At 63.8% G+C, this 57,551-nt stretch carries 48 protein-coding genes and 1 tRNA gene (2 of these 49 cut by a window edge); 28 read left to right on the top strand and 21 right to left on the bottom strand.

The genetic code is table 11. The features are described from left to right. Positions 1–835: the 5' portion of a MocR-like B6 salvage transcription factor PtsJ gene (gene ptsJ / locus AC3IQ7_RS04325; RefSeq protein ID WP_489210383.1), read on the bottom strand. It extends 467 nt beyond the left edge of the window; the window shows 835 of its 1,302 coding nt (coding positions 1–835); it begins with the start codon at positions 833–835; the stop codon falls past the left edge of the window. A gap of 92 nt (positions 836–927) precedes the next feature. Here ptsJ and AC3IQ7_RS04320 point away from each other — a divergent pair, with 92 nt between their 5' ends. The 3 genes from AC3IQ7_RS04320 (at position 928) to AC3IQ7_RS04310 (ending at position 6,576) form a co-directional block, all read left to right on the top strand. Continuing rightward, positions 928–1,755, top strand: a complete 828-nt coding sequence (locus AC3IQ7_RS04320; protein WP_489208450.1) for a YggS family pyridoxal phosphate-dependent enzyme — start codon at positions 928–930, stop codon at positions 1,753–1,755. 88 nt (positions 1,756–1,843) lie between these two features. Next, the gene (locus AC3IQ7_RS04315; protein WP_489208449.1) at positions 1,844–4,099 is read left to right on the top strand and encodes a putative bifunctional diguanylate cyclase/phosphodiesterase; all 2,256 of its coding nucleotides are present in this window, start codon (positions 1,844–1,846) and stop codon (positions 4,097–4,099) included. Positions 4,100–4,191: 92 nt separating this feature from the next. Continuing rightward, on the top strand, positions 4,192–6,576 hold the full coding sequence (locus AC3IQ7_RS04310; protein ID WP_489208448.1) for a S9 family peptidase: 2,385 nt from the start codon (positions 4,192–4,194) through the stop codon (positions 6,574–6,576). A 56-nt stretch (positions 6,577–6,632) separates the two neighbouring features. Here AC3IQ7_RS04310 and AC3IQ7_RS04305 read toward each other — a convergent pair whose 3' ends face one another. Then, positions 6,633–7,628 (bottom strand): cytochrome-c peroxidase, encoded by a 996-nt coding sequence (locus AC3IQ7_RS04305; protein WP_489208447.1) that lies wholly within the window; start codon positions 7,626–7,628, stop codon positions 6,633–6,635. A 208-nt stretch (positions 7,629–7,836) separates the two neighbouring features. On the opposite strand from AC3IQ7_RS04305, the gene AC3IQ7_RS04300 reads away from it, so the two are divergent. Next, a complete protein-coding gene (locus AC3IQ7_RS04300; RefSeq protein ID WP_489208446.1) occupies positions 7,837–8,277 on the top strand; it encodes a hypothetical protein in 441 nt (146 codons plus the stop codon). Positions 8,278–8,297: 20 nt separating this feature from the next. Here the strand turns inward: AC3IQ7_RS04300 and AC3IQ7_RS04295 are convergent, their stop codons facing one another. Beyond that, positions 8,298–9,068, bottom strand: coding sequence for a hypothetical protein (locus tag AC3IQ7_RS04295; RefSeq protein WP_489208445.1), 771 nt, complete (start codon positions 9,066–9,068; stop codon positions 8,298–8,300). 119 nt (positions 9,069–9,187) lie between these two features. Here AC3IQ7_RS04295 and AC3IQ7_RS04290 point away from each other — a divergent pair. The 5 genes from AC3IQ7_RS04290 (at position 9,188) to AC3IQ7_RS04270 (ending at position 14,259) form a co-directional block, all read left to right on the top strand. Beyond that, a tRNA-Phe gene (locus AC3IQ7_RS04290) sits at positions 9,188–9,263 on the top strand. A 284-nt stretch (positions 9,264–9,547) separates the two neighbouring features. After that, the gene (locus AC3IQ7_RS04285) at positions 9,548–10,723 is read left to right on the top strand and encodes an RCC1 domain-containing protein (RefSeq protein WP_489208444.1); all 1,176 of its coding nucleotides are present in this window, start codon (positions 9,548–9,550) and stop codon (positions 10,721–10,723) included. A 404-nt stretch (positions 10,724–11,127) separates the two neighbouring features. Further along, positions 11,128–11,469: a collagen-like protein gene (locus AC3IQ7_RS04280; protein ID WP_489208443.1), complete on the top strand. Its 342-nt coding sequence runs from the start codon at positions 11,128–11,130 to the stop codon at positions 11,467–11,469. A gap of 123 nt (positions 11,470–11,592) precedes the next feature. Continuing rightward, positions 11,593–13,947 (top strand): acyl-CoA dehydrogenase, encoded by a 2,355-nt coding sequence (locus AC3IQ7_RS04275; RefSeq protein WP_489208442.1) that lies wholly within the window; start codon positions 11,593–11,595, stop codon positions 13,945–13,947. A gap of 66 nt (positions 13,948–14,013) precedes the next feature. Further along, complete coding sequence (locus tag AC3IQ7_RS04270; protein ID WP_489208441.1) at positions 14,014–14,259, top strand: DUF1059 domain-containing protein; 246 nt, start codon at positions 14,014–14,016, stop codon at positions 14,257–14,259. Here AC3IQ7_RS04270 and AC3IQ7_RS04265 read toward each other — a convergent pair. Continuing rightward, positions 14,256–15,464, bottom strand: coding sequence for a TCR/Tet family MFS transporter (locus tag AC3IQ7_RS04265; protein ID WP_489208440.1), 1,209 nt, complete (start codon positions 15,462–15,464; stop codon positions 14,256–14,258). The two genes, AC3IQ7_RS04270 and AC3IQ7_RS04265, sit on opposite strands and share 4 nt — an antisense overlap. A gap of 105 nt (positions 15,465–15,569) precedes the next feature. On the opposite strand from AC3IQ7_RS04265, the gene AC3IQ7_RS04260 reads away from it, so the two are divergent. The 4 genes from AC3IQ7_RS04260 to gdhA all read left to right on the top strand — a co-directional run bounded on the left by AC3IQ7_RS04260 (position 15,570) and on the right by gdhA (position 20,641). Then, positions 15,570–16,208 (top strand): TetR/AcrR family transcriptional regulator, encoded by a 639-nt coding sequence (locus tag AC3IQ7_RS04260; RefSeq protein WP_489208439.1) that lies wholly within the window; start codon positions 15,570–15,572, stop codon positions 16,206–16,208. A gap of 90 nt (positions 16,209–16,298) precedes the next feature. Further along, complete coding sequence (gene trhP / locus AC3IQ7_RS04255; protein WP_099378593.1) at positions 16,299–17,660, top strand: prephenate-dependent tRNA uridine(34) hydroxylase TrhP; 1,362 nt, start codon at positions 16,299–16,301, stop codon at positions 17,658–17,660. Between the two features lie 183 nt (positions 17,661–17,843). Then, entirely contained in the window at positions 17,844–19,091 is a 1,248-nt protein-coding gene (locus tag AC3IQ7_RS04250; protein WP_099378592.1) for a DUF819 family protein, read from the top strand. A 206-nt stretch (positions 19,092–19,297) separates the two neighbouring features. Continuing rightward, a complete protein-coding gene (gene gdhA, locus AC3IQ7_RS04245) occupies positions 19,298–20,641 on the top strand; it encodes an NADP-specific glutamate dehydrogenase (protein WP_489208438.1) in 1,344 nt (447 codons plus the stop codon). Between the two features lie 51 nt (positions 20,642–20,692). Here gdhA and AC3IQ7_RS04240 read toward each other — a convergent pair whose 3' ends face one another. Beyond that, the gene (locus AC3IQ7_RS04240; protein ID WP_099378590.1) at positions 20,693–21,250 is read right to left on the bottom strand and encodes a flavin reductase family protein; all 558 of its coding nucleotides are present in this window, start codon (positions 21,248–21,250) and stop codon (positions 20,693–20,695) included. Positions 21,251–21,425: 175 nt separating this feature from the next. On the opposite strand from AC3IQ7_RS04240, the gene AC3IQ7_RS04235 reads away from it, so the two are divergent. Together AC3IQ7_RS04235 and AC3IQ7_RS04230 are read left to right on the top strand one after the other, a co-directional pair. Next, the gene (locus tag AC3IQ7_RS04235; RefSeq protein WP_322426799.1) at positions 21,426–22,055 is read left to right on the top strand and encodes a head GIN domain-containing protein; all 630 of its coding nucleotides are present in this window, start codon (positions 21,426–21,428) and stop codon (positions 22,053–22,055) included. A 42-nt stretch (positions 22,056–22,097) separates the two neighbouring features. Beyond that, positions 22,098–22,898 carry an enoyl-CoA hydratase gene (locus AC3IQ7_RS04230; protein ID WP_489208437.1) on the top strand — a complete coding sequence of 267 codons (801 nt, stop codon included), beginning with the start codon at positions 22,098–22,100 and terminating at the stop codon, positions 22,896–22,898. Position 22,899: 1 nt separating this feature from the next. Here the strand turns inward: AC3IQ7_RS04230 and AC3IQ7_RS04225 are convergent, their stop codons facing one another. The 5 genes from AC3IQ7_RS04225 to AC3IQ7_RS04205 form a co-directional block, all read right to left on the bottom strand. After that, positions 22,900–23,637, bottom strand: a complete 738-nt coding sequence (locus AC3IQ7_RS04225) for an AIM24 family protein (RefSeq protein WP_099378587.1) — start codon at positions 23,635–23,637, stop codon at positions 22,900–22,902. Between the two features lie 3 nt (positions 23,638–23,640). Beyond that, positions 23,641–24,282, bottom strand: coding sequence for an AIM24 family protein (locus tag AC3IQ7_RS04220; RefSeq protein ID WP_099378586.1), 642 nt, complete (start codon positions 24,280–24,282; stop codon positions 23,641–23,643). 17 nt (positions 24,283–24,299) lie between these two features. Continuing rightward, positions 24,300–24,917, bottom strand: coding sequence for an AIM24 family protein (locus AC3IQ7_RS04215; RefSeq protein WP_070217680.1), 618 nt, complete (start codon positions 24,915–24,917; stop codon positions 24,300–24,302). Positions 24,918–25,076: 159 nt separating this feature from the next. Next, on the bottom strand, positions 25,077–28,241 hold the full coding sequence (locus AC3IQ7_RS04210; protein WP_489208436.1) for a S8 family serine peptidase: 3,165 nt from the start codon (positions 28,239–28,241) through the stop codon (positions 25,077–25,079). Between the two features lies 1 nt (position 28,242). Further along, complete coding sequence (locus tag AC3IQ7_RS04205) at positions 28,243–29,058, bottom strand: NF038120 family PEP-CTERM protein (RefSeq protein WP_199534414.1); 816 nt, start codon at positions 29,056–29,058, stop codon at positions 28,243–28,245. A gap of 440 nt (positions 29,059–29,498) precedes the next feature. On the opposite strand from AC3IQ7_RS04205, the gene AC3IQ7_RS04200 reads away from it, so the two are divergent. Beyond that, positions 29,499–30,407: a histidine kinase gene (locus tag AC3IQ7_RS04200; RefSeq protein WP_489208435.1), complete on the top strand. Its 909-nt coding sequence runs from the start codon at positions 29,499–29,501 to the stop codon at positions 30,405–30,407. Between the two features lie 5 nt (positions 30,408–30,412). Continuing rightward, positions 30,413–31,081 carry a response regulator gene (locus AC3IQ7_RS04195; RefSeq protein WP_489208434.1) on the top strand — a complete coding sequence of 223 codons (669 nt, stop codon included), beginning with the start codon at positions 30,413–30,415 and terminating at the stop codon, positions 31,079–31,081. Here the strand turns inward: AC3IQ7_RS04195 and AC3IQ7_RS04190 are convergent. Together AC3IQ7_RS04190 and AC3IQ7_RS04185 are read right to left on the bottom strand one after the other, a co-directional pair. Further along, positions 31,078–33,555 carry a TonB-dependent receptor gene (locus AC3IQ7_RS04190; RefSeq protein WP_489208433.1) on the bottom strand — a complete coding sequence of 826 codons (2,478 nt, stop codon included), beginning with the start codon at positions 33,553–33,555 and terminating at the stop codon, positions 31,078–31,080. The genes AC3IQ7_RS04195 and AC3IQ7_RS04190 overlap by 4 nt on opposite strands. Before the next feature lie 91 nt (positions 33,556–33,646). Then, complete coding sequence (locus AC3IQ7_RS04185) at positions 33,647–34,108, bottom strand: Lrp/AsnC family transcriptional regulator (RefSeq protein WP_034784295.1); 462 nt, start codon at positions 34,106–34,108, stop codon at positions 33,647–33,649. 99 nt (positions 34,109–34,207) lie between these two features. On the opposite strand from AC3IQ7_RS04185, the gene ilvB reads away from it, so the two are divergent. Then, complete coding sequence (gene ilvB / locus AC3IQ7_RS04180; RefSeq protein WP_489208432.1) at positions 34,208–35,956, top strand: biosynthetic-type acetolactate synthase large subunit; 1,749 nt, start codon at positions 34,208–34,210, stop codon at positions 35,954–35,956. A 9-nt stretch (positions 35,957–35,965) separates the two neighbouring features. Here the strand turns inward: ilvB and AC3IQ7_RS04175 are convergent, their stop codons facing one another. Next, positions 35,966–36,823 (bottom strand): helix-turn-helix domain-containing protein, encoded by an 858-nt coding sequence (locus AC3IQ7_RS04175; RefSeq protein WP_233516175.1) that lies wholly within the window; start codon positions 36,821–36,823, stop codon positions 35,966–35,968. A 113-nt stretch (positions 36,824–36,936) separates the two neighbouring features. On the opposite strand from AC3IQ7_RS04175, the gene AC3IQ7_RS04170 reads away from it, so the two are divergent. From AC3IQ7_RS04170 to bamE, 5 genes are read left to right on the top strand one after another with little or no spacing between them, the layout of a single operon-like run. Further along, positions 36,937–38,373: a cytochrome P450 gene (locus AC3IQ7_RS04170; RefSeq protein ID WP_489208431.1), complete on the top strand. Its 1,437-nt coding sequence runs from the start codon at positions 36,937–36,939 to the stop codon at positions 38,371–38,373. A gap of 36 nt (positions 38,374–38,409) precedes the next feature. Continuing rightward, the gene (locus AC3IQ7_RS04165) at positions 38,410–38,871 is read left to right on the top strand and encodes a GNAT family N-acetyltransferase (protein WP_099378581.1); all 462 of its coding nucleotides are present in this window, start codon (positions 38,410–38,412) and stop codon (positions 38,869–38,871) included. Then, positions 38,868–39,227 carry a nucleotide pyrophosphohydrolase gene (locus AC3IQ7_RS04160; protein ID WP_489208430.1) on the top strand — a complete coding sequence of 120 codons (360 nt, stop codon included), beginning with the start codon at positions 38,868–38,870 and terminating at the stop codon, positions 39,225–39,227. Before AC3IQ7_RS04165 ends, AC3IQ7_RS04160 begins: the two co-directional genes overlap by 4 nt. 49 nt (positions 39,228–39,276) lie before the next feature. Then, entirely contained in the window at positions 39,277–40,065 is a 789-nt protein-coding gene (locus AC3IQ7_RS04155) for a hypothetical protein (protein WP_489208429.1), read from the top strand. Then, on the top strand, positions 40,062–40,370 hold the full coding sequence (gene bamE / locus AC3IQ7_RS04150; RefSeq protein WP_489208428.1) for an outer membrane protein assembly factor BamE domain-containing protein: 309 nt from the start codon (positions 40,062–40,064) through the stop codon (positions 40,368–40,370). The genes AC3IQ7_RS04155 and bamE overlap by 4 nt, the downstream gene beginning before the upstream one ends. A gap of 34 nt (positions 40,371–40,404) precedes the next feature. Here the strand turns inward: bamE and AC3IQ7_RS04145 are convergent, their stop codons facing one another. The 3 genes from AC3IQ7_RS04145 to AC3IQ7_RS04135 form a co-directional block, all read right to left on the bottom strand. Further along, positions 40,405–42,060: a methyl-accepting chemotaxis protein gene (locus AC3IQ7_RS04145; RefSeq protein ID WP_099378577.1), complete on the bottom strand. Its 1,656-nt coding sequence runs from the start codon at positions 42,058–42,060 to the stop codon at positions 40,405–40,407. A gap of 569 nt (positions 42,061–42,629) precedes the next feature. Beyond that, positions 42,630–44,792 (bottom strand): DEAD/DEAH box helicase, encoded by a 2,163-nt coding sequence (locus AC3IQ7_RS04140; RefSeq protein ID WP_489208427.1) that lies wholly within the window; start codon positions 44,790–44,792, stop codon positions 42,630–42,632. A gap of 200 nt (positions 44,793–44,992) precedes the next feature. Next, complete coding sequence (locus tag AC3IQ7_RS04135) at positions 44,993–45,874, bottom strand: alpha/beta fold hydrolase (protein ID WP_489208426.1); 882 nt, start codon at positions 45,872–45,874, stop codon at positions 44,993–44,995. Positions 45,875–46,009: 135 nt separating this feature from the next. Between AC3IQ7_RS04135 and AC3IQ7_RS04130 the strand changes: the two genes are divergently transcribed. Then, positions 46,010–47,626 carry a M28 family peptidase gene (locus AC3IQ7_RS04130; RefSeq protein ID WP_489208425.1) on the top strand — a complete coding sequence of 539 codons (1,617 nt, stop codon included), beginning with the start codon at positions 46,010–46,012 and terminating at the stop codon, positions 47,624–47,626. A gap of 39 nt (positions 47,627–47,665) precedes the next feature. Here the strand turns inward: AC3IQ7_RS04130 and AC3IQ7_RS04125 are convergent, their stop codons facing one another. From AC3IQ7_RS04125 to AC3IQ7_RS04115, 3 genes are all read right to left on the bottom strand, one after another. After that, entirely contained in the window at positions 47,666–48,082 is a 417-nt protein-coding gene (locus AC3IQ7_RS04125; protein WP_474294468.1) for an SRPBCC family protein, read from the bottom strand. 140 nt (positions 48,083–48,222) lie between these two features. Then, positions 48,223–48,921 (bottom strand): dienelactone hydrolase family protein, encoded by a 699-nt coding sequence (locus AC3IQ7_RS04120; protein ID WP_489208424.1) that lies wholly within the window; start codon positions 48,919–48,921, stop codon positions 48,223–48,225. 91 nt (positions 48,922–49,012) lie between these two features. Next, positions 49,013–51,970 (bottom strand): DUF6701 domain-containing protein, encoded by a 2,958-nt coding sequence (locus AC3IQ7_RS04115; protein WP_489208423.1) that lies wholly within the window; start codon positions 51,968–51,970, stop codon positions 49,013–49,015. A 115-nt stretch (positions 51,971–52,085) separates the two neighbouring features. Here AC3IQ7_RS04115 and AC3IQ7_RS04110 point away from each other — a divergent pair, with 115 nt between their 5' ends. Beyond that, entirely contained in the window at positions 52,086–53,090 is a 1,005-nt protein-coding gene (locus tag AC3IQ7_RS04110; RefSeq protein WP_035824326.1) for a GlxA family transcriptional regulator, read from the top strand. Between the two features lie 4 nt (positions 53,091–53,094). On the opposite strand, the gene AC3IQ7_RS04105 is transcribed toward AC3IQ7_RS04110, so the two are convergent. Continuing rightward, on the bottom strand, positions 53,095–53,328 hold the full coding sequence (locus tag AC3IQ7_RS04105; RefSeq protein ID WP_034784311.1) for a hypothetical protein: 234 nt from the start codon (positions 53,326–53,328) through the stop codon (positions 53,095–53,097). Between the two features lie 117 nt (positions 53,329–53,445). Beyond that, on the bottom strand, positions 53,446–54,552 hold the full coding sequence (locus AC3IQ7_RS04100) for an S-(hydroxymethyl)glutathione dehydrogenase/class III alcohol dehydrogenase (protein WP_035824324.1): 1,107 nt from the start codon (positions 54,550–54,552) through the stop codon (positions 53,446–53,448). A gap of 246 nt (positions 54,553–54,798) precedes the next feature. Here AC3IQ7_RS04100 and AC3IQ7_RS04095 point away from each other — a divergent pair, with 246 nt between their 5' ends. The 3 genes from AC3IQ7_RS04095 to AC3IQ7_RS04085 form a co-directional block, all read left to right on the top strand. Next, a complete protein-coding gene (locus AC3IQ7_RS04095) occupies positions 54,799–56,235 on the top strand; it encodes a PQQ-dependent sugar dehydrogenase (RefSeq protein WP_489208422.1) in 1,437 nt (478 codons plus the stop codon). 117 nt (positions 56,236–56,352) lie between these two features. Next, on the top strand, positions 56,353–56,796 hold the full coding sequence (locus AC3IQ7_RS04090; RefSeq protein WP_099378569.1) for a thioesterase family protein: 444 nt from the start codon (positions 56,353–56,355) through the stop codon (positions 56,794–56,796). 41 nt (positions 56,797–56,837) lie between these two features. After that, positions 56,838–57,551, top strand: partial view of a substrate-binding periplasmic protein gene (locus AC3IQ7_RS04085; protein WP_489208421.1) — the 5' portion only. Its footprint extends 84 nt past the window's final position; 714 of the gene's 798 nt are visible here — the first part of the coding sequence; the start codon lies at positions 56,838–56,840; the stop codon falls past the right edge of the window.

Genomic DNA, 57,551 nt, shown 5'->3' with positions numbered 1-57,551 from the left:
GGATCAGCGCCCAGCGCCGGGCCGCAGGCGGAATCACATCCTGGTAGCCGGCGACGGACAGCAGCGAGAAATGGTCGTCGACGATCACCAGCACGTGCGGGTAGGCGGCCAGCACGGCGCGCAGCTGGGCCGCGCGCGCCGCGCTCAGGCTGCAGCCGGTCGGATTGTGCGCGCGCGGCGTCACGATGACGGCTTGCGCGCCTTGCGCCAGCGCCCGTTCCAGCGCCCCGGCCTGCATGCCCTCGGCATCGACCGCCACGCCAACGGCGTGCAGCCCGGCGCTGCGCAAGGTGTTGATGCTGCTGATGAAACACGGGTCTTCCACGGCCACCTTGTCGCCCGCGACCAGATACGCCCCCAAGAGGCGCTCGACCGCATCGACCGCACCATTCGTCAGGGTGATGTCGTGCCCCTCGGGGCAATCGCCGGCCATCCAGCGCCGCGCCAGGGCTTCCAGCTGCGGGTCCACGGTGGCTTCGCCATACAGGCGCGGACGGTAGGGCTTGCGCGCCAGGGCCGCACCGACATCGGGCAGCCAGGCAAGTTTCGGATTGCCGCCGCCCAGGTCGGCCAGCGGTGAGCCAGGCAGCAGGCCTTCCTGCTCGCCGGGATCGCGCTGCGCGCGGATGGCCGTGCCCAGGCGCCCTTGCGTGACCGCGATCCCGGCCGTCACCAGGCGCCGGTACGCCAGCGACACGGTATTGCGGTTGACGCCCAAGGTCGCGGCCAGCTCGCGCACGGTCGGCAGCTCCTGGCCCGGCGCCAATTCGCCCGCCTGCGTCAGCGCGCGGATGCTGTCGAACAGCTCCGCCGCGGTTTTCCCTGTGATTTTCACGATAGTCTCAGTCATGATATATTTTGGCATAGGACAATAATACATCACTGCGGCGACTCTTGCCGCCCATAAAGCGAATACAAGGCTGACACATGCACAACGACACTCCCCTGCTCACTCCCACCATGCACGAACAGCATGGGCGCTGGCCGCAAGCCGTATCGGTGGACGACTTCCGCCGCAACCTGGCGGCAGTGCATGCCCGCATGGCGGCCGCATGCCTGCGAGTCGGGCGCGATCCGGCCAGCGTGCGCCTGCTGCCCGTCAGCAAGACCAAGCCCGAAGCGAGCCTGCGCCTGGCCTATGCCGCCGGTTGCCGCATGCTGGGAGAAAACAAGCCGCAGGAAGCGGGCCGCAAATGGGAAGCGATGGCGGACCTGGCCGACCTGCAATGGTCGGTGATCGGCCATTTGCAGACCAACAAGGCCAAGCTGGTGGCGCGCTTTGCCAGCGAATTCCAGGCGCTCGACAGCCTGCGCGTGGCCGAGGCGCTGGAACGGCGCCTGCAAGCGGAAGGGCGCGGGCTCGATGTGTTCGTGCAAGTGAACACTTCGGGAGAAGCGAGCAAATACGGTTTGCCACCGGACGAGGTGGCCGCTTTCCTGCGCCAGCTGCCCGCCTTCCCGGCGCTGCGGGTGCGCGGGCTCATGACCCTGGCGCTGTTGTCGGCGGAAGCCGTGCGCGTGCGCCGCTGCTTCGTGCTGCTGCGCGAATTGCGCGACCGGCTGCGCCAGGAGATCCCCGATGGCGTCAGGCTCGACGAACTGTCGATGGGCATGTCCGGCGATTATGAAATCGCCATCGAAGAAGGCGCCACCGTCGTGCGGGTCGGCCAGGCCATCTTCGGCGCGCGGGACACGCCGGATAGCCACTACTGGCCGGCAGCGGAAGGTGGTCGCACAGTCAATCATGCCGAATGATCAAGATGACATGCAGAAAGATACCGCGTAATATTTTTACCATACTGCTCAGCTCGGCAGCACAGCTCCATGGGGAAAGGACGGCAGCGTGGCCGCGTCAAACGATCTCGCGCACTGGCGCGGACAGATTTTTGCGCGCCTGTTGCAGGTGGTGCTGCTGCTGGGCATCGTCACTGCCATTCCCAGCGCCCTGCTGGCCGCGCGCGAAGCTATCTGGTCCATAGTCATCCTCGACGTGCTGGCCATCGGCTGGATCGGCGTCATCTGGCATTGGCGCGCCATGCCCTACCGCTGGCGCGTGTGGCAATTCCTCATCGTCGCCTACCTGGTGGGCGTGGGCCTGCTGCTGAAAATCGGCCCCGTCAGCCAGATCTACATGATGCTCATGCCCGTGCTGGCGGCCCTGCTGCTAGGGATGCGGCCCGCCTTGTCGACCCTGGCCCTGACTTCGCTGACCATCTTTGTCCTCGGCCTGCATCCCGACGTCGCGCTGCACGTGCAGGGCGTGCCCGACTCCCCCGTGCTGCGGGCGCTGATCGTGGCCATGAACTTCCTGTTCATCGCCGCCGTGCTGACCCTGTCCTGCGCCTTCCTGCTGCGCCACCTGGAACACAGCAGCCAGGCCCTGTCGCAGCTGAACGCCGACCTGCGCTTGACGGCCACGGCGCTGGCCCGCCTGAACGACATGGTGATGATCGCCGAAGTGGCCGATGCCCCCACCGGCGCGGCACCGGCCACGCGCATCATCTTCGTCAACGACGCCTTCGAGCGCAGCAGCGGCTATGCGCGCGCCGAGGTGCTGGGCCGCAGCCTGCTGTTCCAGCAAGGCCCCGCCACCGATACGGACGAACTGGCGCGCATCGCCGCCGCCATGGCCCAGGCCCAGCCGGCCAGGGCGGAATTGCTGAACTACAACAAGGCCGGCAAGGCCTACTGGGTGGAAGCGGAGCTGGTGCCGTTCACGGATGCGGACGGCAAGCAGACGCACTGGGTGGCCGTCGAGCGCGAAATCGACGAGCGCAAGAAATCGGAAGCGGACATCCACCGCCTGGCCTTCTACGACGTGCTGACGGGCCTGCCCAACCGACGACTGCTGATGGACCGCATCGCTCACCTGCTGGCCGCCGCGCCGCGCGACCAGTCCATCAGCGCGCTGATGTTCATCGACCTCGACCATTTCAAGCACATCAACGACGCGCGCGGCCACGCCACCGGCGACGCGCTGCTGCGCCTGGCGGGCGAACGGCTGGCGCAGCTGATGCGCAAGGCCGACACGGTGGCGCGCATCGGCGGCGACGAATTCGTCGTGCTGCTGGCCCACCTGGCCGATGACCTGGACAGCGCCGCCCGCGCGGCCGCCCAGGTGGCCGAGAAAATCCGCGCCGCCATCGCGCGCGACTTCGATATCGAGGGGCAGTCCTATCATTGCAGCGCCAGCATCGGCGTGACCTTGCTGCCGAAAGCGGGCCAGCAGGCGCACGACCTGCTGCGCGAAGCGGACATCGCCATGTACCGCGCCAAGGCGGAAGGGCGCAACGGCATCGCCTTCTTTGAAGCGGCCATGCAGGCGGGCGTGGAGCGCCGCCTGACCCTGGAACGGACACTGGCGCGCGCCCTCGCTGCCAATGAATTATGCATGCACGTGCAGCCGCAGGTCGACCGCCACGGCCGGGTGACGGGCGCCGAATTGCTGATGCGCTGGCCGCAGGCGGACGGCACGTACATCGCGCCCGGCATCTTCATTCCCATCGCCGAGGAATCGGGACTGATCGTCAGGCTCGGGCACTGGGCCCTGCGCGAAGCATGCCGCGCGGCGACCATGCTGGCGCAGGCCGGGCAGCCCGTCGCCCTGTCGGTAAATGTGAGTCCGGCCCAGTTTCGCCAGCCCGATTTCGCCGCCCGCGTGCAGGCGGCGCTGGCCGAACACGGCACGCCGGCCGGCGCCCTGATCCTGGAACTGACGGAAGGCTTGCTGATCGACCAGCGCGACGCCTCGCTGGCGCGCATGCGCGAACTGGCGGCCCTGGGCATCCGCTTTTCCATCGACGATTTCGGCACCGGCTATTCCAGCCTCGCCTACCTGACCTCGATGCCGCTGTACGAACTCAAAATCGACAAGCGCTTCATCGACGACACGCCGCGCGATGCGCGCGACACGGCCATCGTGCAAGCGATCCTGGCCATGGCGCGCCACCTGGGCTTGCGCGTCGTGGCCGAAGGCGTGGAAACGCAGGAGCAGGCCGATTTCCTGCTCGCCCACGATTGCGACGGCTTGCAGGGCTACCTGTATGCGCGGCCCATGCCCTTGCCCGACTTCATGACGTGGCTGGCCGAACGGCGTTAGCTTTACGGCATTTCCTGCACGCAACTCCTCCGCTAGAATACCGGCCTCTTAGCCTGTACCTTCACCATCCCCTTTGATTAAAGTGATCCCCGATGCGTCTGGTTCTTCCCCTGCTGCCGCTGCTGCTCTCTCTGCTGCCCGCCGCCCATGCGGCCCCCACCACCACCGCCCCCACGCCGATCACGCTGGACCAGGCCATGGCCGATCCCGACTGGATCGGCACACCCGTCGAAGCGGCATGGTGGGGCTGGAATGGCCAGCTCTACTACAAGCAAAAACGCCTCGGCTCGCCCCTGCGCGACACGTATCAATTGCCAGGCGCGAATGCCAGACTCAATAGCGGCAAGAAGGTCGACGATGCGCAGCTGGCCAACCTCGATGGCCAGCAGATGATCGTCAACCGGGCCGGCACGCGTGCCATCCTGCTGCGCAACGGCGACTTGTTCGAGCGCGACCTGAAAAACGGCACCTTGACGCAAATCACGCGCGGCGTCTCCGCCATCAGCGACCCGCAATATTCCGCCGACGGCGGCGCCGTGCAATACCGCAGCGGCAGCGACTGGTTCAGCTGGAGCCGCGTTGAGCGCCTGAGCGCTCCCGTCGCCCTGCTGCGCGCGGCCAAGGACCCGGACGCCAAGCCGGAAGCGGACGCCCTGCGCGAACTGCAGCTGCGCCTGATCGTCAACCTGGCGCGCCAGAAGGAAGACCGCGACGCCAGCCGCGAACGCCGCCATGAAGAGCGCCGCCTGGACGCCACGCGCGCGCCGGAACCGATCTACCTGGGCGATAAAGTGACGATTTCCGGCAGCGCCCTGTCGCCGGACGGCCGCTGGCTGCTGTTCGTCACGCAAGACAAGGCCGCCGAAAAGGGCAAGCTGGGCAAGCTGGCCCGCTATGTCACAGAAACGGGCTACCCTGACGTGGACGACGAGCGCACGCGCGTGGGCCGCAACATGCCGATTGCGCAAAGCCTGAAACTGGCCGACCTGCGCACGGGCCAGGTGCGCGACATCGCTTTTGACAGCCTGCCCGGCATCGCCACCGACCCGCTCGCCGTCCTGCGCGCCGAACAGAAGCTGCCGCTGCTGAAAGGCAACCGTGCCGTGCGCATCGACGCCCAGCGCGACGGCATCGCCTGGACCGATGACGGTTCGCGCGTAGCCGTGCGCATCCGCGCCATCGACAACAAGGATGGCTGGCTCGCCAACGTCGACCTGGCCAACGGCGCCCTGCTCCCCGTGCACCGCATCAGCGATACAGCCTGGGTCAACCGCCGCGCCGACGAATTCGGCTGGCTGCCCGACAACGCCACCTTGTGGTATCTGTCCGAGGAAAGCGGCTACGCCCACCTGTACACGAAAACGGGTGCGGCCCCGGCGCGCGCCTTGACCAGCGGCCAGTGGGAAGTGAGCGCCGTCGAATGGAGCCGCGACGGCAAGCATGCCTATTTCATGTGCAACCGGCAGGCGCCCGGCACGTATGAAGTGTGCGCCAGCACGGCCAGGGATGGCGGCGCGCGCGAAGTCAGCAGTTTGAAAGGCGTGGAAAACTTCGGCCTGTCGCCCGATAACGGCAAACTGCTGCTGCGCTATTCAACCAGCTATATGCCAGCCCAGCTAGCCACCGTTTCCGTTACGGGCGGCAAGGCGACTATCCTGACGGATACGCGCAGCGACGCCTTCAAGGCGCGCAACTGGGTCATGCCGGAACTGGTGCAAGTACCGTCCACGCATGGCGCGGCGCCCATCTGGGCCAAGTTGTACCGGCCAAAACAGCTGGCAACGGGCAAGCGCTATCCGATCGTCATGTTCGCGCACGGCGCCGGCTACCTGCAGAATGTCACCGAGCGCTATCCCGTGTATTTCCGCGAACAAATGTTCCACAACCTGCTGGTGGAGCAGGGTTACATCGTGCTCGACGTCGACTACCGCGCCTCGCTCGGCTACGGCAGCGCCTGGCGCACGGCCATCTACCGCCAGATGGGCCACCCGGAACTGGAAGATTTCATCGACGGCGCCAACTGGCTGGCGCAGCAGCACCAGGGCGACATCCGGAACGTGGGCATCTATGGCGGCAGCTATGGCGGCTTCATGAGCCTGATGGCCCTGATGCGCGCGCCGGACATCTTCAAATCGGGCGCCGCGCTGCGTCCCGTGACGGACTGGACCACCTACAACCACGAATACACGGCAAATATCCTGAACACGCCGGACGTCGACCCGCAAGCGTATAAAATTTCGTCACCGATCGAATACGCGGACAAACTGACGGGCAACCTCCTGATCGCCCATGGCATGATCGACGACAACGTGTTTTACCAGGATTCCGTGCGCCTGTCCCAGCGTCTGATCGAACTGAAAAAGGATAACTGGGAAATGGCCAGCTACCCGATGGAGCGCCACGGCTTCGTGCAGCCGGAAGCGTGGTATGACGAGTACCGCAGGATTTACCAATTATTCCAGCGCACGCTGAAATAAGCCGCGATGCCCGCTGTTATGCGGGCATTTTTTATGCCCGGCTGCTTACCTTGACGTCAGTCAAACGGTACCGGCCGCGGCGTCGTGTCGCTCGATGGCGGCAAGATCGGCAGCACGAGGTGCGGCTGCTTGCCCGTCAGGGTTTTCAGGAAGGCCACCAGTTTCGCGTTTTCATCGGGCGTAAAGGTGCGGCCCAGCTGCAAGCGCCCCATCACGTCGACGGCTTGCGTCAGGGTTGCCGCTTCGCCATCGTGGAAATAGGGATACGTCAGCTCGACGTTGCGCAGGGTCGGCACCTTGAAGTTGAAGCGGTCCGCATCCTTGCCCGTCACGGCCGAGCGTCCCTGCGCCGTCATCGCCGTCTTGTACGGCTCGACGACACCCATCTTCTGGAAGGTGTTGCCGCCCACGGCGGGGCCGTTATGACAGGCGATGCAGCCGCTCGATTTGAACAGCTGATAGCCGGCCAGCTCGTCTTTCGTCAACGCGCTTTTCTTGCCCGACAGCCATTGATCGAAGCGGGAACCGGGCGTCACCAGCACTTCTTCAAAAGCAGCGATGGCGCGCGTGACTTGCTCGATGGTCAATTTATCCTGGCCAAACACTTGCCGGAACTCGGCGCGGTAGGCGGGAATCGAGGCCAGCACGTCGATGGCCAACTCGTGCGTAAAAGCCATCTCGCCGGGATTGGCGATGGGGCCGCCCGCCTGCTCCTGCAAATCCTTGGCGCGGCCATCCCAGAATTGCGCCACGTTCATGCTGGAATTGAGCACCGTGGGGGAATTGATGGGCCCCCGCTGCCAGTTGTGCCCGATCGAGGTCTTGATATTGTCCGTGCCGCCCATGCTCAGGTTGTGACAGCTGTTGCAGGAAATAAAGCCCGAGCGCGACAGGCGCGGATCGAAAAACAGCTTCTTGCCCAGCTCGACCATGGCCGGATTGGCCACCTTGGCGGCAGTAATGGGCTGGATCGGCTCCTTTTCCGCGGCATGCAGGACGCCGCCAAAAGCCAGGCTGGTGATGAAGAGGAAGGGTGAGAGGGTGCGGCGCATAGTCTAACTCCTGGAAACATTCCCGAATCGGCGGCGCGCGCCGGCGCGGGAATGCAGCGCACCGGCCCGGTTGCCACCCGTACATCGCTGGTTGGATGTTGATTTATATTAACTTTGACGGGTTGACAATGGAAATGACCGGGATCAAGGTTCTGGCCAAGTGCGAATCGCGCTTGCCATTTACGCAATCCTGGAACATGATAAAGGCATGCACACACCTACCTACTCCACCCTGTTGCCACTGCTGCGCGCCGCGTGCGCCAGCTTCCTGCTGCTGGCCGCCAGCGCCTGCGGCAGCGCCCCCACGCAAGATGATGCGCCGCCCGCCCCCGGCAATACCGGCTTGCTGGCGCAAATCCAGGCGGAAGTGGGCGCCGCCGCCTGCGATTCCACCCAGCAATGCCAAACCATCGCCATCGGCGCCAAGGCTTGCGGCGGCCCCGAGCGCTACCTGGCCTGGTCCAGCAAGGGCAATGACGGCAAGAAACTCAAGGCACTGGCCCAGGCGCAAGCCGAGGCCAGCCGCAAGCAGCAGCAGGCGGACGGCATGATGTCGACCTGCTCCATCGTCACGGACCCGGGCGCCACCTGCGAAGCAGGGCGCTGCGTGCTGCAAAAGAGCGGCCTGGGCGGCAGCGCCGCCATGTAATCGAGTGCTACTGCAACACGTCAGGGCTGCAGCTGCAAGGTCTTGACGATCTTGCTTTCCACTTTCTCGCCCGCGCCCGACATGGCATTCTTGCTCTCCTTGCGCAGCAACAATAAATGGTCGCCGCTGACGCCATACTGGCGCGTCTCGTCCGTCTTTTGCGTAAAGCTGATGACGACAAAGGCGCGCCCGCTCACATCCACATGGAAATGGCTGGCCAGCGGCGTGCCGTCCGCGGCGATCCATACCTCGAGGCCGCCTTCGAACTTCTTCACATACTTGCGGTCTTTCTCAGGCACTTTATCGAGCGACAAGGTAAAGCTGAGCAGCCGCGCCGGCTTGCCCTTGTAACTATCCACTTTTTCGCCGCTGAACACGGCTTCCTCGATCTCGCGCGACAAGGAGTCCGCCGCCGACACCATGGAACGCAGCTCCGTCGCCTTCATTTCCCCCAGCGCAAAGCCGATCGGCGTCTTGACCTTCGGATCCTTCACCCTGGCGCGCTGCTCGGCCTCCACTTTCGCCAGCAAGTCCTTACCGTAAAGCACCTGCAAGCCCGCCGACCCGCCCTCGACCGCCACCGTGGCCTGGCCGCTATCCTCTTCCGCCGCCTTGCCCTCGCCCTCGCGGCGCCAGGATTTCGATTCGACCTGCGCCTTGATCGGCATCTGCCCCTGCAAGCGCGCCAGCGCCGCGTTCAGCTCGGCGAGCCCATCGGCCCGCGCCGCGCCGCACAACAAACTGAACAAGCCCGCCACCGCCAGGCCCTGCACTCCAATACGTCGCTGCATCGCCACATCCCTTCAGGTCATACAAGGATGCCAAAACACCATGTTTTGGCCATCTGTTGCATTTGAACACAGCCAGCTCTGGTCAGGTGGAAAGTCTTTCTGCTATAATTCGCCGCCTTGGCCTGGTAGCTCAGTCGGTAGAGCAGAGGATTGAAAATCCTTGTGTCGGTGGTTCGATTCCGCCCCGGGCCACCAAGAATTCAGTAGTACTTATCAAAACGCCACCTCCGGGTGGCGTTTTTGTTTTCTGGCATCAGAAGCAATAATGTCGTATGGAAATATGAATCAAGTTACAATTATGTAAATTCATAAATTCTCCTTCCATGACTCATTTTCGTCTTATTTCAGCGACAACCTTATTCCTCGCCTTGAGCGCCTGTGGTGGCGGCAGTTCCTCACCGACATCGCCGCCCCCTCCTCCTCCAACGCCCCTGCCGCCGTCAGTTAGCGCGATTTCGCCGACCAAAGCCAACATCGGCATGGCGACCACCTTTACTGTAACTGGCAGCAATCTGCTGGATAACATGCAGTTTGCATTGACGGACTGCACAGGCATCACCGAGCTCAGCGGGGGTAGCAGCACGCAACGCCAGTTCCGCTGCACGCCAAACGGACAAACGGGAACGCGTCAGGGCGCCGTGTACGCGAGCGCCGGCACCGCTTCGCCATTGCTCACGCTCTCGGTGGACTATCAGGCGATTGCTACCTTCGTCACAAGTCTCAATTGGCGGTATGCCGCCCTCAAATCGGATGGCACGCTGTGGAGCTGGGATCCTCAGCGGTCCGTGCCGATCAAGGTCGGCGACGACTACGCCGATGTGGCAGTGAGCATCTTTGCCACCCTGGCCATCAAAAAAGACGGCTCACTTTGGAGCTGGGGTAATAGCAATGAAGCTGGCATCCAGGGCAATGGCACCAGCAGCGCAAACGCCACTCCCACGCAGATCGGCAGTGATTTCGTCAAGGTAGTCGTCAAAGGCGAGAGATCCGTCGCCGGCGCAAATGCCGAAGCACTGAAAAAAGACGGCAGCCTGTGGGTCTGGGGGGCGCGCAGCCTGCAGCAAGCCAACGCCATCGAGCCGGAGCTGGCGCCACGCATGATAGACACCGGCTACGTGGATATCGCCCGTGGCAGTGGCGGTGCGTCACTGGGCCTCAAGCGCGACGGCTCGGTGTGGACCTGGACCCAGAATCTCGCCGACCAGCCATTTACACCGGTCAAGATCGCGGATGGCTATGTTGCCATTGCCACCAGCTACGATGTGGCATATGGCCTGAAGGCGGACCATTCATTGTGGAACTGGGGCCGCAATGCACCCAACCAAGCACCCGATGCCACGCCCACTGCCGCCACGCCAGTCAAGGTCGGAGACGGCTACGTCAGCATCTCTGCCGGCACCTACTATGCACTTGCCGTCAAGTCCGACGGCACCTTGTGGGCCGGCGGAGAGGGCGGCAACGGCCAATTCGGCGATGGCCAATCGGGTCATGGCACCTTCCGCCAGGTCAGTACCGGGATTGCCGCCGCATGGGCTGGCAGCGCCTGCTCCTTCATCCAGAAGGTCGATGGCAGCTTGTGGGCTGCAGGTTATTGCGATCTGGGAGATGGCAAATATACGCGCTACATTTACACGCCGGAACCGGTCACGCTGTAATGCTTGGTTACCATGCGCGGCGACCCGAGACGGATTGTTGTGTTCTAGCGCTATAAATGTCCGACAAGACAGGTGTTTTTGAAAATCCCTGTGCCGGTGCTTCGATTCTGCCGCAGCCACCAGAATTTCTCTGCACATGGCAAACGCCACCTTCGGGTGGCTTTTTTGTTTGTCTTTGCACAAAACATCCCCTGCCCCGCCGCTATGTACGCAAACGTACGGACTGCGGCTGTCCAAGAGCACATGCTGCAGGCAGACCATATCCCTTCCCGCCGCCAGCGTCCTGCGCGACACGGCGCAACGGCCACCTGATCAGATTCTCTCCGTAACACCGCCATGCGAAACTCGCGCCCGACGCCGTCGAGCCGTTCCGTACATCACGGCACACTGCCAAAGGATGCATCATGAAAACTACCCTGATATTGCTCGCGCTCGCCTCTACCCTCGCGCTGACCGCCTGCCAGCGCGAAGCGCCACCCGTCGTGCAAGTCATCGCTGGCCCAGCCGGCGCACCTGGTCCTGCCGGCGCTACCGGTGCCAAGGGCGCTGAAGCTCCTGCCGGCGCGACAGGTGCCACCGGCGCCACGGGCCAGACCGGCGACAGCGGTGCCGCCGGATATGACGGCGCCAAGGGTGCCACTGGCGCACAAGGCAACGATGGTGTTCAAGGCAACGATGGTGCCAAGGGCGACGACGGCGCCAAAGGCAAGACGGGCGACACGGTAATTGTCGTGCCACAACGCTAATACGCCCCACGCCGGACATCACAACGCCAACCCATGCGGTTGGCGTTGTGCGTATGCGCTGTACCGCACAGTAACATCGGCCATATCGGCCTACCCTGTCCTCATTACACAGGGAGATATCGCATGCTGACGATCATACTGATGGTGGCCCTGCTGGGCCTGGTTCTACTGTTCGCGCCCGGCCCCGTGCGCCGCGCCCTGATTACGCCCCATTTGCTGGCCTTGTTCAAGCGCATCTTGCCAACCATGTCCGACACGGAACGCGACGCTCTCGAAGCGGGTACCACGTGGTGGGATGCGGACCTGTTTTCCGGCAGACCCGACTGGACAAAATTGCTGGCGTATGGCCGCGCCACGCTCACCACCGAAGAGCGCCACTTTCTCGAGCACGACGTCGAGCGGCTGTGCGAACTGGTCAATGACTGGGAAACGCAGCAGGCGCAGGATTTACCGCCGCAAGCCTGGGACTACATGAAAAGCCAGGGTTTCCTCGGCATGATCATTCCCAAGCAATACGGCGGCAAGCAATTCTCCGCCTACATGCACTCGCAAGTGGTCATGAAATTGTCGAGCCGCTGCTCGGCGCTGGCCGTGACCGTGATGGTGCCCAATTCGCTGGGACCGGCCGAGCTGTTATTGCACTACGGGACCGAAGAACAGAAAAACCATTATCTGCCGAGATTGGCCGCCGGCACGGAGATTCCCTGCTTTGCCCTGACCAGCCCGTATGCGGGTTCCGACGCGGCCGCCATTCCCGACCTGGGCGTCGTGTGCATGGGCATGCATGAGGGGCGCCCCACCCTGGGCTTTCGCCTCAGCTGGAACAAGCGCTACATCACGCTGGCCCCCGTGGCGACCTTGCTGGGCCTGGCATTCCAGACCAGCGATCCCGACCACTTGCTCTCAGACAACGATGCGCCCGGCATCACCTGCGCCCTGATCCCAGCCAGCCACGATGGCGTGGTGATCGGCCGCCGCCATCATCCCTTGAACGCCGCCTTCCAGAATGGCCCCACTTCCGGCAACGATGTCTTCATCCCCATCGACTGGGTCATCGGCGGCCAGGCGCAAGTAGGCAAAGGATGGCGCATGCTGATGGAATGCCTGGCGGCCGGGCGCGCCATTTCGCTGCCGTCGTCCAGCGTGGGCATGGGCAAGATGGCCGTGCGCGGCACCGGCGCGTATGCGGCCGTGCGGCGCCAGTTCAACATGGCTATCGGCAAGTTCGAAGGGGTGCAGGAAGCGCTGGCCCGCATGGGCGCCAACCTGTATCTGATGGACGCGGCCCGCACCCTGGCCGCGCACGCCGTCGACCTGGGAGAGAAGCCGGCCGTCATTTCCGCCATTGTCAAATACCACGTCACGGAACGGGGCCGCGCGCTTGTCAATGATGGCATGGACATTCTCGGCGGCAAGGGCATCTGCGTGGGACCGAACAATTTCCTCGCCAGTGCCTACCAGCAAATCCCCATCGCGATCACGGTCGAAGGCGCGAACATCCTCACGCGCAGCCTGATCATCTTTGGCCAGGGCGCCATCCGCGCGCATCCGTATGTGCTCAGGGAAATGGCCGCCGTCAGCGAAAGCGACGGCCGCAAGGCCCTGCGCGATTTCGATGCAGCCTTCTTTGGCCACGTGGGCTTTGTGCTGGGCAACTTGGCCAGGGGGATGTGGTACGGACTGGGCGGCGCGCGCCTGGCAGCCGCGCCCGACGCCGGCGCGCCCGCACTGGCGCCCTACTACCGCGCCCTGACGCGGCTGTCGACGGCGTTCGCCGTCATGACGGATATGTCGATGTTCGTGCTCGGTGGCGAACTCAAGCGCCGCGAGCGGCTGTCCGCCCGGCTGGGCGACGTGCTGGCGCAACTCTATCTGGCTTCATCCGTGCTGAAACGCTACGAGGACGATGGCCGGCTCGAAGCCGACCTGCCCTATGTGCACTGGTCGCTGCAGGATGCGCTGGTCAAGGCCCAGCAGGGTCTGACGGGCGTGCTCGACAATTTCCCCGCGCGCGTGCTGGCCATGCTGCTGCGCACCCTGCTGTTCCCGTTTGGCCTGCCCCACCGTCCGCCGTCCGACGAACTGGGCAGTGAAGTGGCGCTGGCCCTGCAAACGCCGGGCACCGACCGCGAGCGTTTGCTGGCCGACGGCTATGTGGCCAGCGACGCGGCAGATCCCGTGGCCTGCGCCGAGCGGGCGCTGGCCATGCTCCCCGACGTGCTGCACATCGAAAAACGCCTGAAAGACACGCCCGCAGGCGCAGCCCTGCGGCACCTGCCGCAAAGCCTGTCCGCCATGCAGCAGTGGCTGGCAACGGCCAAGGCAGCAAGCTTGGTCAGTTGCCAGGAGCACAATACCTTGCTCGAAGTTGCGCGCCTGGTCGATGGCTTGATACAGGTCGACGACTTTCCGGCCGAGACGGCGCAGCCAACACACTTGCCGGTGCACGAGGCCGATATCAGCAGCCGCGCCGCCTAGGCGAATTTGCGACCTATACTGAATGAAGCGGGCGCGGTGCCCGCTCTTTGCAGAAAGGAGTCGATCATGACGCGCAAATTCATCGATTGCCGGGAATTTCCAAGCGACACACATTGCTCGGTGGCCATCTCGGCCGACAGCGAGGAAGAGCTATTGGGTATTGCCGTGGAACACGCGGTCTCGGTACACCATCACCACGACACGCCGGAGCTGCGCCAGCAGCTGCGTCAGCTGTTCAAGGACGGCATGCCGCCTGAACACCTGCCCATAACGGGGCAGGCCGGCAGCAGCGGAACCTCGCACGCACACTAGCCTGCCAGGGCTTGCGCCGGTTTATGCAAGCGCAAGCCCAGCACGAGCGGCACCAGCGCCGCGTACACGACAAGCACTGACAGCCAGATGGCGCCGGGCCAGTGTTCCCTGAACACAAAATACATGCTGGAAAACACCAGCGGACACAGCACGGACGCCAGGCTCACGGACGAGGCCAGCACGCCCTGGAACTGGCCCTGCCGGTCGTCGGCCACTTGCCGCGTGGCCAGCGACTGCAAGGCCGGCGCGCCAATGCCGCCCAGGGCAAACACGGGCATGATGGCGAAGATCATCCAGCTGCGGCTGGCAAACGCCATGACAACCAGCGCGACACAGGCGCAGGCGACGCCTGCCAGGATGGTGGCGCGTTCGCCCAGCAGTTTCACGGCCGGGCCTGGCAGAAACGCCTGGGCCAGCGCCTGGCATACGCCAAAGGCGCCCAGCGACAGGCCGATCCACAGCCCGTTCCACGCGAACGCATCGTGCCCCCACAGCGCCCAGCACACGCCATACACTTCGCCGGCCGCGCTGAAGGTAAAGAAGATGACAGTGATCGGCAGCAAGCTTTTCTCCGAGAAAACCCAGCGCAGCGGGCGCAGGGGATTCAATGCCGCCAGGTCGATTTTCCCTCCCGTGGGCCGACGTGATTCGGGCAAGGTCAACAACGCCAGCAGCAAGTTGCCCGTATTCAAGACGGCGGCCGCCATGAACGGCAGGCGCAGCCCGTAATCGCCGAGTGCGCCGCCCAGCACGGGGCCGATGATGAAGCCCGCGCCAAACATGGCGTTCAACAGGCCAAAACGGCGCGCCCGCTGGTTCTCGGCCGAAATATCGGTGATGTAGGCCGTCGCCACGGACACGTTGGCACTCGTCAGTCCGGCGATGGCGCGCCCCAGCAGCAGCATCCACAGGCTGGGCGCAAACGCCAGGAACAGATAATTGACGGCGGCGCCCGCCAACGAAACGAGCAGCACGGGACGCCGCCCCAGGCGGTCGCTCAGCGCCCCCAGCACGGGTGCAAAGATGAACTGCATCAACGCATACAGGGCCGTCATGATGCCGATATACGGCGCCACGTTATCGGCATGGGTGACGTGCCGCAGCAGTGCCGGCAGGATGGGGAAGATCAGGCCGATGCCGACGGCGTCGAGCATGACAGTGGCAAAAATGACAGGCAACGCTGCCACGGGAACGGATACTTTCATATACTCAATCCAAATATGTACTCAGTACATAAATAGTACGCCCAGCCTTGCCGCGCCATCAAGCGTTATCTGTACTCAGTACACTTCGTGTATGATCGGGGCAACATGACGATACCTGCCGACCTCCGCTCCCGCAAACGCCTTGCTACCCGGCAAGCCATTTCGAATGCCGCCACGCGCCTGTTCTTCGTGCGCGGCTTCGAGCAGGTGACGGTGGACGAGATCGCGGCAGCCGCCAATGTGGGGCGCATGACCGTGTTCAACCATTTCCCGCGCAAGGAAGACATGTTCTTCGATCGCGAGGAAGAGGGGCGTGCGCTGCTGCGCGCCGCGCTGCGCCAGCGCGATCCCGCCATCGCACCCATCGAAACCCTGCGCCTGCTGGCGCACCGGCTGGTACTGGAAGACAGTCCCTACATCACGTTTTCCGCCGCTGGCCAGGGTTTCATCGCCACCATCGAGGCCAGCGACACCTTGAAAGCGCGGGCGCGGGCGATCCGCGACGAACTGGCGCAAGTCGTCGCGCAAGCGTTGACGGAATCCACGGGGCGCGATGCAAACGATCCCCTCGCCCACCTGGCGGCCAGCCTGCTGCTGACCACCTGGAGCACCGCCCTCATCGAGGCCCACCGCGCCTTCCGCCAGCATGGCAACGCGCAGCTGGCCAAGGCCGGCTTTCTCGCCCTGGTGGACCAGGGGCACACTGGCTTGAACGCGGCCATGGCGGGCACGCCTTACGCCTGAAGCTGCCGGGCACCGGATGTGAATCCCTTGACCCAAGGCAAGGCAATCTGGCGCCAGTCCGCCTACAATCGCCGGCTTTGCCCCTCGCCCATGCGCCACGCTCCCGAACTCCTCCTGCCTGCCGGCTCCCTGGCCAAGATGCACGCCGCCTTCGATTTTGGCGCCGACGCCGTCTACGCGGGCCAGCCGCGCTACAGCTTGCGCGTGCGCAATAACGATTTTTCGACCTTGCAAGCCTTGCAGGAGGGCATTGATGGCGCGCATGCGCGCGGCAAGCAGTTCTTTGTCGCCAGCAATATCTTCGCCCACAACGCCAAGCTGAAAACCTATTTGCGCGACATGGAACCGGTGATCGCCATGCGCCCGGATGCCCTGATCATGGCCGATCCCGGACTGATCATGATGGTGCGCGACAAGTGGCCGGAGATTCCCGTGCACCTGTCGGTGCAGGCGAACGCCGTCAACTGGGCCGACGTGAAGTTCTGGCACCGCATGGGCTTGACCCGTGTGATCCTGTCGCGCGAACTGTCGCTCGACGAGATCGAGGAAATCCGCCAGCGCTGCCCGGAAATGGAACTGGAAGTATTCGTCCACGGCGCCCTGTGCATCGCCTACTCGGGCCGCTGCCTGCTGTCCGGCTACTTCAATCACCGCGACCCGAATCAGGGCACGTGCACGAATTCCTGCCGCTGGGATTACAAGGTGAAAAATGCATCCGAAGACGCCAGCGGCGATCTGGGCGGCATGCAGGTGGTGCCGCTGGAATTCCATCAGGCGCTGGCCGAGGCCGACAATAACGCGTTTTCCGCCCTGCACCAGCAGCCGCGCCACCCGCTGGCCGACCAGCCATACCTAATAGAAGAAGCCCAGCGCCCGGGCCAGCTGATGCCCATCCTCGAAGACGAGCACGGCACCTACATCATGAATTCGAAGGACTTGCGCGCCGTCGAGCACATCGAGCGCCTGGTGAAAATCGGCGTCGATTCGCTGAAGGTCGAGGGCCGCACCAAGTCGCTGTACTACGCGGCGCGCACGGCGCAAGTCTACCGCCAAGCCATCGATGATGCCGTCGCGGGCCGCCCCTTCGACATCGGCCTGCTGGGCCAGCTGCAAGGCCTGGCCAACCGCGGCTACACGGACGGTTTCTATCAACGCCACCATACCCAGGCGCACCAGAACTACATGCGCGGCGCGTCCGAGGCCGACCGCAGCCAGTACGTGGGCGACGTGCTGGGCGTGACGGACGGCTGGGCCAGGGTGGACGTGAAAAACCGCTTCGCCGTCGGTGATCGCATCGAAGCCGTGCATCCGGGCGGCAATCGCGACTTCACCATTACACGCATGCTCAGCGACGACGGCCAAGAAATCCAGGTGGCGCCCGGCAGCGGCCACTTCGTGCGCATCGAACTCGACGGGGCCCTCGACAAGGCCTTGCTGGCCCGCTATTTGTAACCGCCAGTCTGGCGGCGGCAACGGCAAACCAGTCCACAAGTGTTTGATTTGACAAGAAAAATTTCCGCTGGCATGGCCTAAACAATTTGTTTAGGCTTCAACATTGCTATACGATACGGCCACCCGCGCCCGGGGGCCTGATCGGCATCCCGTGCGTCCCTGACACGTTCACCGGAATCCCCGATGCCACCTGCCACACCCGCCCTGATCACCAATGACGCCGTCGTCCTCGGCCTGCTCGCCATGACCCTGGGGGGCGTCTTCTGGACCGCCTCCCGCACGAACGGCTTCTGGAAAAAGTTTTATACGTATATCCCGTCCCTGCTGATGTGCTACCTGATCCCGGCGTTGCTCAACACCTTCGGCATCATCGACGGCAACGCTTCCGGTCTGTACGCCGTGGCGCGCGACTATCTGCTGCCCAGCGCGCTGGTCCTGCTGTGCGTGGCCATCGATTTCGGCGGCATCATCCGCCTCGGTCCCAAGGCCATCATCATGTTTCTCACAGGAACACTCGGCGTGATGCTGGGCGCCCTCGTCTCGTTCGAGGCGCTGCGTTTGATCCACCCCGAAACGGTGGCGGGCGACACCTGGCGCGGCATGACGACTGTCGCCGGCTCGTGGATAGGCGGCGGCGCCAACCAGGCGGCCATGAAGGAAGTGTTTGAAGTGGACGCCACCCTGTTCGGGCAGTTCGTCGCCGTCGACGTGCTGGTGGCCAACGTCTGGACGGCCGTGCTGCTGTTCCTGGCCGGCCGCGCGGGCGCCTTCGACCGCTGGACGGGCGCCGATCTGACGGCCATCAATGCGCTCAAGGACAGCATCGAAAGTTATCGGGCACAGCACGCGCGCGTCGCTACCCTGACTGACATCATGATCATCCTCGGCGTGGGCCTGGGCGTGACGGGCCTGTCGCACTTCCTGGCCGGCCCCATCATCAACTGGATCAACACCCTGCCGGCCACATGGCGCTTGCAGGATTACAGCCTGACGTCGAACTTCTTCTGGATCGTCGTGCTTGCCACCACCTTCGGCTTGCTGCTGAGCTTTACCCGGGCGCGCAGCCTGGAAGGCGCGGGCGCCTCGACCATCGGCTCGGCCATGCTGTACGTGCTGGTGGCCACCATCGGCATGCACATGGACCTGGGCGCCCTGCTCGACAAGCCATTTTTGTTCCTGCTGGGTCTGATCTGGATCGCCGTGCATGGCGGCCTGATGCTGCTCGTCACCAAGCTGATCCGCGCGCCCCTGTTCTTCATGGCCGTGGGATCGCAAGCGAACATCGGCGGCGCCGCCTCGGCCCCCGTCATCGCCAGCGCCTTCCACCCGGCCCTGGCCCCCGTCGGCGTGCTGCTGGCCGTGCTCGGCTACGCGCTGGGCACCTACGGCGCCTACATCACGGGCTTGATCTTGCGCAGCATGGCGGGATGACGCCTGTCCTGGCTTGACCAGGCGATCCGCAACGACAACGCCAGCCTTCGGGCTGGCGTTGTCGTTTACCACTCGCATCGGCCACAGAGTCCTCAAAACTCCCCACAATGTAGCAGAAACCCCTCAAAACCAAATTTCCGCACCATTTTTGTGCGAAATCTGCGATGATAGTTGCCCAAATAACCGATTACCTCCATGGAATTCTGATGAAATACGCATCTGCTCACGAGTATGTCCAGCATGTCGCCGCACGCAATCCAGGTCAACCCGAGTTTCTGCAAGCCGTCACCGAAGTCATGGAGAGCTTGTGGCCGTTCCTGGAACAGCACCCGAAATACGCGGAACAAGGCTTGCTGGAACGCTTGATCGAGCCGGAGCGCGTGGTGATGTTCCGCGTGTCGTGGGTCGATGACCATGGGCAAGTACAAGTCAATCGCGGCTACCGCATCCAGCACAGCATGGCCATCGGGCCGTACAAGGGCGGCATCCGCTTCCACCCTTCCGTCACCCTGTCGGTGCTGAAATTCCTCGCTTTCGAGCAAACGTTCAAGAATGCGCTGACCACGTTACCGATGGGCGGCGGCAAGGGCGGCGCCGATTTCGATCCGAAGGGCAAGAGCCCGGGTGAAGTGATGCGCTTCTGCCAAGCCTTCGTGAGTGAACTGTTCCGCCACGTGGGTTCGGACACGGACGTGCCGGCCGGCGACATCGGCGTGGGCGGGCGCGAAGTGGGCTATATGGCCGGCATGATGAAAAAACTCAGCAACCGCGCCGACTGCGTGTTCACCGGCAAGGGCGCCAGCTTCGGCGGTTCGCTGATGCGTCCGGAGGCGACGGGCTACGGCACCGTGTATTTCGCCGAAGAAATGCTGAAAACGCGGGACCGCTCGTTCGAAGGCATGCGCGTCTCCGTTTCCGGTTCGGGCAACGTGGCGCAGTACGCGGTGGAAAAAGCCATGGCCATGGGCGCGAAAGTCATCACCGTCTCCGATTCCAGCGGCACCGTCATCGACGAGGACGGCTTCACGCCGGAAAAACTGGCCATCCTGATGGAGATCAAGAACCATCTGTATGGCAGGGTCAGCGATTACGCCGCGCGCACGGGCGTGCGCTTCGAAGCGGGCGTCTCGCCATGGCATGTGCCGGTCGACATCGCCCTGCCCTGCGCCACGCAGAATGAACTCGATATCGCCGATGCGCGCCGTCTCATCGCCAATGGCGTGCAATGCGTGGCCGAAGGCGCCAACATGCCCACCACCATCGAGGCAGCCAAGGCCTTCGAAGCGGCCGGCGTGCTGTATGCGCCGGGCAAGGCCAGCAACGCGGGCGGCGTGGCCACGTCGGGCCTGGAAATGAGCCAGAACGCGGCCCGAATTTCCTGGCCGCGCGAGGAAGTCGACACGCGTTTGCTGCAGATCATGCAAGGCATCCACGCGGCGTGCAAGCAATACGGCACGCGCGCCGATGGCACGGTCAGCTATGTGGATGGCGCCAATATCGCCGGCTTCGTAAAGGTCGCTGATGCGATGCTGGCGCAGGGGGTCATTTAAGACGACTCATTTGGGGTCAGACCCGGCGGGTCTGACCCCAGCAGTGTTCACCTACGACATTTCAGGCTTCATCAGACTCTTGCGGCTGATGGTCCGGCCCGACACCATGAACTCGCCGTTGCCGCGGTAATGTAACGTTTCCGGCAGCTTGGGCGAAGTAGCCACGTGGGCTTTCACGCACTCGAAGATGAAGAAGCCGCCCTTCGGGTTGCCCGCCACCTGGGCCAGCTTGCATTCGAAGTTGGCGTAGCACTCGGCGATCAGGGGCGCACCCACCAGCTCGGCCGGCTGGGGCGTCAGGCCGAAGGCCGCAAACTTGTCCGTGTCTTCGCCGCTGCAATTGCCGATGGCGACCACCTGGTCGACCATGTCGGCCGTGGGCAGGTTGATCACGCACTCCATGCTGCGCTTGATCATTTCATAGCTGTGGTTCGCGTCGGAAATGAAGCAACCCAGCAAGGATGGCGTAAATTCCATCAGCATGTGCCAGGCCATGGTCATGACGTCGCTTTCGCCCTGCCACGTTGAACTGACCAGCACCACCGGCCCCGGTTCAAGGAAGCGACGGATATCGGCGACGGGATAATCTTCTTTGTGATAATTTTTCATGCAGTCTCCAGGACGCGGTACGCCACAGCATAGCCCAACGGCGCCTTGCCGGGCGCGCGGCTGGCCGGCGGCGGCGTGTCATCCGCGCCGCGATTTGTGCCGTTCATCGCAAATTTCTCCCCAATGGAGATGTTGCACAATAGAATACACTGATCAACTACTCAAGGAAACCGTCATGCGCCCTCTGTTCCTGTTGTCAGTCCTGTCCCTCGCCTGCCTCTCCACCCTCGCGCATGCCGACGAGCAAACCCGCACGGTAGCCGCCTTCAACGCCATCGACATCCGCGGCCCCATCAGCATCGAAGTCGAATCGGGCAAAGAGCAGACCCTGCTGCTGCGCGGCGACCAGAAATTCCTCAGCGGCGTGATCACGGAAGTGGTCGATGGCGAGCTGAAAATTTCCATGAAGGACAAGGACATCAAGAAAACGGATGGCGACCCGCGCATCATCATCACCATGCCCACCTTGCGCAAGCTGATCGCGGAAGGCGCGGGCGAGAAGATATTGACCAAGCTCAATGGTCCAAGAGTCGACATCAGCTACAAGGGCGCGGGCCGCCTTGCCGCCGATGGTCAGGTCGACTGGCTGCGCCTGAAGGCGCAAGGCGTGGGCGAAGTCGATACGAAAGCCTTGCTGGCGAAAAACGTCGACGTCAATTTCGAAGGCATCGGTTCCGTCAAGGTGTATTCCTCGGGCGAACTGAACGCCGTCGTGCGCGGCATGGGTGAACTGACGTATTACGGCAAGCCGAAGATCGTGCACAAATCGATCGCCGGCATCGGCAGCGTGAATGCCGCCAAATAAGATTTTTCCATAAAAAAAGGCCATCAGGCCACTGGAGACCGCATGACCGCAACACATGACACGCAAGCGCCGCTGGTGCTGCGCGAGGACGAGGGTGGCCTGGTCACCCTGCGCCTGAACCGTCCGCTGCAATTCAATGCCCTGTCCGAAGCCATGCTGGCGGCGCTGCAGGCTGAACTCGACCTCATCGCCGGGCAGCCGCACGTGCGCTGCGTGGTGCTGGCGGCCGAAGGCAAGGCCTTTTGCGCGGGCCACGATTTGCGCCAGATGCAAGCTACGCGCCAGCTTGCGTATTATCAAACCCTGTTCGCGCAATGTTCACGCGTGATGCAAGCCATTCAAACCTTGCCCGTGCCCGTGATTGCCCGCGTGCATGGCATCGCCACGGCGGCCGGCTGCCAGCTGGTCGCCAGCTGCGACCTGGCCGTGGCGGGCGCGTCCGCGCGCTTTGCCGTTTCCGGCATCAACGTGGGCCTGTTCTGCGCCACGCCATCGGTGGCCCTGTCGCGCAATGTATCGCCCAAGCGGGCCTTCGACATGCTGGTGACGGGCCGCTTCATCGACGCCGACACGGCCGCCGACTGGGGCCTGATCAACGAAACGGTGGCCGACACGGCGCTCGACGAAGCCGTGGCGCGCCTGGCGCAGCAGATCATGGCGAAAAGCCCGACGGCCATCCGCTACGGCAAGGCCATGTTCTACCGGCAGCGCCAGCTGCCGCTGGAAGAAGCATATGCGTATGCGGGCGACGTGATGGCGCGCAATATGATGGAAGAGGATGCAAACGAAGGCGTGAGCGCCTTCCTGGAAAAACGGCCGCCCAGCTGGGCGGCCGTCAAGTAGCTCAACGTTCCTGCTTCATCTGCTGCTGCACAGAAAGACTCAAGGTACCCAGGTCTTCCTTGCCCAGCAGCGGCAATTGCGCCAGCAGCTGCATCAGGGCGGAACTGCCCGTCACGTCCAGCTCGGATGACTGCACCAGCACCGTGCCGGCGCCCGTGAAGTCGATCTGCTTTTCCTCGCCCGACAGGGTAAAACCCGTGAGCGCACCGGCGGCCGAGGCCCAGCCCTGCACGTGGGCGTAATCGTAGTGATATGAAGGGCTGGGACAATCGGCCCAGCCCAGCACGGCCTGCTCGTCGACGCGGCACGGCAATTCGAGGAAATGCACGGGCCCGTTCGACGAGGCGATCACCTTACCGGTGCCTATCATGGTCAGATAACCGGGCAAGGTCGATTCCTGGCAAATCACATCCTTCGTAAAACCCAGCAGGTTTTTCGCGCGGATGGTCATGTTGGCATTGTCCAGGTCGTAGCACGCCAGGTCGTTGCCGTTGTCGCCCAGGATCAATTGGCCCTGGCCTTGCGCCACGACAAAGTGGTGGATGTATTTCGGTGCATTGAAGGCGTTGCGCACGATCAGGTCGAGCACGCTGCTGCCCATGGCTTCGAAGCGCAGCTCGCCATAGAAGGCAATCATCTTGCCCTTGCGAATGAAGATCTGCTCCTTGACGTCGATGACATACGAAAAACGGTTCAGGTTATCGTTCTTCGGCAAGGTATCGGGATTGTAAATCGTCATGGCTTACCTTTCGCTCGCTTGGATGTAGACCGTGCCCTGGCCCGTAAATTTCACCTGGTAGGATTCGCCGGACGCCTGGCCAACGAAAGTTTTCCAGTTCAGGTCCGTGACGATGGTCGAGCTCAGCTGCCCCGTGTGGCCGATATACGCTTGCGGGTCGACAAACACGGGCACGTCCGGCGTGACGGGCAAGCCGATGGCATTGCCGTCGGACAAAATCGCCACTTCGCCCGTGCCTTGCAAGGTGGTGGTAAACAGACCCTGGCCCGAAGCCATGCCGCGCACCACGCCCTGCACGCCGCCCTGGTTGCCGAGGAACATGGTGCCGGCCGTCAGGCGCGCATCGAAGGCCAGCAGGGAATCGCTTTCCACATAGAAAGTTTCGCCGCGCACGGGGACGATGGTGACGAACAGGCCGCCCTGCGCGTAAAACACGCTGCCGCTGCCACGCGCCGACATCATGGCGTAGCCTTCATTCGTGACGGCGCGCATGGCCAGGCTTTGCACGCCCTGGCCAGCCAGGAAGGAGCGGCTGAACGCCACGTCGCCCTGGTACGACACCATGGCGCCCTTGCGCGCGAATACTTCTTCATTGCCGAGTTTGACCTCAAGCATCTTTTCATTGATTTGCTGATAGACAGGCATCGCGGGTCCTCGCTGACTTAACGTTCGGCGGGCTGGATGAACACCACGCCCTGGCCTGTGAATTTGTGCTGGTACGATTCGCCCGAGCTCTGGCCGATCATCGTGCGCCAGTTGACATCAAAAACGAATTCCTGGCGGATATCGCCCTTGAAGCCGACGAAGGCGTCCGGGTCCACGCGCAGCGGGTGCGCCGGCGTCACTTCCAGCATGATCAGGTTGCCGCGCGAAATGACGGCCAGGTTGCCATGGCCTTCGACGGTGGTGGAAAACAGGCCCTGGCCCGAGCTGGCGCCGCGCAGGCCGGCAAAGCTGGTGCCCGTCTTCAGGCTCGTGTCATAGGCCAGCAGGCTGCTGCTTTCGATGGTCAGCTTTTCGCCGGCCAGCGCCATGACGGTGATCTCGGCCGCATTCTGCGCGAAAAACACCGTGCCCGTGCCGGCGGCCTGCATCACCTGCATGCCTTCGTTGGTCACCTTGCGCTTGAGCGCGCCAAAGAGGCCCTCGCCGCCGAGCAGGGATTTTTCAAATTTGATGCTGCCCGTATAGGCGACCATGGCGCCGGCAATCGCCAGCACTTTTTCATCCTGCAGGCGTACTTCCAGCAGGCGGTCGGTATTGGTGCGGAAACTGGTCACGCGCGACTCCCCAAGAATGCCAGGGCACAAAGCCATGGCTATCCGACAAGATACCGTTGGCGTTACCGCCATGCAAGTGCTATTCCTCCCGAACGGGGGTGCGTGCATAAAAAAAAAGGCGTGCCCGGAGGCACGCCTTGCGTTCACGCAAAGAACAGCTTATTCAGCCAACACCGGCCTGGCGCCGCGCGCGTTCTGGAACAGCGGCACGGGATCATTGGTATTGACCTCGACCACCGTCACGCCTTGCACCACGCCAGCCACCTGGTAGCCGACGGCGCCCAGGTGGCGCTTGCCTTCGGCCAGGTTGGACCAGCTCAGCGAGACAGTCGCCGTGCCGCCCGTGTAGGCCGTGCCCGGCATCAGCGCCTTGAAGCCGCCATTCGACAAGCCCGGCGCCAGCACCCACGACGACAAGGTGTAGTCGGCCTGGCCGTTTTGCGGCGCAAAACCGATCACGCACACCTTGTAGGTGCCAGCGGCGGGCAGGCGCAGTTCCACTTGCTCATTGGAACTTTCATTGCCGCTGCTGCCGACCAGCACATTGGCGGCGTTGTAGACCTCCATGTCCATGTCGGTATTCGCGCCGCCCGTCGTTTCTGCATCGTAGGTGGCAAAGCGCGCCGCCAGGGTGCCGGCCGGTATCACCACGTTGTGCACGTTCACACCCGTGGCGCCGCCAGCCTTGCAGGCCGCCGATGCGGCAGCGCCCGTCGTCGCCTGGCCGATCGTGCGCGTTTGGCGCACGGCTTCGACGAGACCCGACTTGACGCCCACCAGCGCGCCCGTGAAGCCCGTGCCCAGGGTCAGCACCTTGCTGCCCGTGGCCGCTTCGCTGCTGACCAGCGGAATGGCGGCCAGCGAGGTGCCGCGCGCCGTCAGCGGGCTGCGCACCGTGTGCGTGCCATCCGTCCAGCTCAGGGCGCCGTAGGTCCAGGTATTGGCCGGCGCCGTGGTGCGCGTCAGCTTGACCTGGTACTGGCCCTTGGCCCCCGGCGCCAGGTTCAGGCTCGTTGGCGTCACCGCCACCGTGTAGCCGGGCAGGCTGGCCGAGACGTTGTAGACGGCGCTGCTGGCGCCCACGTTGGTCACCGTGCGCGTCAGCGTTTGCGTGCCCAGCACGTTGGCCGCCGTCAGCGATGCCAGGTTCAGGTTGTAGGCAGCGATGCCGCCGATGGCCTGGCAGGTGGCGGCGCTGTAGACCTTCAGGTTCAGGCCGCACAGGAAGCGCGCGTAGTCGATTTCCGACATGTCGTACACGAGACCGGGATCGGCCGCACTGTTCGGCGCGATGTGGCCGGCGCCCTGGCCCCACGGCAGCTGGCCCGAGTTCTTCGCCGTGGCATCCCACGACACGGAACCGTTCAAGCCGTCCGAATAGGTGCTGAAGGCCGTCGTCATCAGCGCCGACTTGATGGCCGCGGGCGACCAGTCCGGATGCTGCTGCTTGAGCAATGCCGCCACGCCGGCCACGTGCGGGCTGGCCATCGAGGTGCCGGAATAGAAATCCCACTCGGCCGCCGGCGCCACGCCGCCTGCCGCCACGGCATCGCGCTGCGCCTGCGTCAGGTCGGCCGTCACGCCGGCAAGCACGTTGGTGCCGGGCGCCGACAGATCCGGTTTCAGGATGTTCGCGTTGGCCACGTTCGGCCCGCGCGAAGAACGGTCGCTGACGATCGGCGCCTGCACCGTCGTGTCGGGGATCGTATGGACTTCACCCAGCGCCGCCGTGCCATCGGGCGTCGCCGCCATGAAGGCCTTCAGCGCGTCGCCCTGCGCCTGCGCCAGGTGCACGGTCGACAGCACGTGCGCCTGGTTGATGACGGTGTTGGCGCCGCCCGCCACGTTGGCGATGATCACGCCCGCCGCGCCCGCCGTCCTGGCATTCGCGCTCTTGTTGACCAGCACGTTGCCGCCACGGTCGCACACGAGTATCTTGCCTGCCACTTTCGCCGGATCCAGATACGCCGAAGTGGCATCGGCCACGCCGAAGCAGCGCAGCAAATTGAGGTCCGTCGGCAGCACGCCGGCCAGGCCCGCGTCGCGCGACTGGATCAGCGGCAGGGCCGGTGTATTTGCATTGCTCGATGCGCCTTCCAGCTTGGTGCCATTGCTGAGAATGACGTTGGCCGCGTACAGGCGGTTGTGGGTGGAATTGGCGACCGTTGCCAGCCACGGGCTGATGTGCGACACGGGTGCCGGCACATCGGGTGCAGGCGTGGCAGGGCCGGAATTACCGCCCGACGTGGCGACAAACACGCCGGCTGCCGCCGCGCCCAGGAAGGCGACTTCCGTCGGTTCGTCGAAGGCGCCGCCGCCCGCGTTCGGGCCGATGGAGAAGTTGATGACGTTGACGCCATCCTTGACCGCCTGGTCGATGGCGGCCACGCTGTCGGCCGTGGCGCAACCGTTGCGCCCCGTCGATGCTGCCGTCCAGCACACTTTATAGGCGGCGATGCGGGCGCGCGGCGCCATGCCGGACGCCTTGCCCAGCGACACGCCATTCGAGGTGGCCAGGGCGCCATTGTTGCCGCCGGCCGTGGACGCCGTATGCGTGCCATGGCCGCCGTGCCCCGTCAGGCCGGCGACGGAATCGCGCGGCGACAAAAATTCCGTCCAGTGCAGCGCCGACGTGGCCGCGCGGTAGTAGCGCGCGCCGATCAGCTTGTTGTTGCAATTCTCGGCGGAAAATCCTTCACCCGTCTGGCAAGTGCCCTGCCAGCTGGCCGGTGGCGCGCCGTACACGACATTGTTGCCGTTGTGGCTGGGCACGCCGTTCTCGTCGAGGCGGTCGGCAAAGGCCGTGTTCTCGGGCCAGATGCCACTGTCGACGATGCCGATGATGATGTCTTCACCGGCGTGCGCCTTGCCGCCCAGCTGCTCCCAGATGCCGCCCGGCTTGTCCAGGCCCAGGAAGCTGGGCGTGTAGCTGGTGTCGAGCTGCAGGATGGAGTCGGCGCTGATGCTGGCCACGCCGCTGTTTTTCTTCAGGGCCCGCACTTCATCGTCCGTCAGCAAGGCGGAAAAACCGTTGAAGACGACGCTGTACTGGTGCGTGATTTCCGCCGCGCTGACGGTGCCGGCCACGGCGGCCTGTTTGGTGTCGAGGTAGCTCAAATAAGCCTGCACATCGGCGGCGCCCACGTTGATGCGCGCGCCCGGAGCCGGCTTGGTGGCGGCCAGGCCGTCGACCTGGCCCGTGTAGGTGGCGGCCGGCTTGTCGACCAGTTGCACGATGTAGGAGCGGCGTTCCTGCGCCTGCGCCGCTTGCGCCAGGCTGGCGGCCAGCAGGAGGATACCGAGTGAAACGGGACGTAATTTCATCTCACGCTCCTTGCACGGTGGCTGCGGCGAACTTGCCGCTGCGGCGGCGCGACAGCATGCCGATGGCGCCCAGGCCGACCAGCATCAGCATGTAGGTCGACGGTTCCGGCACGGCGCTGACATTGATATTGTCGAGCGCAAACTGGCCCTGATTAAAGGCGGGGAAATCGATGGAATTGCTGCACGCGCCCGTGTCATTGAAAATGCACGCATTGAAGGTCAGGCCCGTAAACGCGTAATTGCTGAAGCCGCCCAGCAGGGAAGCGCTCTGGAAAGAGTAATTGCCATCGCTGCCCTGGCCGGGAAACGCCAGCGAGGTGCTGATCACCTGGCCGTCGCTGAGGGTGCCGCTCAGCTGCAGCTGGCCCCAATTCTGGTTCGGCAAGCCGGAGACAGGCGCGATGAAGGAATAATCGAAACCGGCCAGGGTGAATTCCTGGTGATCGGCACGCGCGAAATTCACGCCGCCATCATTGAGGATAGCCAGGTAATTGCCGGTGGCGCCCTGCGGGCAGGCGGCGATATCGCACGACGAACCCACACGGCCATCGAGGATGGCGCCCACGCCGCTGACGCCGCCGCCGGCCGCCGTGGTCGGATCGGCCAGGAACAGCAGGTTGTAGCTCGACGTATTGAGCGTCTGGCCGCTTTCATACACGTCGGGGCGCAAGTTGTCGAAGGTCAGGACACCGGCCATGGCCGGCGCAGTAGCCAGCACGGACAAGGTGGCCAGCGCGGCAAGGACGGTGGTGCGACCGCGGGTAGCGGGCGGATTGGCGGTGGCGGGCGATACCCGCGCATGTGATAAACGATTCATTCTATTCCCTTGATTGTTGTGGATAGATAGGTCGGCAGGTCTGACGCCCGCTTTCAGCTTTTTCACAAAAGTGTCAACAAATATAGCAAATCGCATAAAACAAATATCATATTTTTAATATCATTTATTTATTTTTTATCTAACTCCACGAAACTTTGTTTTGTTTTATCTATGAAAGCTTGAGGAATCTCAACGTTACATTTGAACAACAATTCCTCACACTGCAGACGCGTACTCCAGCGTGCCGGTCCGACTTCGGATAAGCTCGAAAACCGCGCCTGCCGCGTCGTCATCCCCGTTACATCGCGGTACACCTGTTCCATCCTGGAACACTTGCCTGTCCCCCCCTCTGCCCCGCCTGATCCACCCCCTGCCGCCCTTGCGCCGATGGCATGAAGCTTGCACAACAAGGACATCTACCGTGCTCAGGGAGCAGCATCATGGAACACCATCAACTTGGCGCCCAGGCAAGCGCCCGCTCCCGGCCGCGCCGGACTGTCCTGCTGTGCTGCGCGCTGGCGCTGGCTTTTTTCCTGCTGGCCGCCAGGCTGGACCTGACCGAACGGCTGACGCAAGCGCTCTGGCGCCAGGAGCACTGGCAACTCGATGAACTGATCCTGAGCCTGTTGCTGCTGGTGCTGGCGCTGGCCGGCTTTGCCGTGCGGCGCGGCCGCCAGGTGGCGCTGCTGCTGGCGCAAAACCGCGCCCTCACGCAGCGCCTGCTGCGCGCGCAGGAAGAGGAGCGCTGCGCGCTGGCGCGCGAGCTGCACGATGAAGTGGGACAGGACTGCACGGCCATCCGCGCCGCCGCCAGCTACATCCTGCGCGCGCGCGAGGGCGACCAGGCGAACGTGCAGGCGTGCGCCGCCAGCATCGCCCGCTCGTCGGAAGCGCTGCACGCGATGGTGCGCACGATGTTGCGCCGGCTGCGCCCGCCCGTGCTCGACAGCCTGGGCCTGGCGCCGGCCCTGCAGGCGCTGTGCGACAGCTGGGCCCAGCAGCACGGCATCGCCTGCCATTTCGTGCCGCACGCCATCCCCGACGACCTCGACGACAGCACCGCCACCGCCATCTACCGCCTGGTGCAGGAAGGCTTGACGAACGTGGCGCGCCACGCGGGCGCCGACCGGGCCACGGTGGAATTGCGCGCCGATGCGCACGGCTTGCTGCACCTGGCCATCGAAGACAATGGCCGGGGTTTGCGCCAGGACATGCAGCAGGATTCCGGTTTCGGCATGCTGGGCATGCGCGAGCGCGTGGCCGGCCTGCGCGGCCATATCCGCTGGATCAGCGCGCTGGGCAACGGCTTGCGCATCGAAGTGGCCCTGGCGGCACGGTGCGCGGCATGAACGCCATGAGCGCAATGAGTGGCAATATGCTGCCGATCCGCGTGATGCTGGTGGACGACCATCCGGTGGTGCGCACGGGCTATCGGCGCCTGCTGGAACAGGGGGGCGATATCGCCGTCGTGGCCGAGGCGGGCAATGGCGAAACGGCGTATGGCTTGTACCAGAAGCACGCGCCCGACGTCTGCGTGACGGATTTGTCCATGCCCGGTATCGGCGGCCTGGAATTGCTGCGCAAGCTGCTGGTCCGCGATGCCAGCGCCCGCGTGCTGGTGTTTACCATGCACGACACGCCGCAGCTGATCGCGCGCGCGTTTGACGGCGGCGCCTGCGGCTTCGTCAGCAAGCAGGCCGACCCGGAACACCTGGTCGACGCCGTGCGCGCCGCCCACGCGGGACGGCGCTACCTCGACCCGCACAGCGCGCCCGGCGTGCTGCAAGGCACGGCCCGCAGGGAAGCGGACCGGTTGAGCAGCCTGAGCCAGCGCGAATTCGAAATCTTCCGCCTGCTGGCCGAAGGCCGCAGCGCCGCCGACTGCGCCCGCCTGCTGCACCTGAGCAGCAAGACGGTGGCCAACCACCAGACCTGCATCCGGGAAAAGCTCGACGTGCCCGGCCCCGCCGCCCTCGTCCATCTGGCGCTGCGCAACGGGGTCATCGAGCATAGCCTGCCTTAAAACGCGTAGCGCAAACCCACATTCACGCTGCGCGGGGCACCGGCCGCATAGAAGGTCGCATTGAGCATCGGATACTCGCCCCCCACGGCGGGCAGTGGCCTGGCGGAAAAATTGCCGCTGGCGTCGAAACCCGTGGCGCCCAGCTGGGCCGCCGTCGCATATTTTCGGTCGAACAGGTTATTCACCTGGGCAAACACGCTCAGTTGCGGTGTCAGCTGATATTTTCCATTGAGTTCAAAGATCGCGTAACCGCCGCTCTTGCCCGCGCCAAGGTACGACGCCCCGCCCGCCTGGTGCCGGTTGTTTTCATTGCCGCGTGCATACGCGCTGGAGACGGCCGTCATGGCCAGGCCCACCGTCCAGTCGCGTCCGCCCTGAACCTCCATGTGCGCCTTCAGGATATGGCTCGGTGTCAAAGGAATCCGGTTGTCCGGCGCGATGACGATATTGCCTTCCAAGCCGGGCGCGTCCGCATCGCTGCTGCTGTTGGCGCTGCCGTTGACGATTTCCCGGCTTTGATACGTCGCCTGCAGCCACGTGTAGTTGATGCCGAACTCCAGCGCGCCTGCCTTGCCGTCCAGCGCCAGTTCCACGCCCTGGTGGCGCGTCTTGCCGAAATTCTTGAAGTAGCCGAAGCCGGCCTGGTTGTCGGCCACGAACAGGATATCGTCGTGGTTTTCCGCGCGAAACACGCCCGCGCTCCAGCTGGCCACATTGGCAAGCCTGCCGCGCACGCCCGCTTCCCACGTCTTCGTCACCACCTGTTTCAAGGGCGGGTCGCCGGCCATGGCGTTGGGCAGGCGGCAGGGGTTGTCCGGGTCGGCGCAGCCCAGTTCGATGGCCGTCGGCGTGCGGCTGCCTTCGTTGTAGCCGAGATAGGCGCTCACGCCCGCAGCCGGCGCATACGCCAGGCCGATGGCGGGATTGAAGCGGCTGAAGCGGTGGTCGCCATCGAGCGAACCGCTGCCGCCGCCCGGCGTGAGGGCGTCGCGGTTACGCACCGTGCTGCGGTTGTAGCGGCCAGACACCGTCAAGGTCAACGCTTGATTGAACGCAATACTGTCGCTCGCATACACGCTCCAGGTGCGCATGCGCCCGCTCAAGTCGACCCGGTTGTCCACTAGCGTGCCGTCGTCGTCGATTTCCGTGCCGTCGGCAAAGAAGTCGACTGGCGTGATGCTGCGGTCCGGGTTCAGATAGCCGAACTGGCTGGTCTGGCGGAAGGTGGCGTGACTCGTATCATAGGCGGCGCCGGCCGTGACGGCATGACGCGCGCCCGCCAGGTCGGCCAGCGCCGTGAACTGCCCCGAAAAGCCGTAGTTTTCCTGCTCGGTATGGCTGCGGTTGATCATGCCGTTGCATTTTTCGGCCGGTTCATCGTTCAACAGCACGTTGCCGATACAGCGCCACTTCGGGAACGGCGTATTGGACGCGTTCGCTCCGCTGGCGGGAAAGCCCGTGTAGCCGGCCGCCGCCAAGGCCGCCCGTTCGGCCGCGCCGGGCTGGTAGACGGACTGGTCGAGCGACTCGTCGTTCAGGTCGCCATTGAAGGTATGCGTGTCGATCTTGCGGTAGTACACATTGCCGGACAAGAGCAAGGCAGCGCCGGCCTGGTGCTTGCCCGTCACGTTCAGCAGGGTCGACCTGTTTTCCGTCAAATCCGGCTTGGTGTAGACGCTGCGGTAGTCGCGCGCCAGCAGACGCTGTTCCTGCAAGCCGTTGCCCGTCAGCGCATTGTCCGCGTGGGCCATGGTGACGGCGATATCGGTGCGCGCATCGCTCCAGCCCAGCTTGCCAAACAGCTGGCGCACGTCGGAAGGGGAATCGTCGCGCCAGCCATCTTCCTTGAAACGGTTGCCCGTCACATACCAGTGCCAGCCTTGGGCATTGCTGCCGCCATGCTCGAACTCGACACCGCGACGTTGATCGGAACCCAGGCGCGCCTCGATGGCGGTGCCGGGACTGCTCCTGCCATCCTTGGTTTGCAGGGCCAGCGCGCCGCCCAGGGTGTTGAGGCCAAACAGGGGGTTCGAACCGGGCATCAGGGTCAGCGATTCGATCGCCATGCGCGGGATCAAGTCCCAGCTGACGACATCGCCAAACGGCTGGTTCAGGCGCATGCCGTCCAGGTACACGGACAGGCCCTGCGGCGTGCCCAGCAGCGGCGACGCCGTATAGCCGCGGTAGCTGACGTCGGGCTGGAACGGATTGTTCTGCACTTCGTTCACGTAGACGCTGCCCAGGTTGCGGCGCAGAAAAGAGGATAAGTCGAGCGCGCCGCTGCGGGCAATCTGCTGCGCGCTGGCCGTCTGCACGGGCGCGGCCAGCGCATCGCGCGGCTGCTCCATGGTGGGCAGCGGCATGCTGCCCGTGATGATGACGGTGGGCAAGTCGCCCGATGCGGTCATCTCCGGTTCGGCAGCCTGCGCCTGGCACAGCGCCATGGCGGTGGCGGCGAATAAGGTCAGTTTCATGCGGATCCCCGATTTATAGTGGTTTTTATTGCGTCCAGTATCGGACAGCCACCATCAATGAACTAGGGAAAAACTCCCGCCGTGCGGGGAACTAACGTTGCAGGGGCAAGTAACTCTGTTTGAGCTGGCGCAAGACAAAGCTCGATTTGCTGTGGCGGATGCCGGGAATTTTATACAGGCGCTCACGCAGCAGGCGTTCATAGTCGCGCGTATCGCTGACGGCGATGCGCAGGTAGTAATCGTAGTCGCCGGAGACAAGGAACGCTTCCAGCACTTCCGGGATCATGGCCAGCGCGTGGCCGAACTCGAACAGGGCCTGGTCGGAATGGTCGTCCAGCGTGACTTGCACGATGACGGTGTCGGCCAGGCCCACCTTGGCCGCGTTGACGTTCACCGTATAACCCTCGATGACGCCATCGTCTTCCATGCGCTTGATGCGGGCCCAGCATGGCGACGAGGTCAGGCCCACCTTGGCGCTCAGCTCGTGCAGGCTGATGCGGGCATCCTGCTGCAGGGCCGTCAGGATGGCGAGGTCGAATTTATCCAGTTTCATTCTGTCATATCCTTATTTCACAGTAAATTTTACTGAATATTGCATTCTATACGAGAAAACCAGCAGCCTTTTCTGCCAGGGCAAGCAGAAAATAGACACATGAAACCCGATCCCGCTCCCCTCCTCGCTCCCGCCCACGATCTTGCGCCGCGCAACGGCGCCAGTACCCTGATCGACACCCTGCTGGCCCTGGGCGTCGACACCGTCTTCGGCTATCCGGGCGGCGCCGTGCTGCCCCTGTACGATGCGCTGCATGCGCAACCCCGCTTGCGCCACGTGCTGGTGCGCCACGAACAGGCAGCCGTGCACGCGGCCGAAGGCTATGCGCGCAGCACGGGACGGCCCGGCGTCGTCTTCGTCACGTCCGGCCCCGGCATGAGCAATACCACCACGGGCTTGCTCGACGCCCTGTGCGATTCGATACCCGTCATCTGCATCAGCGGCCAGGTGGCCACTACCAGCATCGGCACGAACGCCTTCCAGGAATGCGATGCGCTGGGTATTTCGCGCCCCGTCACCAAGTGGAACCGGCAAATCCGCACGGCCGAGGAAACGGCGGCCGTGATGCACGAAGCATTTAAGCAAGCCACGCAAGGCCGGCCCGGTCCCGTGCTGATCGATTTCCCCAAGGATATGCAGTTGGCCCCCGTGACGGAACACACGCCGCTGCCGCCCGACACCACCACCGCCCTACCCCTGCCTTGCAGCACCGACCTGGAACGGGCCGCCAGCCTGATCGCCGGCGCGCGCCAGCCCGTGTTCTATGGCGGCGGAGGTCTCATCAATTCCGGCCTCGATGCCTGCGCCGCCTTCGGCCAACTGGTAAAACTGGCGGCCGCGCCGTGCACCTTGACCCTGCTGGGCCTGGGCGCCTTTCCCGCCGCGCACCCGGCCTTCCTCGGCATGCTGGGCATGCACGGCACCCTGGAAGCAAACCTGGCCATGCACCATGCGGATCTGATCGTCTGCGTCGGCGCCCGCTTCGACGACCGGGTGACGGGTCGGCTGGACGCCTTCTGCCCCGGTGCGAAAATCATCCACATCGATATCGACCCGGCGTCGATCGGCAAGGTGGTGCGCGCCGACGTGGCCCTGCGCGGCGACTGCGCGCCCGTGCTGGCGGCATTGCTGGAGCAGCTGCGCGGCCGCTTGCTGGCGGACCGCCAGCCGTGGTGGCAGCGCATCGATGGCTGGCGCGCGCAGGATTCGCTGGCCTTCGACGACACGCCGCAGGTGATCGCGCCGCAGGCGCTGATGCGACGGCTGCAGGCGGCGCTCGACGGCAAGGACGCCATCGTCTCCACCGACGTGGGCCAGCACCAGATGTGGGCGGCGCAGCATTTGCGCTTCGAACAGCCGCGCCGCTGGCTCACCTCGGGCGGCGCCGGCACCATGGGTTATGGCTTGCCGGCAGCTATCGGCGCGCAGATCGCCCATCCGGGAAAATGCGTCGTATGCGTCAGCGGCGACGCGTCGATCTTGATGAATATCCAGGAACTGGCCACGGCCGTGCAGCACCGCCTGCCCGTGAAAGTGGTGTTGTCGAACAATGGCTACATGGGCATGGTGCGCCAGTGGCAGGAACTGCACCACGGCGAGCGCTACAGCCACAGCTACACGGAAGCGCTGCCCGACTTCGTCGCCCTGGCGCGCGCCTTCGGCTGGCAGGCGCACACGGTGAGCCGGCGCGACGAACTCGACGGGGCACTGGCGGCCTGCCTGGCATCCAGCGGCCCGTACTTCCTCGACGTGCGCGTGCACGGCGCAGAAAACTGCTTCCCCATGATGGCGCCCGGCGCGGGGCACCATGAAGTGACCTTGCGCAAAGGCGTCGTTTACACCGAGTAAAAAACCCGTTTAACTCCACACCCGGTAGATCCAGTAACTTTCATCGTCGCGGATGGCGCGCGCCAGCTCGGTGGGGCTTAGCCCCGTGATTTCGCGCGTCTCTCGGCAGAAATGGGCCTGGTCGGCGTAACCGCCGCTGGCGGCGACGTCGGACCAGGACGCCGTGCCCTGCAGGATGGCGCCGCGCTCGTCGAGGAACAGCTGTTCCGCGCGGCGCATGCGACGCAAGGTGCGCATGGGCTGGCCGGCCCATGCCTTGATGCGGCGCTCGATATTGCGCGCGCTGCTGGCCAGGCCCGTCGATGCCGCCTGCACGCCCAGGCGGCGCACCCAGTCCTGCACGGCGCCGGCCGACACGTCGCTGCCCTTGCGCGCCAGCGCCCAGCGCGGCGCGAGAAAATCTTCCACCAGCCCGACGCGGACCGCGTCGTCGGGCGCGGCCAGCACGGCGTCCGACAGGGCCAGCCAGTCGGCATCGAACAACGCATCGAGCGGGCGAAACTGGTCCAGCAAGGCATCCATCGATACGCGCGTCAAGGCATGCAGGGCGGCCGGATACAACATCACGACAAACGAATGCACGGGGCCGGGATTGTAGCTGACCAACGGATACGAGCGGGGGCCGCCGAACAGCGCGGTCGGCATGCGCACGTCCCGCAACGACAGGCCCGGCGCGGCCGCTTCCACGTCGCCCGCGACGGTCCAGATGATGCTGCACATGGGCGCGGCGGGAAAGCGGTTCAGGCGCTGCACCGGCGGCAAGGGCGCGCAGCCCGTGGTATCGCGCACGAGGAAGGCGCGCACGCAGGAAGCGAGCGCGGTGCGCGGCGCGATCAGGCGGGTCAGGGGCGGTGGGGCGGCAGGCATGGCGACGATTGTACCGGCAATTTCCGGCCGCACCCGATGTCGTATTCGTTCAAGACGCGGGCGCGCAAGCGCGCTACAGTGAGGTCATTGTCGCCATCCACCTGGAGTACGCCATGCCCCCGCTCGATCACGCCGCCGCACCCGCCACCGCCCTGCGCCAGATCCGCCACTTGCCTGGCCCCTTCGCCCTGCCCATCGTCGGCAACAGCCTGCAGATCAAGCTCCCGCGCATCCACCGCGACGTGGAAGCGTGGGTGCGGCGCTACGGCCCCTACCTGCGCGCCTGGTTCGGCCGCACGCTGGTGCTGGTGGTGGCCGACAGCGAGGCCGTCGGCGCCGTGCTGCGCGACCGGCCCGACGGTTTTCGCCGCCCCCTGAGCAGCTCCGTCGTGTCCGAGGAAATGGGCGGCATCCCCGGCCTGTTCCTGGCCGAGGGCACGGAATGGCGCAACCAGCGTCGCATGGTCATGGCCGGCATGGCGCCCGGCGCCATCAAGGCCTACTTCCCGGCGCTGGTGACGGTGGCGCAGCGCCTGCAGCGGCGCTGGCATCTTGCCGCCACGCAAGGCCAGGCGATCAACCTCGATGGCGACCTGAAACGCTACACGGTCGACATCATCGCCGGCCTGGCCTTCGGCACCGAGGTCAACACGCTGGAAGCGGGCGAAGACGTGATCCAGCGCCACATGGACGACATCCTGCCCGCCGTGGCGCGGCGCAGCCTGTCGATGTTCCCGTACTGGCGCTACCTCAAGCTGCCCGTCGACCGCCGGCTGGACCGCGACGTGGCGGCCCTTTCCGCCGCCGTGGCCGACCTGGTGCAGCAGGCGCGCACGCGCATGGCGCGCGACCCGGCGCGCCGCGAGCGTCCGCCCAACCTGCTCGAAGCGATGATCGCCGCCGCCGACCTGGAAGGCAGCGGCGTAACCGACCGCAACGTGGCCGGCAATGTGCTGACCATGCTGCTGGCCGGTGAAGATACGACGGCCAACACGGTGTCCTGGATCATTTACCTGCTGCAACGCCATCCGCACACCCTGGCGCGGGCGCGCGAGGAAGTGCGGCGCCTGGCGCCCGACGTGGCCCATTTCACCATCGAGCAGATGGATAGCCTCGACTACCTGGGCGCCTGCGCCAGCGAAGCCATGCGCTTGAAACCGGTGGCGCCGTTCCTGCCCGTCGAGGCGCTGCGCGACACGGTGATCGGCGATATCGCCGTACCGGCCGGCACCCTCGTATGGTGCGTGATGCGCCACGACACGGTATCCGATGCGCACTTTCCCGACGCGCAAGCGTTCCAGCCCGAACGCTGGCTGGCCGAAAGCGGCGAGGCGAACAACAAGCGAGCCGCCATGCCCTTCGGCGCCGGCCTGCGCACGTGCCCGGGCCGCTACCTGGCCTTGTTGGAAATCAAGATCGCCATGGCCATGCTGCTGGGCAGCTTCGACATCGCCGGAGTCGATACGCCTGATGGCGGCGAGGCGCAGGAGCTGATGGGTTTTGTCATGTCGCCCATCGGTTTGAGCATGCGCCTGACGCGGCCGCAGTGATACCATGGGGGGAATCTCAGTCAACGTGCTTCCCCCATGCAAATTCACCTGGAATCGCCGCAGCAAGCCGACGTGCAAACCCTGATCGCCGAGCTTGATGCATATCAACAAACCCTGTATCCGGCCGAGTGCGTCTACTCGCTGGACCTGGCGTCCTTGCCGCCTGACACCCTGCTGTTCGCCGTCGCCCGCGATGCGGCAGGCGCGGCGCGGGCCTGCGGCGCCATCGTCGTCACGCCCGCATTCGGCGAGGTCAAGCGCATGTACGTGCACCCGGACAGCCGCGGCCTGGGCCTGGCCAAGCGCCTGCTGGCCTTGCTGGAAGAGCAGGCGCTGGCGCGCGGCTGCCGCTTGCTGACCCTGGAGACGGGCATCCACCAGCCGGAGGCGATCGCCCTGTACGCACGCCACGGCTACCAGCGGCGCGGACCGTACGGCGACTATCCCGACGACCCATTCAGTGTCTTCATGGAAAAACCGCTGCAGGCGGCCGCATGAAACCGCCTGCCGACAGCCTGTTTGATATCCGTGTGCGCCTGCGCGCCTTTGCCGAAGAACGCGACTGGGACCAGTTCCACACGCCGAAAAACCTGGCGATGGCCCTGTCCGTGGAAGTGGCGGAACTGGTGGAGCACTACCAATGGCTACCCACGGGCGCGGATGCAGAACTCGACGATGCCAAACGCACGGGCATCCGCCACGAACTGGCCGACGTGCTGATGTATCTGGTGCGCCTGGCCGACAAGAGCGGCGTCGACCTGCACGCGGCCGTCCTGGAAAAGATGGAACTGAACGCACAGAAATACCCGGCGCAGCAGGTGCGCGGCGACGCGCGCAAATACAGCGAATACTGATGCCCCCAGCCGTGCGTGGCTGCCGCGCAAAAAGGCGTAGCATCAAGCCATGCGTACTCCTCTTTCCCTGCTGCTCGTTGGCTTGCTCCACGGCCCAGTTGCGCTGGCGCAAACCGCGCCCGTGCCGCAGGTGAAAGTGGACGCCACGCGCGACCCCGTCGACAAATCCTACCGAAAGATGCTGCAGGGCGTGGACCGCTTCGAGCGCGACCATGCGTTGGCGCCGCAGGCGGTGCTGCGCTTTCGTTTGCTGCCACGCCAGCCCGGCGTGGACATGACGGGCGTGCAGCTGCGCATCGCCGGCGACACGGTCAGCATCCCCTTGCCCTTGGCCGAGGACAACAGCTTTGCCCCCGTGCGCCATGCGCAGGCGGCGCGCGAAGACGCCGTGCTGATCGCCAACCGCAAAGCCACCACCATGAGCTGGCGCGCGCAAGTGATCACGCCCGGCTTGCCGCCCGGCACGCGGCGCCTGGGCGACTTGCGCCTGGAATGCCGCGCCGGCATGGATTCGGGCCTGATCTCGAACGACCCGCAAATCATCGCCTGGCTGTCCAGCATGCTCTACAGCACGGACAAGGTGTGTTCCGAGCCGGACGGCAATTATCTGTTCTTTACGGACCGCCCCCTGTTCGGCGTGACCCTCGTGCATGGCGAACGCAGGGTTTCGCTACCGTTCAACATGCTGTACGCGGGCGGCGAGCAAACGCCCGCCTCGCTGCCCTACTGCGATTGCCAGGTCTTGCTTGACCGCACGTATTACGCGCCCTTGTGGGACGCGAGCTGGCCCGACGATACTCTGCTGGAATTTAGCTATATGGACGAGGTGGCGCCATGAAGTGGCTCAGTGTCTTCGCGCTGGCGCTGCTGGCCGCCTGCTCCGGCACGCGCGCCTTGCAGGCAAGCAAGAACGTGCCTTACGCTACGCTGGTACAGACGGTCCAACCGGGCAGCAGCACGCGCGAACAGGTGCGCGCCGCGCTGGGCGACAGCACCGCCATCCGTTTCGACAGCGGCAATGAAGTGTGGATGTACAGCTACCCGGCAGCCTCGGGCGCGCAGGGAGAATATGTGATTCTGTTTGGCGGGGATGGGGTGGTGAAGAAGGTGCGCAGCGGGGAAGTGTACCGGGTACAGAAGTAGCTCCCGCCAGCGTTGCGCTGGCGGGATGATGGTCTTAGCGTGCCTTCAGCAAGGCGCGCGACGCCACGCCCGTACCCACGCTGCGGCCCACGCCGGCAACCTTGCGCTTGGGCGACGCCTTCAATTTGAAGATGCCGATCGACTGGGCCACGCTGTCGGTGCGCTGCGCCAGGTTGGTGGCGGCCGCGGCCGCCTGCTCCACCAGCGCCGCATTCTGCTGCGTGATGCCATCCATGTGGATGACGGCCTGGTTAACTTGGCCGATGCCCTGGTTCTGTTCGCGCGTGGTCGAGGAAATCTCGTCCATCACTTCCGTCACGCGGGCTACCGAGGCGATCACTTCCGCCATGGTGGCACCCGCATTGCTGGTCAGCACGCTGCCCGCGTTCACGGTGGCAATCGAATGGTCGATCAGGTTTTTCACCTCTTTCGCGGCCGTTGCCGAGCGCTGCGCCAGGCTGCGCACTTCGCCGGCCACGACGGCAAAGCCGCGGCCATGCTCGCCCGCGCGCGCCGCTTCCACGGCTGCGTTCAAGGCGAGGATATTCGTCTGGAAGGCGATGCCGTCGATGAGGCCGATAATGTCGAGAATCTTGCGCGACGAGCTGCTGATCTCATCCATCGTGGTGACCACTTCACTGACGATGGTGCCGCCCTTGGCCGCAACAGTGGACGCCTGCGCCGCCAGGTCATTGGCCGTGGCCACGTGGTCGGCGCTGTTTTGCACGGTCGACGTCAGTTCTTCCATGCTGGCCGCCGTCTGCTCCAGGCTGGACGCTTGCGATTCCGTGCGGCTGGACAGGTCCATGTTCCCCGTGGCAATCTCCGCCGTGGTGATGCGGATATCCTCGAAGTTGGCGCGCACATCGCCGATGATGCTGTGCAGATTGATATTGGTCTGGCGCAAGGCCGCCATCAATTGACCCATGTCATCGTCGCGCACCTTGTCGATGACGCCCGTCAAGTCGCCACCGGCCATCTTGCGCGCCATCGTGACGGCGTCGCCCAGCGGAGCGACGAGGGAATTGTGCAGATGGGCCCAGAAATACAACAGCAGCGCCACGGCGGCAGCAGCCGCGCCGCTGAGCCAGCTGCGCGTGGCCGTGCTCGTGTCACCGTCGATATTCCACACGGCGCAGCCGAGGATGGCCAGCACCACGCCAAAGACGATGCAATGCAGGGCCAGGTCTTGCGACAGAGTCAGCTTGCGCCACTCGGCCAGCTTGGCGGCCCAGCCCTGGCGCACGACGCGGCCATTGCGGATCGCCAGCTTGGCGGTATTTCCATCCTTAAAACTTTTATACAGGGCTGCCGCTTCGTTGATCTGCTCGCGCGTGGGCTTGGTGCGCACGGACATATAGCCGATCGGACGGCCGTTTTCGATGACGGGCGTGATATTGGCGAACACCCAATAAAAATCGCCATTCTTGCAGCGGTTCTTGACCATGCCGGTCCAGGGCATGCCCGTCTTGATCGTGTCCCACAGGTCGGCAAACGCTTCGGCCGGCATATCGGGATGGCGCAGGATATTCTGTGGTGCACCCAGCAGTTCCATTTCTGAAAAACCGCTGACTTCAATGAAATACTGATTGGCGTAATTGATGTTTCCCTGTAAATCCGTGGTGGAAACAATCGTCATGCCTTCATTTAATACGTATTCATTTTGCGTGATAGGCGTATTGACCCGCATCGTCGCTCCTCTATTTTTTTCAACTAGCATAACAAAAACATAAAAACAATATACCACATCAAGCACCCATGATATATCGCCCCGGCGACAGTGACGCCAGTCAAACAATTTAATAAAAGCCAATTTATTTATGTTTTAGAATTTACTTTGATTCAACTTGATTGATTTTATTGAAATGCAAAATTTAAATTGCGCGCACACACAATAATTAATAAAAAATTATGTATCGCTGCACCAGGCAATAAAGATGGCGTTTGCGCCGACAAAAATAGGTAAAGAAGCCGCGACCATTGCCAGCACATGACGAATCCTGCCGCCAACCATAACGCGGCAACCATGAACATTTCTTGAGGGAAAATAAAAACTGGCGCGAATGCGCCAGTGGGGGATGTGTCTCCAATCCGCGACACAGGCGCCGGAGCGCCCGTGGGGATGGATCCCTGTCAGTAACGACGCCTGACAAAACCGTAGCGAGCGGCAGTGATTTGTGGCCGAGAAGCGCAACCGTACTCTAGTACGGTGAGCATCGCCGGCCGCAAAGCGCGACGCGCAGTAGGTTTGGTCAGGTGTTACTTGTAGGTTTTGCGCGGTGGCGACTTCGGACGCGGTGGCGCAGGCTTGCGCTCCGTCGTGCCATCGTCCAGGCTGATGCGCAGTTTCTGACCAGAAACGACGACCGATTTCAGGTGGTCGAGGATTTCCGGCGGCATGCCTTCCGGCAGGTCCAGCACGCTGTAATTGTCAAAGATATCGATACGGCCGATATGCTTGGCTTCCAGGTTCGCTTCGTTGGCGATGGCGCCGACGATATTGCTTGGCGTTACGGCGTGCTCACGGCCCACTTCGATGCGGTACGCCGTCACGCCCGGGCGTGGACGTTCCTTCTTCGGCGCGCGCGGCGCTGCTGCTGCATCGCCCGCATCCGCTGGCGCATCCTTGAACGCTGGCGCGGACTTGGCGGCAAACGGCTTGCGCGGCGCGGCTGGCGGCGCCAGGTCCGGTGCATCGCCGTCACGGCTGATGCGCAGCTGCTGGCCCGCGACCCACACGGTTTTCAACTGGTCCAGCAATTCTTTCGGCATGCTGTCCGGCAAGTCCAGGACGCTGTAGTCGTCATAGATTTCGATGCGGCCGATGTTTTTCGAATCGATGCCCGCTTCGTTGGCGATGGCGCCCACGATATTGCCTGGTTTCACGCCATGCTGATGACCGACCTCAATGCGGAAAGTCTGCATGCCGGCGTCGGCTGGACGCTGGATGCGTTCCTTTTTCGGGAAGGCCGGGCGTTCGCCACGGTCGCTGCGCTCGTTACGGTCGAAGCGGTCGCCCCGTTCCGGACGGTCATTGCGTTCGAAACGATCCTGGCGCACAGGACGGTCGTCTTGCCACGTGGCTTGCTCGCGCGCCTTGTTCTTGTCCAGCAGCAGCGGCGTGTTGCCACGCGCCATCTTCGCCAGGGCGGCGGCAATTTCGATGGCGGGAATGTTTTGTTCGCGTTCGAAATCCTCGATCAGCGACTGGAACTGCTCCAGTTCGCCCAGGGCCAGGGTTTCGCTGATTTGTTCCTTGAACTTGGCGATACGCACGTCGTTGACGGCCTGGATCGTTGGCAGTTCCAGCATGCCGATCGGCTGACGGGTCGAACGTTCGATGGCTTTCAACAAGTTCTTTTCACGCGGGGTGATGAACAGGATCGCTTCGCCGCTGCGGCCGGCGCGGCCCGTGCGGCCGATACGGTGGGTATAGCTTTCCGGATCGTGCGGCACGTCGTAGTTGACGACGTGGCTGATGCGCTCGACGTCCAGGCCGCGGGCGGCCACGTCGGTTGCCACGAGAATGTCGATCTTGCCGTCTTTCAACTGCTGGATCGTGCGCTCGCGCTGGGCTTGCTGGATGTCGCCATTGATGGCGGCAGCCGAGAAGCCACGGGCTTGCAGCTTGCCGGCCAGCTCTTCCGTACCCAGCTTGGTGCGGGCGAAGATGATCATGCCGTCAAACGCTTCCGCTTCCAGGATGCGGGTCAGCGCGTCGAGCTTGTGCATGCCCGATACCAGCCAGTAGCGCTGGCGGATGTTGTCGGCCGTGCCCGTCTTGGCGGCAACCGTCACTTCGGCCGGGTTCACCAGGTAAGTGGTGGCGATGCGCTTGATGACGGAAGGCATGGTGGCCGAGAACAGGGCCGTTTGATGGCCTTCCGGGGTTTCTTTCAAGATACGTTCGACATCGTCGATAAAGCCCATGCGCAACATTTCATCGGCTTCGTCAAGCACCAGGGTTTTCAGCTTGGACAGGTCGAGCGAACCCTTGTCCAGGTGATCGATGACGCGGCCTGGGGTGCCGACGATGACGTGCACGCCGCGGCGCAGGGCCGACAGCTGCGGACCGTAGCTTTGGCCGCCGTAGATCGGCAGCACGTGGAAGCCGGGAATGTGGGCGGCGTACACCTGGAACGCTTCGGCGACCTGGATGGCCAGTTCGCGCGTCGGTGCCAGGACCAGGGCTTGGGGTGAGCTTTGTTTCAGATCAATGCGCGACAGGATCGGCAAGGCGAAGGCGGCGGTCTTACCCGTGCCTGTTTGCGCCTGGCCCAGCACGTCGCGGTTAGCGAGCAACAATGGAATCGTGGCCGCCTGGATAGGCGACGGTGTTTCGTAACCGACATCCTTGAGCGCGCGAATCAGCGGCTCGCTCAGGTTAAGGTCGGAAAATAAGGAAATTGGTGTATCAGACATGAAATCACTCACAAGTTCGCTCGAATCGCCCAATGCGAAAGAGTGTATCTGCTAGTTTACTCTTTACTGGACCTTACCGGGTGGAACGGGGCGGCAGAACGCCATTTTTTGCAGTCTAAAACGCAGAAAAATCGGCGATCCGCACGCAATTGGTGCAAAAACCAAGCAATATTATGTGTTTTGCAATGGATATGCCGGTTTTACAAGTGTGCCTCGATATTGCTTGCCGCATCGACCGAGTGGCGCAAAAATTCCAGCAAGTCCTCGTTCAGCCTGTCCTTGTGCGTCGTCGCCAGGCCGTGCGGCGCGCCCGCATACACGAGCAGCTTGCTGCCGATGATGAGCTCGGCAGTGCGCCGCGCCGAGGCGGCGATCGGCACGATCTGGTCATCGTCGCCATGGATCACCAGGGTCGGCACGTCGAATTTGGCCAGGTCAGCCGTGAAATCCGTCTCGGAAAATTGCTTGATGCACAAATACGATGCCGGCATGCCCGCCTGCATGCCTTGCCGCCAGAAACCATCGCGCACGCCCTGCGAGGGCTTCGCATCGGGCCGGTTGTAGCCATAGAAGGCCTCGCTCAGGTCGCGGAAGAATTGGCTGCGGTCAGCCTGCACGCCGGCGCGGATGGCGTCAAACGCGGACAACGGCAAGCCCAGCGGATTGTCCGGCGTCTGCAGCATCAATGGCGGCACGGCGCCCACGAGAACGGCGCCTGCCAGGCGCCCGGTGCCATGGCGGCCGATGTAGCGCGCCACTTCGCCGCCGCCCGTCGAGTGGCCGACGAGGGTGGCGCCCGTCAAGTCCAGCGCGGCGATCAGCGCGGCCAGGTCGTCGGCATAGGTATCCATGTCGTTGCCGCCGAACGGCTGGCTGGAGCGGCCATGGCCGCGCCGGTCGTGCGCGATGACACGGTAGCCGCGCGAGGCCAGATAAAACATCTGGTCTTCCCACGCGTCGGACGACAAGGGCCAGCCGTGGCTGAAGACGACGGGCGGGCCGCTGCCCCAGTCCTTGTAGTGGATCAATGTGCCGTCGGCGGTACGCAGGGTATTGCTCGATTGCAAGTCAGGGGGTGTCATGGAACGCTCCTTGTCGGTGGACCAGCGGCCATTGTGGCCGCAATCGGCTTGCAAGCGCCGCGCGCTACGCCAGGGCATTGCGGTAGAGTAAGATTGCCGCTGCTTTGCTTTCCCGTATTCACTTTTGGAGTTGTCATGCGTTTTCCCATCGTCCTCGCCGCCAGCCTGTTCAGCACGGCTACCTTCGCCCAACCGCTCGTTGCCGAGGCGCCCCTGCGCGCCCATCTGTCCTTCCTGGCCGACGATTTGCTGGAAGGACGCGGCACGGGCCAGCGCGGCGGCGACTTGGCCGTGCGCTACCTGGAAACACAGGCGGCCGTGGCCGGCTTGCAGCCCTTGCCGGACGGCACGTATCGCCAGGCGCTGACCATCGTCGGCAGCAAGGCCCTGCCATCGAGCACAGTGACCTTCAGCGCGGGCGGCAAGACCTTGTCTCCCGCCTTCGGCCAGGACATCGTCTTTGGCGCGGCGAATGGTCAGCAAACAGTGGCGTTCGACGCGCCCGTCGTGTTTGCCGGCTACGGCATACGCGCCCCGGAAGAGAACTGGGACGATTTCAAGGGTGCCGACTTAAAGGGGAAACTGGTCATCATGATGGTCAACGACCCGCAGCCGACCGCCGCCGAACCGAACCGCTTTGCCGGCAAGTCGCTGACCTGGTACGGGCGCTGGGTCTACAAGTACGAGGAAGCGCTGCGCCAGGGCGCGGCTGGCGTGCTGCTGATACACACGACGGCATCGGCGTCGTATCCGTGGTCAGTGCCGGCCAACGGTTTCGGCCATGAGCGCTTCAACCTGGCTGGCGCGGGCAATGCGATGGAAGGCTGGCTGCAGGAAGACATGGCACGCGCGTTGTTCCAGGCCGGCGGACAGGACCTGGACGCCTTGCGCGCGCAAGCGGAAACGCGCGCATTCCGCCCCGTGGCCCTGAACGCCACGGTCAAGGTGGCATTGAACAGCCAGATCCGCAGCATCGAGCAATTCAACGTGGCCGGCATCGTGCCGGGCACGGACCCGAAGCTGAAGGACGAAGCCGTGATCTACTCGGCCCACTGGGACCACCTGGGCAAGGATGACGAAGGCAGCCAACGCGCCGGACAAAGCGACCATATCTACAACGGCGCCATCGACAACGCTTCGGGCGCGGCGGCCCTGCTGGCCATGGCGCAAGTGGCCGTGAAACAACCGGCACGCCGCACGCAGATCTTCCTGTGGCCGGCCGGCGAAGAAACGGGCATGCTGGGCAGCACGGCCTATACGCGCAAGCCCCTGTGGCCACTGGCCAAGACGGCCGCCGACCTGAACCTCGACAGCATGAATTTTGTCGGCAAGACGCACGACATCGGCGTGGCCGGCGCCGAGCGCAGCAGCCTGTACGCGAGCGCCGCCAAGGTGGCCAAGCGCATGGGCCTGCGACTGGCGCCGACCATCCCCGACCTGTCCGGCGCGTTTTACCGGGCCGACCATTTTGCCTTCGCCAAGGCTGGCGTGCCCGCCTTCAACGTGGGCTCGGCCGTGTTTTCCGGCGATGGCTCGTTCGACTTCGTCCAGGAGCCGAAAGCGTCGGGCGAACGCCTGGTGGCGTTTAAAAAGGATTACCACCAGGTCACCGACGAGTACAACCCGTCGTGGGACTTGTCCGGCATGGTGCAGCAGGCGCAGTTCACCTTGAACCTCGGTTACGAAGTGGCGAACGACAAGAACTTGCCTACTTGGAACAAGGGCGAGGCGTTTGGCAAAGTAAAACGCTAGGCACCATGAAAAACACCGGCCTTGGCCGGTGTTTTTCATTCAAATCGCCATGATGCGTTTGAGGTCGACGAACGCCGTTTCATACAGGTGTTGAAATGCGCCGATCATGACTTCTTCCACGCCTTCGGCCGCGTCGAATTCGCTCGACCATTCCGCCACGCAAGAAGCGCCGCCCGGTTCGCCCGTGACGCGCAGGGTAGAACGGTAGTTCTTGACGGGGATCGGGCCCGAGACGATGGTGTAGCTGTAGCTCTTGTCCGCCTCGCTGTAGCTTTGCAGGCGTTCGGCGATGATGGCGCCGTCCGTGGTTTTCAGGCGGCGCACGCGGCCGCCGTGCTCGGACAGGCTGGTCTTGATGGAGCTCGACCATTCATTCAGCGACTGGAAGCCACCGATAAAATCCCACACGCGTTCGGCGCTTGCCGCCAATGTTACAGAAACAATTACTTGGGCCATCTTTAATTCGGTTCCTCATCCAGGTTTGCCGGGCGCCGCGCCCGGCCGGCCGGAGTTGCCCGGCACAGCCGCTATTTTAGCGCCCATGCGGCTTTGCTGCTGAGCAAACCATGGCAACTGGCCAGCCTGGCGAGGCAGTCTTACAGATTTTCCGCGAGGAAAATCAAGGAATTGCCATGCGCGTGGGCGGCGGCGCGCTGCTGGTAACTATCGCGGTGGGTGCAATTAAAACCGTGCTCGGCGCCCGGGTAGATATGGATTTCCACGTCTTGCCGGTCTTCGAAACGCTCGGCGATCTTTTGCACGGCTTCCGGCGGAATATGGCTGTCCTGGCCGCCGAAATGCATGAGCAGCGGCACCTTGATGTTGTCAGCCAGGTCCAGCTTGTTCTGGATGCCGCCGCCGTAATAGGCGATGGCGGCATCGACCAGGCCAGCCGCGGCCGTCTGGAACGACAGCCGGCCGCCGAAGCAGTAGCCGACGGAAGCCAGCTTGCCCGTCACTTCCGGGCGCGCGCGCAGGGCGGCGACGGTGGCCTTGATATCGATCAAGGCATGTTCGTTATCGGTAGCCTGCATCAGTTCGACGGCACGCTTCCAACCGTCCGCGTCATAGCCGAGCTCGATGTGCGCGCCGGCGCGCCAGAACAGGTCGGGCACCAGCACCACGTAGCCATCGGCCGCGTACTGGTCGGCCACGGCGCGGATGTGCTCGTTGACGCCGAAAATTTCCTGCAACAGGATGATAGCGGGGCCCTTGCCCACATGCGGCACGGCCAGGTAAGCCTGGAAGCTGCCGTCCGGGCCGGCGATATCGATCCACTGCGAAGTTGTGCTCATAGAAAACTCCAGTCTGAGGTTGGGGGAGGAAATGCCACAGCCAGGCATGTTACTGGTTTTTCGCGCTGCCTGCCCCCGCCCTTGGTTCAGGCTAATACATCTCGCGCAGGTAAATCACGGGACCCGACTTGAAGACGCCAAAGACGACGGTGCCCACGGTGCTGGGCAAGTACGCAATGCCGGGCACGGAAACATCGACGCTGCCGCTCTTGCCGACGCCGGGCGCCGCCAGGATCAGGCGTCTATTTGGCGGCAAGATGCCCTTGTCGACTGTATAAGTAACAATAGTGTTATTGGGTAATAAAAAGTCCTTGCATACCAGGGTTTTCTTGCAATTGGCAAACACCACCAGCGTGTTGTCGAACGCACTGATGCTGTCCAGCAGACTGGTGACCCAGGTCTTGCCATCCCAGTACTGCGTCTGCACCGCCAGACGCACGGGATAGCGCTCGGAACCGTAGTCATGCGGCACCATCAGGCGGCCCGTGAGCACGGTCAGCTGCGCTTCCTTGCCATCGGCCGGCGCCGAGCTCACATTACCGGCCGCCGGGTAGGCATACGTCGCGCGCAGCAGCAGCCCCGTCGGCGATGCCAGTGCCTTTGGCTCTTTGGGCACGGCATAGGCGGAGGGGAAACTGTAGGCGATGGAGCGCGTGGCAACGCCATTGCTGAAACTGGTGACGGGTACGCCCGTCACGGCCGCAGGTGCTTTTGCCCCATCCGTCAGCGTGCTGCCCGATGGCGCCGTGGGCGGATAGCTGTTCTTCTCCGTGGCCGCGTCATACGGGACCAGCGTCACTTGCGTTTTGTTGATGACGTCATTCCTGGCGTCAAAATTCTTGGTGTCCACGCCACCCGAGGTCTGGGCGCGGATGGTCAGATCGAAAGGCTGGCGCGAATACACGGCACGGTCGCCGGCACACACGAACGGCGCGCTGCATGGGAAAGGAAACTCCGTCTTCGCCCCCCCCGGGAGGTCCACTTTCTTGACCACCAGTTCCGTCACAAAGTGGTGCGGATAGAAGAGCACGGCATCGCTCGTCCCCGGCGACGTCAGGCCGCTGCCCAGATAACCGTTTTCGTCTTGCAGCGCGGCCGTGAAATTGATCTTGCCCACTTCGGGCCAGACCAGCGGCGGCGCCGCGATGACGCCCCCTTTTTTCACGAAATCGAGATCGCCGCCGACTTCTGGATTGCTTACGCCTGTGTAGACCGGCGCCAGCAGATTACGGCCGAGCACGACTTTTTGCACCGCGACACCGCTTTCGTTGCCAAAGTTTTTCGTCACGGCACCGAGCGCGTTGACGGCCGATAACGTGATGGGCGTCCCCGCCACGAGGGGCGCTGCCGCCAGGCCAGCGCGCTGCGTCGGCGCCAGCTTCGTCAACAGGAATTGCTGCGGCGCCACGATGACCGTGCCGCTGCCGCTCATGTCCAAACCTTTGTCGCTGCCGCTGTCGGGCTTGTAAGAGGCCGTCAGGAGCAGCGCTCCCGCATCGGCATACAGCATGTTGGGCTTGGCCACGCCATCGGCGCCGAACGTCACCGTCACCTTGGTGCTCGACCCGCTGCAGCTGCTCTGGTCGCTGGCCGCCAGGGCAACATAGTTATTTTTGGCGCTGTCAAAGATGCGCGCAGGCAATGTACCCGCATTCGGATTGCTGTACGCGCAAGTCAGGTTCAAATCCTTGCTCTGGCCGGCGAACATGGGCACGCAAACGTCCCTATTGCCGGACGAGGTCTGCAAGGCGCTGATTTCCAGTGCGCCCGCCTCTTCCGCGTAGCGCGGAGCGCCGCTCACCTGGAAGCCGCTGGAGAGAAAGCTGATCTGGCAATTGCTCGTGCTGCCGCCGCTCTTGCACACCAGCGCCCCCGTCGTGGCGGGCGTGCTGACCAGGCCGAGGGTGGCGATGCCCACCGTAGTCTGGCGCACCGTGACATTGGGGTTGATGCCGCTGGTATCGATCTGCGTCGGCACGCCGCCCGGGCTGACGGTGACGCTGGGGCTGGGGCTTCCCTTGTAGACCGCGCTGCAGCTGGCATCGGCGCAGGCAGTCACCGTCACCGTGGGCACCTGGCAAGTAAGCGCCGTCAGCGGGTGCTCGATCTGGAAATGGTGCAGTCCGCTAGGCGTACTTGGCCCGCACTTCGGCCCCATCGGTTCATTGAAGGCCCAGCCGCTGTTGTTCGTCACGCAGCTGCACGGGTTCGATGGCGTATACGCCTTGCAGGTGATGGTTTGCTGCACCCGGCCCTGCCAGCCCAGGGTGATGTGGTCGACCTTGGCGTTGCCCGTGATATAGGCGTTGGACGAGTCGAGCGTCACCTCGCCGGCGTCCACATTGCCCTTGATGCCATTGCCGGAGGCGATCGACAGGGAATTGCTGGCGTCCACGTCCCCCGTGACGAGCAGGCCGGACGCCTTCAGGTCGATCGTCGGCGATTTCAGGTTGCCCGTCACCTGGCTGCCGGAACCGATGGTCAGCGATACGCTGGCCGTGATATCGCCCTGGATGCGGGTACTGGCGGGCAGGATATTGACGATGGTGCCGCTGATCGGCCCGTTGATGACGGAACCGGAGGCGATTTCCACGGGGCCCTTGGCGCTGATCTTGCCCGTCACCTTGACGTTGTTCGAGCCCATCTTGATGGTCGTGGCGGAAATATTTGCCGTGATGGTCTGTTCCTGAGAACCCATGAGGAAAGTGCCGCCCTCCGCTGTCAGGTTGCCGCCCGTGACTTTCAGGTTCGGCGGATTGATGTCCTTGATATCGAGATTGCCCTTGACCGTCAGCGTGGCATTGCCGCTCATCGTCAATCCCTGGTTGTAGCTCATCGCCAGCGAACTGTTGACCGTCACGGCATACGCGCTGCCGATGACGATGACGTCGGTGGATCCCAGCGCCAGCGAGGTGCACGTGTATTGCAAGCCATCCTGGCTCTGGCTGCAGTTGCTGACGGTGCCGCCATTGAAGTTGAGCGTGGCCGCGTGGGCAAGGGATGGGCCCAGCAGCAATGTCAGGGCGGCAAAAATGTGAAGTAAGCGCACGATATCGAGGAATCCGGTGGGTGGGGAGCCAGCGGGCGCGCCAATTATTTCATGCTAACCTACGCCATCGCTGTTGTTGCATTATGGCAGTATTTATCCCCCTCGCGCATATCGCATGATCAAGCAAAGCCCCAAAGAATTCCCCCTGCGCACCGTCGACATCATCGTCTATCCCGGCTTCAAGGCGCTCGAAGCCATCGGCGCCATGAAAGTGTTTGACTACGCCAATACCCATTTGCGCCTGCGCAATCTGCCCGGCGGCTACGACGTGCGCATCGTGTCGACAGCCATCGGCCCGGTCGAGTCGGACACCCTGATGTCGCTGCACGCCAGCAAGGCGCTCGATGCCAGCCGCCTGCCCGACTTGGCCGTCATCGTCGGCTGCCACCACGTCGAGCAAGTCTTGCAAGACATTCCCGCCCTCGCCGCCTGGGTGGCCGAGGCGGCGCCGCGCATCGACACCCTGGCGGCCCTGTGCACGGGCTGCTTCTTCCTGGCCGAGGCCGGCGTGCTCGACGGCAAAAGCGCCGCCACGCACTGGAGCGCCGTGGACAGCCTGCGCCAGCGCTATCCATTGATACAGGTCAATGCCGATGCGATTTTCGTGCGGGAAGGGAAATTCTGGACGTCGGCCGGCGTGACCGCCGGCATTGACCTGGCGCTGGCCCTGGTGGAAGACGATTTCAGCCGCGATATCGCCCTGGAAGTGGCGCGCGACCTGGTCGTGTATCTGAAGCGGCCCGGCGGCCAGTCGCAGTTTTCCGTGCACCTGTCGAGCCAGATGACGACGCATCCCACCATCCGCCAGTTACAGGGCTGGATCATGGAACACCTGGCCGAAGAGCTTACTGTGCCGCTGCTGGCGGCCAGGCTGGCCATGAGCGAGCGCAATTTTACGCGCGTGTTCCAGCGCGAAACGGGCACCAGCCCCACGGAATTCATCGACACGGCCCGCTTCGAAGTGGCGCGCCGCTTGCTGGAAGACAATGTGTCTTCCTTAAAACAGGTGGCCGTGCAAGCGGGCTTGCATAGCGAGGAAAGGCTGCGCCGCCTGTTTCAAAAGAAACTTGCCATCACGCCCCGCGATTACCGCGAGCGCTTTTCCAGCACGGCGCGCTAAGACGTCAGCGCGGCTTGCCGTGACGCACGTGGCGCGTGGCCAGCTGGCGGCTCTGCCGGGCCAGCGGTGTAAACAAGAGTGCGCACAGCAGATACGTGGCCAGCAGCGCCAGCCAGATGGCGGGCGTGGCGAGGCTGGCGGCATTGCTCCACCACAAGGCCAGCAGGGAAGACAGGGCAGCGCCGAGGAAGACGGGCAGCATGCGGCGCAAGGTGGCGAGGTAGGCAGTGGCAAACATGAACGGCTCCCAAAGCAAGGCGGTGATATCTTCACACTAGCAGGGGCAGGCAGCGAAGTACAGCGTGCCGCCCTGCCCCGTCCGTCAAGTGTTGCGCAATGAGTACATCCGTTAAGATTAGTACAACACGACGGAACGGATCGACTCGCCGCTCTTCATCAGGTCGAAGCCTTCGTTGATGCGTTCGAGCGGCAGGCGATGCGTGATCAGGTCGTCAATATTGAGCTTGCCTTCCATGTACCAGTCGACGATCTTCGGCACGTCCGTGCGACCGCGCGCGCCGCCGAAGGCCGAACCGCGCCATTCGCGTCCCGTCACCAGCTGGAATGGACGTGTGGAAATTTCCTGGCCAGCCGCTGCCACGCCGATGATGAACGATTTGCCCCAGCCCTTGTGCGTGCACTCGAGCGCCTGGCGCATCAGGGTCGTATTGCCCACGCATTCGAAACTGTAGTCGGCACCGCCATCCGTCAGTTGCACGATGGCATCGACGACGTTTTCCACTTCGTTCGGATTAATAAAATGCGTCATGCCGAACTTGCGCGCGATAGCCTGGCGCGCCGGGTTGATGTCGATGCCGATGATTTTATCGGCGCCGACCATTTTGGCAGCCTGAATCACGTTCAGGCCGATGCCGCCCAGACCGAAAACGGCCACGTTGGCGCCCGCCTCGACCTTGGCCGAGAACAGGACGGCGCCCACGCCCGTCGTCACGCCGCAGCCGATGTAGCAGACCTTGTCGAAGGGCGCATCTTCGCGGATCTTGGCCAGGGCGATTTCCGGCACGACGATGTAATTCGAAAAGGTCGACGTGCCCATGTAATGGAACAGCGGCTGGCCATTCAGCGAAAAGCGGCTGGTGGCGTCCGGCATCAGGCCGCGGCCCTGCGTGGAACGGATGGCCTGGCACAGATTCGTCTTTTGCGACAGACAGAACTTGCACTGGCGGCATTCCGGCGTGTACAACGGGATGACGTGGTCGTCCTTTTTCAGGGTCGTCACGCCCGGGCCCACGTCGACGACGACGCCGGCGCCTTCATGGCCGAGAATGGCAGGGAAGATGCCTTCCGGATCGGCGCCGGACAGGGTGTAGTAATCGGTATGGCAAATCCCCGTGGCTTTCAGCTCGACCAGCACTTCGCCGGCGCGCGGGCCGGCCAGGTCGACTTCTTCGATGGTCAACGGGGCGCCCGCTTTCCAGGCAATCGCGGCTTTGGTTTTCATGTGTGTCATTCCTGCTCGGTTTCAGATGCGCCATTATCGGGCGGCAACGGACGTGACGGTGCGACTGGCCCTGCGCTTGTCTGAAAACGCGGCGCATTTGTCCGATGCCGCCGTACCGTGCAGCAGCGCACGGAAGCGTGACCCATGCGAGGCGTACGCTTGCGCAAGCTCAATCGTGCCGACGCCAAAAACGCGCATTCTTGCAGCAAACCTAGCGCCATACCGAGCAGCCAGCAGGAGACTGACATGCGCCACTTCCTATCCCGGCTTTCCCCTATCTGGCCAGCCCTGCTGCTGGCGTGCTGCCTGAGCCTGCTGGCATCGTGTGGCGGGGGCGGCGGTCACCATCCGCCTGCTGCCGGCACCGGCAGCCTGACAGTCACCATCGGCGGCTTGCCGGCCGGCGTGGCGGGCGCCGTCACGGTGAGGGGGCCTGCGGCGTACAGCAAGACGCTGACGGCGAGCACCACCTTGACAGACCTGGCGCCCGGCGCCTACACGCTCAGCGCCGCCAGCGTGGCACAAGGCACGCCCACGCCCGTCACGCAGCAGGTGCAAGTCAATGCGGGGGCGACGGCCAGCGCCAGCGTCACCTATGCGGCCAGCGCGCCGCTGGCCCTCTCCCTGCAAGAGGTGGCCAGCGGCTTGAACGCCCCCATCTTCCTCACGGCGCCGCCCGGCGACAGCCGTTTGTTCATCATTGAACGGGCCGGCCGCATCCGCGTGGTGCAGAACGGCAACCTGCTGGCCACGCCCTTCCTCGACATCAGTACGCTCACCACCACCAGCGGCGAGCGGGGCTTGCTGTCGCTGGCCTTCCATCCGCAATACGCCAGCAACGGCTATTTCTTCCTGTATTACACAAACCTGGCCGGCGATATCGTCATCGAGCGGCGGCAAGTGTCGGCCGGCAACGCCAACGTGGCCGATCCCCTGTCCGCGCTGAACATCATCACGATTCCCCATCCCACGTTCAACAACCACTATGGCGGCTTGCTCAGCTTTGGCCCGGACGGCTATCTGTACGCGGGCACGGGCGACGGCGGCAGCGGGGGCGATCCGCCCGGCAACGCGCAAAACACCAACGTCCTGCTGGGCAAACTGCTGCGCCTGGACGTCAACGCCAGCACGGTGGCCCAGCCGTACGCCATTCCACCCGGCAACCCCTTTGCCACGGCGGGCGGGCGCCCTGAAATCTGGGCCTACGGCTTGCGCAATCCGTGGCGCTACGCCTTCGACGTGCCGGCCCAGCTGCTGTATATCGCCGACGTGGGCCAGGCCAACTGGGAAGAAGTCGACGTGCGGCCCGTGGGCCAGGCGGGCAACAACTATGGCTGGAACATCATGGAAGGCACGCACTGCTACAACAGCGCCAGTTGCAACCAGGCGGGGCTGGTCCTGCCCGCCATCGAATACGGCCACGATGCAGCCGGCGGCTGCTCGATCACGGGCGGCTATGTCTACCGGGGCGCGGCCCTGCCGGAACTGGCGGGGCACTACCTGTATTCCGACTACTGCAGCGGCTGGCTGAAAAGTTTCAGCTACAGCAATGGGATGGCCTCGGCCTTAACGGACTGGGGCATCACGAACGTGGGCAACATCCTGTCGTTTGGCCAGGATGCGCAAAACGAGCTGTACATGCTGAGCGGCACGGGCAAGGTGTACAGGATAGTACGCAGGTAAGCGTACGCAAGCAGTCATGGCGGCGCACGCCTGGGGCGGCATTTTTCGACGGGGCGCGGGGAACCGGCTAGAATTGATATTTCCGCCGCGCCCTGCGCCCCAGCCCAAGAGAACACCATGGCCCGTTTGAAACTTGAATTTCCCGAAGACCAGTACTGCTATTCCTCGCAACTGACGGTACGCACGACGGACATCAACGCCGGCAACCATCTCGGCAATGATTCCATGATTTCCATGATTTCCGAAGCCCGCGCCCGCTTCCTGTTCGAATATGGCGTGCGCGACATCGAAGCGGACGGCACCGGCATCATCGTCACCGACCTGGCCACCACCTACCGCGCCGAAGCCCATGCGCGCGACCAGTTGCTGTTCGAAGTGGGTGTCATGGATTTCAACAAGTATGGCGGCGACATCACCTTCCGCATCACCCGCCCGCGCGACAGCACCCTGATCGCCATGGCCAAGTCCGGCTTTGTCTTCTTCAACTACAAGCGCAGCCAGGTCGTGCCCATGCCGGAAGATTTCGGCAGCAAGTTTCCGCAGGTGAACTGGATCGACTGAGGCGCGGTACATTCCGGCCATCATCCTGTATGCTTGTCAGGATGATATGCAAAATTGACCTGCGCCGCGCCGGCGCCTGCCTGCTGGCCGCCTGCGCGATGGCGTCACCCGGCATCGGCCATGCCGCGCCGCAAACCGTCATCCTGTACGGCGACGACGACTATGCACCGTACAGCTACGTGGAAAACGGCGTCTTCAAGGGCATGTATATCGATATCCTGCGCCAGGCGGCCAGCGCGATGCCCGATTACCGCCTGGAACTACAGCCGCGCCCCTGGAAGCGGGGCCTCGATGCGCTGGAAAAGGGCCAGGTTTTCGGCCTGTTTCCACCCGGACGCAAGACGGAAAGGCCGTACGTGCAACCGTATTCGGCCATGCTGTACCGCGAATCGGTGGTGCTGTTTTGCCATGAGGCCGTCATACGCACGCCGCGCACGCGGTTTCCCGCCGACTTTGCAGGCCTGACCATCGGCGTCAACACGGGTTTTCTGCTCTCGGAAAAATTGATGGTGCCGGCCCGCGAAGGACTGCTGCGCCTGGAAGCGGCCAAGGGCAATGAAGCCAATCTGAAAAAACTGGCCTTGCGGCGCATCGATTGCTACGCCAGCGACCGCGGCGCGGCACGCCACACGGCGCGCCAGCTGGGCGGCGAACTGGCCAGTTACGGCTTTCAATTGCACGAAGTGCTGGAACTGTCGTCCGAAGCCACCTATATCGCCTACAGCGCGCGCAACACGCCGGCCTACAAGGCTGAT

It is taken from the genome of Janthinobacterium sp. GL_088, assembly GCF_057837845.1.
Note: the sequence above shows the minus strand (reverse complement) of the source record. Positions and strands in the feature narration are given on the sequence as shown.

Bases quoted from the DNA above. Each gene is read 5' to 3' on its own strand.
- AC3IQ7_RS04225 (WP_099378587.1), bottom strand. From the start codon at position 23,637: ATGACGATTTACAATCCCGATACCTTGCCGAAGAACGATAACCTGAAC.
- AC3IQ7_RS04310 (WP_489208448.1), top strand. From the start codon at position 4,192: ATGCGTCTGGTTCTTCCCCTGCTGCCGCTGCTGCTCTCTCTGCTGCCC.
- AC3IQ7_RS04165 (WP_099378581.1), top strand. From the start codon at position 38,410: ATGCAAATTCACCTGGAATCGCCGCAGCAAGCCGACGTGCAAACCCTG.
- AC3IQ7_RS04095 (WP_489208422.1), top strand. From the start codon at position 54,799: ATGCGCCACTTCCTATCCCGGCTTTCCCCTATCTGGCCAGCCCTGCTG.
- AC3IQ7_RS04170 (WP_489208431.1), top strand. From the start codon at position 36,937: ATGCCCCCGCTCGATCACGCCGCCGCACCCGCCACCGCCCTGCGCCAG.
- AC3IQ7_RS04130 (WP_489208425.1), top strand. From the start codon at position 46,010: ATGCGTTTTCCCATCGTCCTCGCCGCCAGCCTGTTCAGCACGGCTACC.
- AC3IQ7_RS04285 (WP_489208444.1), top strand. From the start codon at position 9,548: ATGGCGACCACCTTTACTGTAACTGGCAGCAATCTGCTGGATAACATG.
- AC3IQ7_RS04210 (WP_489208436.1), bottom strand. From the start codon at position 28,241: ATGAAATTACGTCCCGTTTCACTCGGTATCCTCCTGCTGGCCGCCAGC.
- trhP (WP_099378593.1), top strand. From the start codon at position 16,299: ATGCGCCACGCTCCCGAACTCCTCCTGCCTGCCGGCTCCCTGGCCAAG.
- AC3IQ7_RS04110 (WP_035824326.1), top strand. From the start codon at position 52,086: ATGATCAAGCAAAGCCCCAAAGAATTCCCCCTGCGCACCGTCGACATC.
- AC3IQ7_RS04100 (WP_035824324.1), bottom strand. From the start codon at position 54,552: ATGAAAACCAAAGCCGCGATTGCCTGGAAAGCGGGCGCCCCGTTGACC.
- AC3IQ7_RS04185 (WP_034784295.1), bottom strand. From the start codon at position 34,108: ATGAAACTGGATAAATTCGACCTCGCCATCCTGACGGCCCTGCAGCAG.
- AC3IQ7_RS04305 (WP_489208447.1), bottom strand. From the start codon at position 7,628: ATGCGCCGCACCCTCTCACCCTTCCTCTTCATCACCAGCCTGGCTTTT.
- AC3IQ7_RS04235 (WP_322426799.1), top strand. From the start codon at position 21,426: ATGCGCCCTCTGTTCCTGTTGTCAGTCCTGTCCCTCGCCTGCCTCTCC.
- gdhA (WP_489208438.1), top strand. From the start codon at position 19,298: ATGAAATACGCATCTGCTCACGAGTATGTCCAGCATGTCGCCGCACGC.
- AC3IQ7_RS04270 (WP_489208441.1), top strand. From the start codon at position 14,014: ATGACGCGCAAATTCATCGATTGCCGGGAATTTCCAAGCGACACACAT.
- AC3IQ7_RS04260 (WP_489208439.1), top strand. From the start codon at position 15,570: ATGACGATACCTGCCGACCTCCGCTCCCGCAAACGCCTTGCTACCCGG.
- AC3IQ7_RS04105 (WP_034784311.1), bottom strand. From the start codon at position 53,328: ATGTTTGCCACTGCCTACCTCGCCACCTTGCGCCGCATGCTGCCCGTC.
- AC3IQ7_RS04275 (WP_489208442.1), top strand. From the start codon at position 11,593: ATGCTGACGATCATACTGATGGTGGCCCTGCTGGGCCTGGTTCTACTG.
- AC3IQ7_RS04220 (WP_099378586.1), bottom strand. From the start codon at position 24,282: ATGCCTGTCTATCAGCAAATCAATGAAAAGATGCTTGAGGTCAAACTC.
- AC3IQ7_RS04190 (WP_489208433.1), bottom strand. From the start codon at position 33,555: ATGAAACTGACCTTATTCGCCGCCACCGCCATGGCGCTGTGCCAGGCG.
- AC3IQ7_RS04300 (WP_489208446.1), top strand. From the start codon at position 7,837: ATGCACACACCTACCTACTCCACCCTGTTGCCACTGCTGCGCGCCGCG.
- AC3IQ7_RS04145 (WP_099378577.1), bottom strand. From the start codon at position 42,060: ATGCGGGTCAATACGCCTATCACGCAAAATGAATACGTATTAAATGAA.
- AC3IQ7_RS04265 (WP_489208440.1), bottom strand. From the start codon at position 15,464: ATGAAAGTATCCGTTCCCGTGGCAGCGTTGCCTGTCATTTTTGCCACT.
- AC3IQ7_RS04205 (WP_199534414.1), bottom strand. From the start codon at position 29,058: ATGAATCGTTTATCACATGCGCGGGTATCGCCCGCCACCGCCAATCCG.
- AC3IQ7_RS04200 (WP_489208435.1), top strand. From the start codon at position 29,499: ATGGAACACCATCAACTTGGCGCCCAGGCAAGCGCCCGCTCCCGGCCG.
- AC3IQ7_RS04140 (WP_489208427.1), bottom strand. From the start codon at position 44,792: ATGTCTGATACACCAATTTCCTTATTTTCCGACCTTAACCTGAGCGAG.
- AC3IQ7_RS04090 (WP_099378569.1), top strand. From the start codon at position 56,353: ATGGCCCGTTTGAAACTTGAATTTCCCGAAGACCAGTACTGCTATTCC.
- AC3IQ7_RS04175 (WP_233516175.1), bottom strand. From the start codon at position 36,823: ATGCCTGCCGCCCCACCGCCCCTGACCCGCCTGATCGCGCCGCGCACC.
- AC3IQ7_RS04155 (WP_489208429.1), top strand. From the start codon at position 39,277: ATGCGTACTCCTCTTTCCCTGCTGCTCGTTGGCTTGCTCCACGGCCCA.
- ilvB (WP_489208432.1), top strand. From the start codon at position 34,208: ATGAAACCCGATCCCGCTCCCCTCCTCGCTCCCGCCCACGATCTTGCG.
- bamE (WP_489208428.1), top strand. From the start codon at position 40,062: ATGAAGTGGCTCAGTGTCTTCGCGCTGGCGCTGCTGGCCGCCTGCTCC.
- AC3IQ7_RS04295 (WP_489208445.1), bottom strand. From the start codon at position 9,068: ATGCAGCGACGTATTGGAGTGCAGGGCCTGGCGGTGGCGGGCTTGTTC.
- AC3IQ7_RS04320 (WP_489208450.1), top strand. From the start codon at position 928: ATGCACAACGACACTCCCCTGCTCACTCCCACCATGCACGAACAGCAT.
- AC3IQ7_RS04125 (WP_474294468.1), bottom strand. From the start codon at position 48,082: ATGGCCCAAGTAATTGTTTCTGTAACATTGGCGGCAAGCGCCGAACGC.
- AC3IQ7_RS04120 (WP_489208424.1), bottom strand. From the start codon at position 48,921: ATGAGCACAACTTCGCAGTGGATCGATATCGCCGGCCCGGACGGCAGC.
- AC3IQ7_RS04160 (WP_489208430.1), top strand. From the start codon at position 38,868: ATGAAACCGCCTGCCGACAGCCTGTTTGATATCCGTGTGCGCCTGCGC.
- AC3IQ7_RS04250 (WP_099378592.1), top strand. From the start codon at position 17,844: ATGCCACCTGCCACACCCGCCCTGATCACCAATGACGCCGTCGTCCTC.
- AC3IQ7_RS04280 (WP_489208443.1), top strand. From the start codon at position 11,128: ATGAAAACTACCCTGATATTGCTCGCGCTCGCCTCTACCCTCGCGCTG.
- AC3IQ7_RS04135 (WP_489208426.1), bottom strand. From the start codon at position 45,874: ATGACACCCCCTGACTTGCAATCGAGCAATACCCTGCGTACCGCCGAC.
- AC3IQ7_RS04230 (WP_489208437.1), top strand. From the start codon at position 22,098: ATGACCGCAACACATGACACGCAAGCGCCGCTGGTGCTGCGCGAGGAC.
- AC3IQ7_RS04240 (WP_099378590.1), bottom strand. From the start codon at position 21,250: ATGAAAAATTATCACAAAGAAGATTATCCCGTCGCCGATATCCGTCGC.
- AC3IQ7_RS04195 (WP_489208434.1), top strand. From the start codon at position 30,413: ATGAGCGCAATGAGTGGCAATATGCTGCCGATCCGCGTGATGCTGGTG.